This is a genomic window from Nocardioides jensenii JCM 1364 = NBRC 14755 (genome assembly GCF_001552535.1).
In the GTDB taxonomy this organism is placed as follows: Bacteria; Actinomycetota; Actinomycetes; order Propionibacteriales; family Nocardioidaceae; genus Nocardioides; species Nocardioides jensenii.
This window is the reverse complement of the sequence record NZ_BCRJ01000074.1, coordinates 1-56,645: the sequence shown is the minus strand read 5'-3', so window position 1 is coordinate 56,645 and position 56,645 is coordinate 1. Positions and strand designations below refer to the sequence as shown.

Here is a 56,645-nt window from a genome sequence, read left to right as displayed (position 1 = left end):
CCACGTCGCGACCCCGCTCGAGGAGTGTGAGCGCCGCGACCGCAAGGGGCTCTACGCCAAGGCGCGCGCCGGCGTGATCCCCGAGTTCACCGGCATCTCCAGCCCGTACGACGTCCCTGAGGACGCCGACGTCCGTGTCGACACGACCGGTCGCACGATCGAGGAGGCCCTCGACGACGTGCTCGACACGCTGCGCAAGGAAGGCCTGCTCGACCTCTGAGGCGATGAGACGTCAGGAGCCCCCTCCCGAAACGGGAGGGGGCTCCTCGTGCTCAACGCAAGGTGACAGCCCGGTTGAGAGACGAGCGAAGGCGACCAGGGGCCGCTTCCACTGCGGGACAAGGTACCAACGCTCTCCAATGAAGGGGAAGTCGCCGACCGTGCGTGAGACCGCGCCGACACCGGCGCGAGAGCCCTCGACCGTCGCCCACTTCGGTGGGTCGGCCACGCTCGTGGACGGATTGCGCCATGATCGGCGTTACCTATTACGCTCACCGGAGCCGAACCGTCTAGTTCTATCGGCACACTCGACTAAGCGGACGACGACCAAGCGCACCCAAGCCAAGGACCTGCATGCCTGACGTGTTCACCACCGCAGCCCTCGCTGTCCTCTTCGTGTCCTTCGGCGTGGGCATCGTCGTCGGGCTGACCGGCATGGGCGGCGGTGCGCTGATGACGCCGGCGCTGATCTTCCTGGGCATCAACCCCACGGCGGCCGTGGCCAACGACCTGGTCAGCGCCTCGGTGACCAAGTCGGTCGGCGCGGGCGTGCACTGGCGCCACGGCAGTCCGAACCTCAAGCTGGCGACGTACCTCATCATCGGCAGCGTGCCGTTCGCCTTCGCCGGCGCCTTCATCATCGACCACTTCGGCGCGGCCCACGAGCAGGAAGAGTTCGTGAAGACCGCGATCGGCTGCGCGCTGATGTTCACCGCGGCGACCTACACGTTCCGGATGTACATCCAGCTGCGCCAGGTCACCAGCGGCAACGAGGCGCCCAGTGAGCAGATCACGATCAAGCCGCTCCCGACCCTGCTGGTCGGCATGTTCGGCGGCCTGCTGGTCGGCGTGACGTCGGTCGGCTCGGGCTCGCTGATCATGGTCGCGCTGCTGCTGCTCTATCCCACGCTGAGCGCGGTGAAGCTGGTCGGCACCGACCTGGTGCAGGCAGTGCCCCTGGTGCTGGCCGCCGCGATCGGCCACGTGCTGGTCTCCGGGGTCGACTGGGAGATCCTGATCCCGCTGCTGGTCGGCGGCATCCCCGGCACCTTCCTCGGCGCCCGCATCGCGCACTGGGTCAGCCAGTCGGTGATCCGCCGCGGCATCGTGATCGTGCTCAGCCTCACCGGCCTCAAGCTGCTCGGCGTACCACCCGAGCTGGTCGGCATCATGGGCGCAGGCATGCTCCTGCTCGGCCCGCTGGCCTGGGGTTTCGTGCGTCAGACCCGCGGGTTGCCGGCCTTCGACAACAACTCCGGCGCCTGGCGCCTGCCCAACCACGGCTCGACCGACAGCTCGGCCGGCACCTCGACCGACAGCTCGGCCGGCACCTCGACCGACAGCTCGACCGACAGCTCGACCGACAGCTCGGCCGACAGTGGGCCCGATCATGCCCAGAAATCCACGAAGAACGACTGAAAGAGACTCACGGGCGGTCGACCGATACGATGTCGGCTGCTGTCCCAAGAGGAGAGGTCCCAAACAAATGGCAGAGCCGGTCAAGGCCGCGACTCACGCCGACTATCAGCTGAGTCAGCTCGACCAGCTGGAGGCGGAGTCAATCCACATCTTCCGTGAGGTGGCGTCGGAGTTCGAGAAGCCCGTCCTCATGTTCTCCGGGGGCAAGGACTCGATAGTCATGCTCCGCCTGGCGGAGAAGGCGTTCTACCCCGCGAAGATCCCGTTCCCGATGCTCCAGGTCGACACGGGCTTCGACTTCCCCGAGGTGCTGTCCACCCGCGACAACTGGGTGAACCGTCTCGGCGTGCGCATGGTCGTCGCCAGCGTCGATGACGCGATCAAGAACGGCGTGATCGTCGACGACGGCAAGACCAGCCGCAACCGCATGCAGATCGGCACCCTGCTCAACGCCATCGAGGAGGAGGGCTTCACCGCCGCCTTCGGTGGTGGCCGACGCGACGAGGAGAAGGCCCGCGCCAAGGAGCGCGTCTACTCCCACCGCGACGAGTTCGGCCAGTGGGACCCCAAGATGCAGCGTCCCGAGCTGTGGAGCCTCTACAACGGGCGCATCCACGAGGGCGAGCACATGCGCATCTTCCCGCTCTCCAACTGGACCGAGCTCGACATCTGGCACTACATCGACCGCGAGAAGATCGAGATCCCCTCGATCTACTTCTCGCACGAGCGCGACGTCATCGAGCGCGACGGGATGCTGCTCTCCGCCAGTGACGCCGTCCAGCCCAAGGGCAGCGAGAAGATCGAGACCAAGACGGTCCGCTTCCGCACCGTGGGCGACATGACGCTGACCGGCTGCGTCGAGTCGCCTGCCGCGACGACCGCCGAGATCATTGACGAGATCGCCATCGCCCGGGTCACCGAGCGTGGCGCCACCCGTGGTGATGACCGCTTCTCCGAGGCAGCCATGGAAGACCGCAAGAAGGAAGGCTACTTCTGATGGCTGACGAGACCACCGAGCACGTCTCGGGTGCGATCAACCCGAACATGGACCTGCTCCGCTTCGCCACCGCCGGTTCGGTCGACGACGGCAAGTCGACCCTGATCGGTCGCCTGCTGCTCGACTCGAAGTCGATCTTCGAGGACCAGCTCGAGGCCGTGGAGTCCACCTCGCAGTCCAAGGGCTACGACTACACCGACCTGGCGCTGCTGACCGACGGTCTGCGCTCCGAGCGCGAGCAGGGCATCACGATCGATGTCGCCTACCGCTACTTCGCGACGCCGAACCGCAAGTTCATCATCGCCGACACCCCGGGTCACGTTCAGTACACCCGCAACATGGTCACCGGTGCCTCCACCGCCGACCTCGGCCTGGTGCTGGTCGACGCCCGTCAGGGCCTGACCGAGCAGTCCCGTCGCCACGCGGTGATCCTGTCGCTGCTGCGGGTCCCCCACCTCGTGCTCGCGGTGAACAAGATGGACCTGGTCGACTTCGACCAGGACATCTACGAGAACATCCACAAGGAGTTCACCTCCTTCGCCACCAAGCTGAACATCCCGGACCTCGAGATCATCCCGATCTCCGCGCTCCAGGGCGACAACGTGGTGACCCGCTCCGAGAACATGAGCTGGTACTCCGGACCCACGCTGATGCACCACCTCGAGCACGTGCACGTGGCCTCCGACCGCGACCTGGTCGACGTCCGCTTCCCCGTGCAGTACGTCGTCCGTCCGAAGTCGGACGAGTTCCACGACTACCGCGGGTACGCCGGCATGGTCGCCGGTGGCGTGCTGAAGAAGGGCGACGAGGTCGTCGTGCTGCCCAGCGGCATGACCTCCAAGATCGCCGGCATCGACCTGTTCGACCAAGAGGTCGACCAGGCGTTCCCGCCGATGTCGGTCACCGTGCGTCTCGAGGACGACGTCGACGTCTCGCGCGGCGACATGATCGCCCGGGTCAACAACGCCCCGAAGCCGAGCCAGGACATCGACGCGATGGTCTGCTGGATGACCACCGAGCCGCTGCGTCCGCGCCAGAAGCTCGCCATCAAGCACACCACCCGCACCGGCCGCGCAATGGTCAAGGACGTCCAGTACCGCCTCGACGTCAACACCCTGCACCGCGACCAGGAGACCAAGGAGCTCGGCGTCAACGAGATCGGCCGCGTCCAGCTGCGCACCACGGTGCCGCTGCTGTGCGACCCGTACTCCAAGAACCGCGCCACCGGGTCGTTCATCCTGATCGACGAGGCCACCGGCGTCACCGTCGGCGCCGGCATGATCAACAACGCCAGCTAGCACTGCCGGTTTGAGGAGGTCGCTCTGCGACCGTCTCGAAACCAAGGCAAAGACCCGCTCGCCCCGCCAGGGACGAGCGGGTCTGTGCTTTCGTGGGCAGCGACCCAGGGCCAGCTCGCCTCGCAGGAGACCCCGGCCGTGAAAGCGGCCCCCTCTCCTTGCACGAGAGGGGGCCGCTCTTCCTTGCCGCGATCACCGGGCAGCGCAGGGAGTGGAGGGGGGCGCTGCCCGGTGATGCGACGACCAGCGCCAGGAAGGGGCCGGTCGATGAGGGGTGGGCTCAGTCATGCCCTTCATAGTGGGACTCGTGCTGCTGTCGCAGGACGTTCTTCTGCACCTTGCCGGTCGACGTACGCGGCAGCTCGTCGAGCACGATCACGGACTTCGGCGCCTTGTAGGGGTCGATCAGCTGCTTCACCTTGGCGATCAGCTCGTCGGGGTCGATCCTCTGACCGGGAGCGGGTGTCACGACGGCGGTGATCGCCTCGGTCCAATGCGCGTGGGGCAGCCCGACCACGACCACCTCGGCCACCGCCGGGTCGGCGGCATAGATCGCCTTCTCCACCTCGATCGAGGCGACATTCTCCCCACCGGTCTTGATCACGTCCTTCTTGCGGTCCTGGAACCAGAGGATGCCGTCCTCGTCGAACCGGCCGATGTCACCGGAGTGGAACCAGCCGTGGGCGAAGGCGGTCTCGGTCGCCGCCGCGTCGTCGAGGTAGCCGGTCATCGTGTGCGGCCCGCGATAGACGATCTCGCCCACCTCGCCCTGCGGCAGCAGGGCACCGTCGTCACCCATGATCTGCACCTGCACGTTGACCACCGGCGTCCCCGCCGCCCCGTTGTGGGTCAGCTGGTGCTCGGGTCGGAACAGCGTCGCGGTCGGGCTCATCTCGGTCTGCCCGAACAGCAGGTAGAAGTCGCAGCCGAAGACCTCGAGGCAGCGCTTGAGCTGCGCCTCGGGCATCGGGGCCATCGCATAGAGGGCACGGCGCAGTGACGAGAGGTCGGTGTTCGCGATCTCGGGGTGGTCGAGCAGCTGGCGATACATCATCGGCAGGCCGAACAGCTGCGTCACGCCGTACGCCGGCACCTCGGCGAGCAACCGGTCCGCGTCGAAGCCGCGGTGGATGTGGAGCGCGGCGCCGACCATCACCGCCGCCGTGCAGTGACAGTTGAGCTGCGCCGTGTGGAACATCGGCATCATCGCGATGAAGACGTCGGTCTCGTCGAACTTCGCCTCCAACGCCAGGCTCATCGACTCGAGATAGATCGACGTGTGGTTGCCGACCACACCTTTGGGTGCGGACGTCGTACCGCTGGTGTAGAGGTAGGTGATCGGGTCACGATCCTCCACGATGACCGACGGCTCGTCCTCGCGGTCGGCGGCGAGCTCCTCGAAGGTGAGCGCCGACGCGGCATCCAGCACCCCGGGCGCCTCCGCCGACGAGCCCGCCGTCCCGCGAGCGATCACCACGTCCGTCACGAACGGTGCCTCGGCAACCGCCGGTGCGATGGCCTCGACCAGCTGCGACTCGATGACGACCCCGCGGGCCCCCGAGTGGTTCAGCACGTGCGCCACCTCGCGTGGCTGCCAGCCCAGGTTGATCGGCACGCAGACCACGCCGAGCTTGGCGCACGCGTAGTAGGTGACCAGGAACTCCGCACTGTTGCCCGACGCCAGCGCCAGGGCGTCGCCGCGTTCGTAGCCGCGGTCGGTGAGCCCGTTCGCGACCCGGTTGACCCACGCGTTGAAGTGGTCGTAGGTGAGCTCGAGGTCACCATCCACCACGGCCGTACGCCGGGGGTGCCGCGCTGCGGTGCGCGTGAGGCTGTCGCCGACGTTGAGGCGATGGATGACGTTGTCAGCCAGTTCGGACAGCATGGTTCCTCCGGGTGCGGGTCGTCGTCAGTAGGACCGGGGCAGGCCCAGCGAGTTCTGGGCGACGTGGTTGAGCACCATTTCGCGGTTGATCGGCGCGATCCGCAGCAACCGCGCCATTCCCCAGTAGGGCAGCAGCCCGAACTCGGTGGCCAACCCGTTGCCGCCGTGCGTCTGGATCGCCGCATCGGCGGCCGCGATGGCGGCTTCCGCGGCGGCGTACTTGGCCATGTTGGAGGCCTCGCCAGCGGGTTCGCCGTGGTCGTGCAGCCAGGCCGCCCGCGCTGTCATCAACGCGGCCAGCTCCACTTCGATCTTGGCCTTGGCCAGCGGGTGGGAGACGCCTTGGTGTGCGCCGATCGGGACGCCCCACACCTCGCGCTCGTTCGCATACTGCGCCGCCCGCTCGAGCACGTGGCGTCCGATGCCGACGCAGATCGCGGCCCCGGTGATCCGCTCCGGGTTGAGTCCGTGGAAGACCTGCCGCAGCCCCGCGCCCTCCTCGCCCACGATTGCGTCGGCCGGGAGCCGGACGTTGTCGAAGTGCAGGGTGAACTGCTTCTCGGGCAGCGCCACCGACACCGGCAGCGGCTGCGCATCCAGCCCCTCCGCGTCCGTCGGCACCAGGAAGAGGGAGAGCCGCCCCTTGCCGGAGGCCTCGTCGGCACCGGTCCGCGCGACCACGAGGATCGCCTCGGCCTCGTCGACCCCGGAGATGTAGTACTTCGTGCCCGTCAGCACCCACCCGTCGCCGTCACGCGCCGCAGTCGTGGAGATCTGGTGCGAGTTGGTGCCGGCGTCGGGCTCGGTGATCGCGAAGACGACCTTGGCGCTGCCGTCGGCCAGGCCCGGGAGCCAGCGCTGCTTCTGCGCGTCACTGCCGTACGTCGACACGACCTCGCCCGAGATCGCACTGGAGACCAGCAACAACAGCTGCGGGATGCCGGCCGCGGCCGACTCCTCGCAGACGATGGTCAACTCGGTCAGGCCGGCCCCACCCCCGCCGTACTGCTCGGGAATGTTGATCCCGATGAAGCCGTGCTTGGCCAGCGCCTCCCAGACCTCGGCCGTCGACTCGCGGGCCTCGGCATGCCGGGCGTAGTAGCCCGCGCCGAACCCTGCGCAGATGTCGGCGACGGACCTGCGCAGGGCGGCGTGCTCGGGGTCGGGAGTGAAGTCCATGGTGATCCTCATGCTGCCCGCGCACCACCCCGTGCGGATGCCACTGGGGAAGGAACTACCCGTCCCCAACGAGTGATCGTCCGGCGTTCGGTGGTCGCTTCACCGGTTCGAGGCTGTCCGTGCGGCGTAGGCCGACACCGAGCCTGATGGTGACTACGACGCGATGAACCAGCGAGCGAGGAGGGTGCCGTCCTCCTCGAGCAGCAGCGCGAGCTCGAGATGTACGTCGAGAGTCAGACCGGCGGTGATGCGTGTGTGCGTGCCACCGACCAGCGTCGGGACCTGGCTGGCGCACAGCTCATCGGCCACACCGGCGATCAGGAGCCCGTCGAACAGGTGCGGCCCGCCCTCGCAGAGCATGTCCTTGAACCCGCGCTCGGCGAGGGCCTGCTTGAGAGCGACCAGGTCGACCTTGTCCTCGCCCAGCTCGAGCACGTGGTCGGCGCCGAGCAGCGAGCAGGCCTCGGAGAGCCCGGGGGCCGACGCACAGGTGGCCATCAGCACTCGGCCGAGTTCGGCACCGCGGAGCGAGTCAGGCACCTCGCCGCTGAGGCTGACCACCACGATCGGCTTGTCCCCCGGCTTGTAGCTCTCGGCCCGCGCGGTGCCCGCACCGACGATCACCACGTCGCTCAGCTCGCGCAGCAGGTGGAAGACCCGTCCGTCGGCGTCGTTGTTGATCGATCCGCTGCGACCGTCGGCACCTGTGGCCGCGCCGTCGACGGTGCTGACGAAGTTCACCCGCAGCCATGGGGTGGAAGGTGCGCGGTAGAGCTCGCGCAGGTCGTCGTCCGACAGGTCGGCGTTGGTCTCGTCAGGCTCGAGGACAGGGCTCTTCCTCGTTGGTCGAGCAGGGCGCTCTGCGCCCGTATCGAGACCTTGGCCCGCAGACGTCAGGACGCGCATGGCCACCTCACGATCCAGTACTGAACGCCGAGCGGATCGCCGGCGTAGTCCACGACGGCCGAGTGCGCCGCCGCACCGGGCAACGATCCGAGCGCCCGGAACGCCGGTACGCCGGCAGCGAGCAGGTCCGCGCCCAGTGACGGGTCCAGCGCAGACAAGGCGGTCGCGTCACAGTCACGCAGCGCCTTCTCCACCGAAGCATCGAAGTCGAACGCGCGCTCATCCAGGTGACCGGGGGCCTTCTCACCGCGGCGGGCGGAGCCGTCACCGACCACGAGCACACCAGTGCCCTCCGGGACCGCCTCGCCGGCGCTCGGTCTGCTGGACCACTCGGAGCTGGTTCCGATGACGACCTCGCCGGTGAAGCCGGCCGCCGACAGCAGCGAGCGCGCCACCCGCTCCCCCAGCGGGACGGTGACCCCGCGCGCAACATTCGAAGGGTCCGCCGGCGCGCACAGCACGACCACACGAGACGGAGAGGCGGAGACGAGCCAACGCACGGCGTCCAGCGCCAGCGCGCGCACGTTGCCCAACGGGTCGGCGTCGGCCCGAGGCGCCGCAGACCCCGCCGACCAGACGACCGACGCGAACCCGAGCGGCCCGACCATCAGCGGCGACGACGGTACGACGACCGCGTTCCACGAGACAGCAGCAGAAGACGTCATGCCAGCCCCCTCGTCACGCGCGCCGGCTGACGCGACCCCATGATCGTGGCGACCATGTCGACCACCTGCCGGGTCTCGACCACCTCGTGCACGCGATAGATCCGGGCACCGGCCTGGGCACAGAACGCGGTGGCGGCCAGCGTGCCGATCAACCTCTCCCCCACGGGCAGGTCGAGCGATTCGCCGACGAAGTCCTTGTTCGACAACGAGACCAGCACCGGCCATCCGGTGTCGACCATCTCCGAGAGCCGCCGGGTCACCTCGAGCGAGTGCGCGGTGTTCTTCCCGAAGTCGTGCGCCGGGTCGATCACGATCGACTCGCGGGCCACACCGGCCGCCAACGCGCGTTCGGCGTACGCCGTGGTGTCGGCGATCGCGGAGGCGACCACGTCGGCGTACTCGATGCGGTGCGGCCGGGTGCGCGGCGTGACCCCGCCGGTGTGGGTGCAGATGATGGCGGCGTCGAACTCCGCGGCGACGTCGACGAGTTCGGGGTCGGCGCCGCCCCAGGCGTCGTTGAGCAGGTCCGCGCCCTCACTGCAGACCACGCGGCCGACCTCGGCGCGCCAGGTGTCGACGGAGATCACCAGCGAGGGGTACGACGACCGCACCCGACCGACGAACGAGCCGACCCGGCTGATCTCCTCGGCGGCGTCGATCTCGACCCCGGGCGCGGCCTTGATGCCGCCGATGTCGACGATCTCGGCGCCCTGGTCCACGACCTGGGCGACCCGGTCGAAGGCGCGGTCCTCGGCCCAGGTGGCGCCCTTGTCGTAGAAGGAGTCGGGGGTCCGGTTGACGATCGCCATCATCAGCGAGGCGTCGTCGGAGAAGGACTGCCGTCCGAGCCTGAGCGTCATGAGGCGCCTTCCTGCAGCAGGGAGACCAGGGGCGGTCGTTCGCCGATCTCGACACTGCGCGTGCGCGGACCGACGGCGCCGGAGTCATCGCGCGCGTACTGCCGCAGGTCCACCGACGCACCCGACACCGCGGAAGCTGCGGAGGAGGAGACTCGCGAAGACACCGCCGCCAGAATCTGCGTGGCCATCGCGCCGAGATCGAGCAGTGCCTGGTGGCTGTGTGCACGGCGTCCGAGGTCGACCTGGGCGATCGCGTCGAGTCCCTGCCCGCGCAGGGTGTCGATCAGCGCGGCCAGCTCGACGGCGTACCCGGTCGGCACGGACAGCTGCGCGAACCAGGACCGGCGTACCGCCCACTCGCCGGCCAACGGCTGCACCAACCCGGCCAGCTCGGGGAACAGCAGCGCGATCAGGGGGCGGGCGACCAGCTCGGTGACGCGGCCACCGTCGTAGGAGGGCACCTCAGAGCCGTCGAGGAAGGGCCTCTCGTAGAACCCCTTCACCAGCGACACCGAAGGCTGGGTGAGCAGCGGCCCGAGGAGTCCGGGCACGAAGTGGGTGTCCCAGTCGAGCAGGTCGGCGTCCATGAAGACCATCAGCTCGCCGGTGGTGACGAACTGCGACTTCCACATCGCCTCACCCTTGCCGGCGCGCCAGCCGAGGTCGGGTCGGATGTCGACGGCCCGGTGCACGACGGCACCCGCGTCGGAGGCGACCGCGACCGTGTCGTCGGTGGAGTCGGAGTCGATGACCACGATCTCGTCGAGCAGCTCGACGGTCTCCATCAGCGCCTCCCGTACCCGGGAGACCTGCGCGCCGACGGTGGCAGCCTCGTTGCGGGCCGGCATCACCAGGCTGACCGTGGTCTCGCCCTTGGCGGCCATCAGGTCGGCAAGCGACCAGTCGCACCAGCGATACGTACGCCGCGCAGCCCAGTCGTCGATCACGTTGTCACCCTACTGAGGCCCCAGTATCCGGTGGTCGAACGGGTCGCGGGCGGCCGATTCCGGGGCAGTCGCCCGGCCGCTCGGTCTGATGGACCAGGTGGTCCATCAGACCGAGTGGGGCCGCGGTTGCCAAACCTCAATGTCGGTGCGCGCTCCGACTCCGCCCGTCGCGCCCTCCTGGTCGGAGTCGATCAAACGACCTTGCTTCGTCGCCAGGGTCGGTGAGGGCGTCCTGCGGACAGGCAACGGTGAGCCGACCTCACTCAGCCGCGACAACGGCCTCGTAGGTCTCCGCCGCGTCCTTGAGCATCGCCGCGGTGTCGTCGGCGCCCAGGAAGGGGTCGGGAACGAAGAGCTCACCCAACGGCTTGATCACCTTGTCCGAAGCCATGCAGTTCTTGATTCCGGCCTCGAGCGTCTCAACGATGTCGTCCGGCAGGCCCTTGGGTCCGAAGGCGAGGTAGACGTTGTTGGGCAGCGCTGCGTTCTCGAAGCCCAGTTCCGGCAGGGTCGGCACCTCAGGCAGCCAATTTACCCGGTCGGCGCCGATGGCCGCGAGCGGAACGAACTTGCCGGCATCGATCTGCTCCCGGACGTCGTTGGTCGCCTCGACCGCGACCACGTCCACATTGTTGCCCAGCATCGCAGCGACCTGCCCAGCCTGACCGTCGAGCGGCACTGCCTTCAGATCAACCTCGTATTCGGATCGAAGAGCATCGAGAACGAGCTGCTTGGGACTGGTCGGGCCCGGCGTGCCGACCTTGATCTCACCGGGGTTCTCCTCAGCTGCATCGAAGAAGTCCTCGCCCGTCTTGAACTCCGAGTCCTTCGACGTCACGAAGATCATCGCTGTCTCGAAGACCGAGGCTATCGGCGTGACGTCCTCGTAGTTGAAGCCGATGTCGTCGAGCAAGGGAGTCAGTGTCAGCCCCGTGTGGGGGCTGATGGCGATCGTGTATCCGTCGGGCTCGGCGGTCATCAACTCGCGGGTGCCGATGGCCTGCGACGCGCCCTCGACATTCTTCGGCACCACCGTCTCGTTGAGTTCGCCACTGAGGCACTCTCCGACGATGCGGGCCGAGGTGTCGTTGGGTCCGCCAGGACTGTTCGGAATGATCAGATCCACACTCTTGCTTGGGTAGTCCCCAGTTCCGGCGTCGCTGCCGCAGCCGACAAACAGTGATCCCGACACAAGCACCCCTAGTGCGATCCCGCCCACTTTGGTGTGGTTCATCTCGTCTCCCAACGACTCTGCTGAGCTCAATGGCTGAAACATCAATGGTTTGACCAAAGAGTGAGCCCGATCACACCGGCATGTCAAGAGTCAATGTTCCGGCCAGCGAAACCCTCCTCAAGAGGAGACCGGTCCCCGTCGTTCTTGACACCCTGAACCCCGTGGTCAATGGTTGATCCAACAATCCGAGAGGTGGAAAAGTGACGGACCTGCTGGTGGAGCGACGGGACGCCGTCCTCACGATCACCTTCAACCGACCCGACAAGCACAACGCCATGACCAGTGCGATGTACGACCGTTTGGCCGAGGCCTGTGCAGCGGCGAATCGGGACCCCGACCTGCGGGCGATGGTGCTGACCGGCGCCGGCGGCAAGGCGTTCGTGGCGGGAACCGACATCGCGGGCTTCCTCGACTTCGACGACGGCGCGGACGGAGTGCGCTACGAGCGTCGGATCACCGAGGTCCTCGACGCACTCGAGCAGGTTCGGGTCCCCACCATCGCTGCGATCGCAGGTCACTGCTTCGGCGGCGGCCTTGCCCTGGCCACGGCCTGCGACCTGCGGGTTGTCACGCCCGGGAGCCTCTTCGGCTATCCGATCGCCCGGACACTGGGCAACTGCCTCTCAGTCAGCACCTTGGCCGCCCTCACCGAGTGCCTGGGGACGGCTCGCACCAAGGCCTTGCTCCTCCTGGCCCGACCGATGACCGCCCAAGAGGCAGTGTCAAACGGCTTCGCTGTCGAGATGGTCGAGGCTGCACGGTTGGCAGATCACACCGCAGAACTCGCCAGGCAGTTGTCCGGGCACGCACCCCTCACGATGTGGGCCACCAAGGAGTCACTCCGCCGGCTCCGAGTCCAAGGACTGCCCGACGACACCGACATCATCCGGGCGGTCTACGGCAGCGAGGACTTCCACAGCGGCGTGCGCAACTTCCTCGCCAAGCGGCCACAGTCCTGGACGGGCCACTGACCCGGGGGCCGAGTCATTCGGGAGCGATCGCCTGCCGCACCTCCGCAGCCACCTCGATCGTCTCCAGAGGACTCCCCGCCGGGAGCGTCACCGACACGTGTGAGCATCCAGCCGCGGCATACTCCCGAACCCGGTCGGCAAGCTCGTCGGGCGGGCCCACGGGACACCAGCGGCTGAACTTCTCGAAGGGGATCTTGTAGCGCTGCTGCATGGTCTCGGCGAGGCGGGCACCGCCACGCCCGTCGGCGCCGGGGGTCGCGCACCAGAGCACGAGTCCGTGCTGCCACTCGTCAACCGAGCGGCCAGCCTGCTCCGCGAAACTGGCCACCTCGGACACGGCGGCGGCGAACCGCTCCGACGAAGTCCACAGCGCCAGCCAGCCGTCCCCGTGGATCGCAGCGCGGCGCAGTGCGGCCCTCGAACGACCGCCTACCAGGATCGGGATCCGTTGCGTCGGCGCCGGCCGCACCAGCGCCTCGCGAACGTTGAAGAACTCACCCTCGAAAGTGGTCGACTCGCCGGTGAGAAGTTCGCCGAGCAGCGTGAGCGCCTCGTCCGTACGGCGACCCCGCGTCACCGGGTCGACACCGCTCACCTCGAACTCGTGCCGGTCCTCACCTCCAACGCCCACTCCGAGGGCGAGCCGCCCAGGGAAGAGCCGGGCGAGGTCTGCGAGCTGCCGAGCGACAAGCACGGGGTGCCGCAGCGCCAGCAGGTAGAGACCCACACGCACGGGCACTGACTCCTGGCCCGCCAACGCAACCGCAGCATGGAGCAGGCCGTCGAAGCCGGTGCCGTCATGAAAACTGACGTGATCACCGATCTGGACGAAGTCCACCCCGGCGTCGGCGGCCGCGTGCAATACCGCCCTCGGGGTGACCCCGACCTCCTCGCCGATGAAGGCGCTGGTCAGGGTCACCCCGATTTGCAGGCGTGATGCCTCGGTCATCGTCGTCTCAGGTCGGTCGGGCCACGAGCGTCGTCGACGTCGACCACTCCGGAGTCTGCCCCGCCCTTGGTCGCGTCTGACGACGCATCGATGGGCAGGCTCTCCCCCGTTCGGTCGCCCACGAGGGCATCGGCGGCGGCGTTGGCGTCATCGACGCGCATCACCAGCGAGTCACCCGCACGGCGCTTGCCGATGAAGGAGGCCACAAGCAGGACGAGCATCAGGCCAAACACCGCTCCCGAGTACGGACGGCTGACGAAGATGCTGAAGCTGCCGTCGGAGAGCAGCATCGAACGTCGGAACGACGACTCGAGGATCGGGCCGAGGACGAACGCCAGGACCAGCGGCCCCGGCTCGAACCCGGTCTTCTTCATCATCCAGCCAATGACACCGAACCCGAGCACGATCCACATGTCGAAGATGTCGTTGTTGATCGAGTAGACGCCGGCCATCGTCACCAGAAGCGCGAACGAGGCGAGAATGCCCTGGCGCACCCGCAACATCTGGATGAAGATGCCCACGAGCGGCATGTTCAGCGCCAGCAGCATGACATTGCCGATGTACATCGACATGATCACGCCCCAGAAGATGTCGGGGTGCTCGTTGATCAACTGCGGACCAGGAGTAATGCCCTGCACCAGCAGGGCTCCGAAGATCAGCGCCAACACGACGTTCGCCGGGATGCCGAGGGTCAGCAGCGGAATGAAGGCCGACGTGGACGAGGCGTTGTTGGCCGTCTCGGGCCCTGCCACGCCCTCGATCGCGCCCTTGCCGAAGCGGCTGGGGTCCTTGGCGCGCTTCTTCTCCATGGCGTAGGAAGCCAGGGATGAGATCACGCCTCCGCCTCCGGGCAGGACGCCGATGAAGAAGCCCACCACCGAGCCGCGTGCGATCGGTCCGGCCGAGTCCTTCATGTCCTTGCGGGTCGGCAGGATGTTCTTGACCTTCTTGGTGATCAGCTGCACGTTGTCGGTCTGCTCGAGCTGATGCAGGAGTTCGGCGACTCCGAAGAGACCCATCGCGATGGCGACGAAGTCCAAACCGTCCCACAGCTGGAGCGTGTCGAAGGTATAGCGCTGCTGTCCCTCGATCGGGTCCTGACCCACAGTCGCGAGAAGCAGGCCGGCGGCCGCCATGGCGAGGCTCTTGAGGGGGGAACGAGTGCCCAAGTAGGTGACCATCAGGATCGCCAGCACTGTGAGCGCGAAGAACTCTGGCGGTCCGAACTGAACCGCCACATCTGCCAGGAACGGCGCCATCAGAGTCAGGCCGATCACGGCGACGGTGCCCCCGACGAACGACCCGATGGCAGCGATGCCCAGAGCGGGTCCGGCACGCCCCTGGCGCGCCATCTGATATCCGTCGAACGTCGTGACGACTGACGCAGCCTCGCCTGGAAGCTTGAGCAGGACGCTGGTGATCGTTCCGCCGTACATCGAGCCGTAGTAGATCCCGGCCAGCATGATGACGGCCGTGGCGGGCTCCAGGTCATAGGTCAACGGCAGGAGAAGAGCGATGGTGGCAGTCGGGCCCAGGCCCGGCAACACACCGATCACGGTGCCGATCAGGACGCCAATGAAGACGTACAGCACATTCGTTGGCTGGAGAGCGACTTCCAGCCCTTGCATCGCTCCATCCATGTCAGCCTCCCGACGTGATCACGACGAGGCCGGGCGGGAAAGGCACCGCGAACACGTCGACGAAAATGTAGTTCAGGGAAAAGGCCCCAGCGACAGCCAGGAGGAGAGAGAGCCTCCACGACTCGTGAGCAAGAACCTTCATCCAGATGAAAAGGATCAGAAATGCGGATGGCACGAACCCGAGCACGTCGAAGAACCAGACGAACGCGGCGAGTACGGCAATCCCACCCAGCACGCGGGCACTGCGCAGACTCCAGGGCTCGTAGTCCTCGGGGATGTCCCGGACGATGAGGAGCAACGAAGAAATGCCCATCACAGAAGAGACGATCAGTGGCCACATCCCCGGCCCGGGCTCTGACAACGAGCGAATCTCGAGGTCACGCGCCTGGTAGATCGCGTACGCCGCGAAAAGGGTGAGCACGAGGGGGGCCAGGCGGAAGATGTGTGCCCGCCAGCCGCCGGGCGTCTGATCCCCCTGCTGGTCACTCTGTGCTTCTGGCATCACTGTGTCCACCTCGTCCGCCTGGTCTGCCCCGGTAGTCACTCGACGATTCCCTTATAGGTTTCGGAGGACTCGTCCAGCCACGTGGCGGTCGCCTCCCCGCCCTGGAACGGCTTGGTGATGTAGTCCTCGCCGATGGTCTCCACGACCTCCGAGCTCTCGACACAGGCCTTCATCGACGCCTCGAGGGTCTCGACGACATCGTCGGAGAGGCCCTTGGGGCCGTATAGCGGGTACTCGTTGTTCGGCAGCATCGCGTCCGCGTAGCCCAGGTCCTCCAGGGTGGGCACGCCCTCGAGCCACGGCACGGTCCCCGGGCTGATGTAGGCGAGCGCGGTGAGCTCGCCGGAGGCGATGTACGCCTTCAGGGTCTCGGTCGCCTCCACGGCAGCCACGTCGATGTTGTTGCCGAGCATCGCGGTCACCACGCCGGCGTCACCGTCGAGCGGCACCGGCTTGAGGTCGATGTCGTGGTTGTCGCGCAGCGCTTCCATGACAACCGACTTCGGGCTGGTCGGGCCGGGGGTGCCGACCGTGATCTTGCCGGGGTTCTTCTTCGCGTCGGCGAAGAACTCCTCACCGTTCTTGTAGGAGTCCTTCGTCACGAAGACCATGGTGGTGGCGAACAGTCGGCCGATCGGGGTGACGTCCTCGTGGCTGAAGCCGAGGTCGTCGAGGTAGGGAGAGAGCACCAGGCCGGTGGCCGGCGTCAACGAGAGGGTGTAGCCATCCGCCTTGGCCGAGATCAGCTCACGGTTGCCCATCGCACCCGAAGCGCCGTCGACGTTCTTGACCACAATGGTCTGGCCGAGGTCCTTCTCCATGCAGGTGGCGAGGACGCGGGTGTTGGTGTCGGTCGGCCCACCGGCCGATGTTCCGACGATGATCTCGATGGTGTCCCCCGGGTAGTCCCCTCCACTCGCACTGTCGCCGGAACTGACCTGGCAGGCCGCGAGACCGGGCAGCACCGCCAGTGCCAGCATGCTCACTACGGACTTGGAACGCATTGGGATCTCCTGGATTGGGTGGATGTCTTGCGCCAACCTCGGCCCGCCCCGAGCGCATCACTACCGAACTTCAATGGTTGGACCAGACCTAGTCTGTGGCCGCGGTCACGTACCTGTCAAGGAATCACTCCGACGGAATTCGCCATGTGGGACGACGATCGTCGTGCACGGCACGGCACGGCAAAGCACGGCACGGCACGGCGCGGCCAAGATCGTGCAGGCATGCAGAATCACCAGCAGTCCGGGGTCCGGGGCTGGCGAGGTGGGCGGGAGCGGCGAGCGGGGCTCAGGCCTCGCGGAGTTTGGAGCCCTTGTAATAGCCGGCTACCCACAACTTGTGCATCCGCTCGAGGTGTCGGTACATCTCCTGGACCGCAGCATCAGCATCGCGGGCATGCAGATGCTTCATGAACCGGCGGCGGCTGCGCAACACCACGTCGCCCTCGGTGGGGCCCAGGCGCAGCACGATCGTGGCCATGACGTCCATCAGGCCCTTCATCATCGCCACCAGAACCGGATTGCCCGTGGCCTGGGCCAGGAGATTGTGGAACTCGACGTTGACCAACGCCTTGCGCTCCCAGTCACCTCGGTCGCTGAGCTGGGCGGCCTCGACGACATTGGCGTCAAGCCTGGCCAGCATCTCCTCGTCGGCGCGCTCACAGGCGATCCGGGCGACCATCGACTCCAGCCAGCCACGGGCCTCAGTGAGGTCAGTGAGGGAGAACTGGTTCAACTCGAGCATGTCGGTCATGCTCGAGGCCACTTTGGACGGGTCCGCCTCGGCGATGAACGCTCCCCCACTCGCGCCGCGCCGCAGCAGGATGAGCCCCGAGATCTCCAGCATCCGCAACGCCTCGCGCACGGTGTTCCGACTGACGGCGAACTGCTCCGCGAGAGCTCGCTCCGCAGGGAGCCGGTCCCCGGGCACCAGTTCGCCCTTCCGCACCATCTCGCGCACCTGGGCGATGATCTCGTCGAAGGCCCGACGGGGTTTGGCGGGTTGAAAGGTGGGCGTAGCCATGTGGGGGGTCCAATCTCTGCCATTGCCGGCTTGGTTCTACCAATAAAGAGAATACTGGCACACCCGCCGAAGCCGAGCCATTGACGAGCAGCCAATGTCGTTGCGACTATTAGGTCCAACCATTGCCAAGCGGGGAGAGTCATGCGAGCCGTCTTCGTCGAGAAGTTCAACCCTGAGTCGCCGCTCGAGGGCCTCCGGTGCGACGAGCGCCCTACACCGTCGCCACCCTCTGGCTGGACGAACGTGTCAGTCGCCGCGGCGTCGCTGAACCATCACGACCTGTGGTCGCTGCGAGGGGGCGCCAACCTCGCACGACGTGGTGGCGCCGGGATGTCCGACGCCGACTTGCCTCGGATCCTTGGCAGCGACGCAGCCGGGATGGATGCTGAGGGGAACCGGGTGGTGGTTCACCCGATGATCCACGAGCACGCGGGAGCGTCCGGGAGGCAGTTGGCCTCCCCTTCGATCTCGATGCTTTCCGGGAAGTACGACGGCACCTTCGCAGAGCAGGTGGCGGTGCCGGCGCACAACATGCTCCCCCTGCCCGAGTACCTCACCTTCGAGGAAGCCGCATGCCTGCCGACCGCTTGGCTCACCGCCTACCGCATGCTCTTCGCCGAAGCCGGAGTGAGCGCTGGCGACACCATCTTGGTCCAGGGCGCCGGGGGTGGCCTCTCTGCGGCCCTGACCATGCTCGGGAAGGCAGCCGGCCTGCGCGTGTGGGTCACCAGCCGGAGTGAGGAGAAGCGCGCCTACGCGCGCTCGTTGGGCGCTGCAGAGACGTTCCCGGCGGGAGCACGGCTCCCTTCGCGGGTGGATGCGGTGATGGACTCCGTGGGCCAGGCCACATGGCCGCACTCCTTGAAGGCGCTACGCAAGGGCGGAACCATGGTGGTCCCCGGTGGGACCAGCGGGTACGACGCGCACGCGGACGTCTCGCGCATCTTCTCGATGAACCTGCACATCGTGGGGTCCGCGATGGGGTCGATCGATCAGATGCGGAGCCTGCTTGCCTTCTGCGAGCTGCCAGCTCCACCCGCCGATCGACCGGGTGCTGCCGCTGACTCGCGCCTCGGAGGGCTTCGCAGCGATGGCCGAGGGAACGCTTCAGGGCAAGGTCGTCATCACGATCTGATGGCCGCCGGCCACCGCTCAGTCGGCGTACCCGTCCAGCCAGGCTCGAACGGAATCGTTGTGCTGGCCCAGCAGCGGGGGTGCAAGGTGCCCGACCCGCCCCCCGGCGTGTGCGTTGTCATCGAACCTGATCGTTGGGCCGGGCAGTTCGAGCGAGCCCTGCGTGGCATGGTCGACCTCGATCACCAGTCCCTGCGACCGGGTCTGCTCCCAGTCGTACACGTCGTCGAGACTGCGCACCTTGCCCGCCGGGACTCCCGCATCCTCCAACAACGTGAGCCAGTGCTCGGCCGGTGCCGTCGCGAAGACCTCCTCGATCCGGGCCGTGAGCGTGTCGCGGTCGACCACCCGTCGCTGGTTGACGGCGAACTGGGGGTCAGCGAAGTCGAGACCGATCGCCGTGGCAAAGGCGCGCCACAACGACTCCGAGCCGCACGCCACCTGCACCGGAGCGGTCGCGGTCTGGAACATGCCGTACGGCGAGATGGCGGGATGGTGCACACCGGCAGTCCGTGGGACCTCCTTGGCGACGGTCCAGCGGGTTCCCTGGAACGTGTGCGCACCGACGATGGCCGCCAACAGTGACGTGCGCACGACGCGGCCACGGCCCGTGCGGGTCCGCTGGAGCAGCGCACTCAGGACCCCGTAGGCGCCGTTCATGCCGGCGAGGACGTCGGCGATCGGCACCCCGACCTTCGTCGGGTGGTCATCGTCGGGTCCGGTCATACTCATCAGCCCGGCCTCGCCCTGCAGGATCTGGTCGTAGCCGGCGCGCTGGCCCTCCGGGCCGTCGTGGCCGAAACCGGTGATGCTGAGGATGACAAGTCGTGGGTTGAGCGCGTGGAGCCGCTCGGTGGTGAATCCGAGCCTGGCCAGGACTCCGGTGCGGAAGTTCTCGATCAGTACGTCGGCACGTTGCACGAGCCGCGCCAGAACATCCTCGTCCGCGGGGTCCTTGAGGTCGAGCGTGATCGACTCCTTGTTGCGGTTGACCGAGTAGAAGTACGTCGCCTCCTCGCCGTTCTCCCCGATGAACGGAGGCCCCCAGCCACGACTGTCGTCACCCAGGAGGCTCTCCACCTTGATCACGCGGGCGCCCATGTCACCGAGCATCATCCCGGCCTGTGGTCCGGCCACGGCCCGGGACAGGTCGAGCACCAGGGTCCCGTCCAGTGGTGCGGTGTCGATGTCGGTCATGCACAGCTCCTGATGTTGGGGTGGCCGGCACGCCAGGGCGTGGAGCCGGTCCGGCTCGTGGTGGCGACGCTGCCGATGTCTCGCACCTGCACAGCCCAGTCGGCTTCACCGACGGGGAAGGCCCGGGTCAGGCCGCCGACCAGCACCAGTTCTCCGGCGTTCAGCGGAAGGCCCCGTTCGCGCAGGCTGCGGGTGAGCCACGCGAACGCAGCCCAGGGGCGAAGCCCTCCGCCGCCGTCAGCGACCACCTTGCCGTCCCGGATCAGCTGCGCCTCGAATGGGTGCGAAGGCGCAGGAACCGCTGCCGGTTCGCCGACGACGAACCGGGCCGCGCCGGCATTGTCGGCGACGAGGTCGACCTGGCCGGGCGCTTCCACGTCGACCCGCGAGTCGACGACCTCCAGCACCGGGACAACGGCGGAGACCGCGTCGGTGACCAACGCCTCGTCGACCTCACGGCCGGTGAGGTCCTCCCGAACCACGAAGCCGATCCCAGCCTGGATGCGAGGATTGACCAGCTGGCCGCAGGGCAGCGGGTCGTGACCCACGTGCTGCATCGCGTTGAACAGGACCCCGAAGCACGGGGGTCCGTCGAGACTCGTGACCTTGTGCCCACGCACGGACGCGCCCGCCCAGATCGAGCGCAGCGTGAGCAGGTCCTGGACCTGGTAGGCGGCATCGAGGTCCTCGCCGAGCACCGCGCTGGGCGGTGTCGTCGGACGGCGATCCGTCGCTGCCTGCCAGAGGTCGTGGGCGACGACCTGGAGCCGCTGGGCGCGGTCGAGGCCCGTGACGGCGCCCACGTCAGGCTCCGGCTGCTTCGCCGACGGGATCCAGCAGCCCTTCGATGCGTTCACCCGCGGAGATGGCGGTGCGGTACTTCATCACGTGCCGGGCAGCTGCCACTCCGAGGGCGCCGATGATGCGCCCCTCCCGGGCGTAGAGCACCACGAACTCCGGCTCGTCGAAGCTGCCGTGCACGAGGTGAGTGGCATCGTGGCCGGCCGACGTACCGAGGAACTGCACCCGGAGTCCGTGCTGGTCCGACCAGAAGTAGGGAACCGGACCCGCACCCCTCGCAGGCTCGTCGGGCCGGGCGATGTTGTGCGCCACTGCGGCACCCTGCTCCTTGGCTGTGGTCCAGTGCTCGACGCGCACGTGGTCCCCGGTCACGGGGTTGCGCCAGGTGGCGGCGTCGCCGGCGGCCCAGATCCCGGGCAGTCCGGTGCGTCCGTCCTCGTCACAGGTGATGCCGTTGTCCAGGTCGAGCCCCGATCCGTCGAGCCAGTCCACGGCAGGGACGGCGCCGAGGCCGAGGAGCACGAGATCGACCTCGAGCACGCGGCCGTCAGTCAGTCGCACCCGCTCGACCCGCTCCGCGCCTTCGATGCCGGCGACCATGACGCCACACTCCAGGCGTACGCCGGCGGCGCGGTGCCACCCGGCCATGGCCTCGGCCACGTCGGCCCCGAACAGGTGCTGGAACGGAAGCGGAAGGGCTTCGACGATGGTGACCTCGAGGCCCATGCCGGCAGCCACGGAAGCAGCCTCGGCACCGATGAAGCCGCCACCGATGACGACGAGCCGCGGACGGTCCGCAAGGGCGGCGCGGACTGCGGCACTGTCGGCGGCAGTCCGGATCGCATGCACGCCCGGAAGCATGAGCTCCTCGGGGAGCAGGCGGGCGCGGACCCCGGTGGCGAGCACGACGTGGTCAGCCTGCCGCTCGCTCCCATCGTCGAAGCGCACCGTACGACGGACTGCGTCGAGGGCGACCGCCGTACGGCCGGTGACGAGCTCGATGTCCTTGGCCGCGTAGTGCTCCTCGGGGCGCAGCAGGCCCTTGATCGGGTCCCAGTCCTCCTTGAGGGCGTGCTTCGACAGCGGGGGCTTGTCGTAGGGCAGGGAAGGATCGGCGTCCACGACCGTGACCGCGCCCTGGTATCCCTGGCTGCGGAGACCGTCGGCGACGGCGATGCCGGCGACGGAGCCGCCGATGACCAGCACGCTCATCCGTTCACTCCTCGATGACGATTGCGTCGGTCGGGCAGGCCTCGGCGGCCTCGCGCGCACAGGCGTGGAGTCGCTCGGGCAGGTCACCGTCAATCAACGAAACCGCGATCTGGTCGCTGTCGATGTCGAACACCTCGGGTGCGACGCTGATGCAGGTGGCGAAACCGCAGCACTTGTCCTCGATCACTGTGACCTTCATGGGGACTCCTCTCAATGGTTATACCATTGAACAACGGTTCCGCCACCCTCGTCAAGACCTGGCTTCGGATCTTGGCCCGTCCACGCCGAACACGTCCTCGGCATCGGCTCCGAGCTCGCTCACCGACCGCGGCTCGACATCGGCCGGGAAGGTGCGCGACTGGAACGGGGCACCCACGAACTCGAAGGTCCCCGCCCGGTCCCGGGCCGTTCGTAGGGTCCCGCGATGGCGCACCTGGTCGTCGGCGAGCGCCTGGTCGATCGTGCGGAACCGGCTGCACGGAACACCCTTGGACAGCAACAGCTCCTCGAGCTCCTGCGCGTCCTGGTCCAGAGCCCACGCCGCGATCAGCTCCTGCCACTCCTCCCAGTTGGACTCCCGGGCGGACATGGTCGCGAAGCGTGGATCGGCGAGCAGCTCTGGTTGCTCCATGGCGCCGATCAAGGACACGAAGTTGCGGTCCGTGATGGCAGCGATGATCACGAACTCGTCGCCCGCCCGGCACGGCCGGTAGACCGTCTTCCCGGGTCCCGCACCTCCTGCCTGAGCCGCCTGGGTCTCGTAGACCAGGGTCGAGAGCATGATGTCGAGCAGTGCGACGTCGAGGTAGTCGCCCTTGCCGCTGCGCTCCCTTCCCGCGAGTCCGGTCAGCACCGCACCGTAGGCAACCTGGCCAGCCATGATGTCCGCGACGAAGGTGCCCGTCGCGGCCGGCCGGTCGGCGTCCCGCTGGTAGCCCATGTTGGTGAGGTCGTAGCCCGACAGCGCGTGCAGGACAGGCGCGTAGGCGGGATACGTGGCCTTCGGACCGGTCTGGCCGTAGCCGGAGATGGAGCAGTAGACCAAACGGGGGTTCACCTCCGCACAGGCCTCGTGGCCGAGGCCCAGCCTCTCCATCACGCCTGGCCGGTAGTTCTCCAGCACCACGTCGGCGTCGGCGATCAGTTCCAGCGCCCGGGCGCGGTCCACCGGGTCCTTCAGGTCCAGCGACACACTCTTCTTGCCGGCGTTCATGGCGCCGTAGTAGGTGCTGGCGCCGTCCCGGATCGGCGTACGGGTGCGCATCGGGTCACCCTCTGGGGGCTCGACCTTGACCACCTCGGCACCCGCGTCCGCCAGGAGGCGGCCGCCATAGGGGCCCGCGATCATGATCGAGAACTCGACCACCTTCACTCCGGCCAGCGGGCCGCCTCCTGCCGCCGTCATCGCAGGATGCGCTTCGCGATGATGTTGCGCTGGATCTGGCTGGTGCCCTCGTAGATCCCGATCAGCTTGGCGTCACGCATGTAGCGCTCGACCGGGTGGTCGGTCATGTAGCCGTGGCCGCCGAGGATCTGCACCGCGTTGGCGGTGACCCGCTGCACGGTGTCACCGGCGAAGAGCTTGGCCATCGAGGACAGCTTCGTGGTCTCTTCCTGCGGGAGCTTGGCGTCGTAGGCCATCGCGCAGTCATAGACCAGGTGCCGGGCTGCGGCGATCTGCGTGTAGTCCTCGGCCATCATCCAGCGCAGACCCTGGAACTCCACGATCTTCCGGCCGCCCGCCTCCCGATCCTTGGCGTAGGCAATCGCGTAGTCGAGGGCGCACTGGGCGGCACCCACCGCGATCGCGGCCACGGTCGGACGGTTCAGGTGCAGGCCGTGCATGGCGGCACCGAACCCGTTGCCCTCTTCACCGACGAGGAACTCCTCGTGCACCTCGACATTGTCGAGAAGGATCTCGTTGTTGGGCACACCGTGCTGGCCCATCTTGTCGTTGGCCTTGGCGATCTGCCAACCGGGCTGGTCACAGTCGACGAGGAACGCGCTGATGCCGCGGGCACCGGGCAGGTCATTGGTGCGGGCGAAGACCAGGGAGTACTTGGCCATGCTCCCCCAGGTGATGAACTGCTTGGAGCCGTTGAGCACCCAGGTGTCACCGACCTTCTTCGCGCGGGCCTGCATGAGCGAGGGGTCCGAACCCGCGTCGGGCTCGGTGATCGCGATGCACGTGATGGTGCGGCCCTCGGCGAGCTTCGGGAGGATCTCCTTCTTCAGCGTGTCGCTGGCGCCGTCGAGCATCGCGTTGATGACGATGCTGTTCTGGCCCGCGAGCTGGGCCAGGGCCATCGAACCGGCCGCGGCCACCTCCTCGCGGGCGATGCACCCGGAGAGGAGGTCGCCACCGGGGCCGCCGAACTCCTCCGGGACGGCGAGCTGAACGAGGCCCATGTCCCCGAAGACCTCGATCAGGTGCTCGGGGAACTTGTCGGTCTTGTCGATCTCGTCGGCCACCGGGGCCACGTGGGTCTGCGCCATCTCGCGGACTGCCTTGCGGAAGTCCTCGTGATCCTGGGACAGCTTCATGATTCTGCTCCTATCGGGTGGTCCTCGTCGCGTTCGCCGAGGAATTCGGGGGCGGGGTCGGACGACCCCAGGAAGGTGCGGGCATTGCGCGCGGTGACCTCTGTCCAGTCAGCGCCGTAGGGAAGTACTCCCCCAGCGACGCCGTTGACGTACGACGCCCCGATCGGGGACTCCATGGCAGCAAAGGGGAAATCGGACCCCACCACCATGTGCTCGTGCCCGAAGGTGTCGGCGGCGAGCGCCAGCGCCTCCGGGTCGTAGGTGAGCCCGTCCGCCCAAAGGCGGGCCAGGAGGTGGCGGGGGTCGGCCTGCGGCGACCGTGTCTCGGCCGGCTGGCGGGACCAGCCATTGCCGAGTCGGCCACGGATCGCAGGAATGCCGGCTCCGCCATGCGCCAGGCAGACCCGAAGCGCCGGGTGACGCTCGAGGACGCCTCCGAACACCAGCGACCCCACGGCCAGCTCGGTCTCGACCGGACGGCCCAGTCCGAACGCGAGACCGTGGTGGCTGGTGCGGGTGGGAGCCATCGGCTTCCACGGGTGCACGAAGACGGGCAGGTCCAGCTCCTCGATGCGCGCGAAGACCGGCTCCAGCTCCGGCGAGTGAAGCTCGAAGAGGTCGGCATGGGTCCCGATCCCGACACCTGAGAGGCCGAGCTCCAGGGCCAGACGTTCCACCTCGGCGACCGCTCCTCCGGGATCCTGCAGCGGAACGGACCCGAATCCCGTCAGGCGACCGCTGCCGGCCGCCACGAGCTCGGCGAGAACCTCGTTCTGGGCCCGTGCGTATTCTCCGGCGACGTCCGGGTCCGCGTCGTAGAGGAACGTGAACGGTGTGGGCAGGACGACCTGGTGCTCGACGCCCAGCCGGTCCATGGCCGCCAGTCTCGCCTCTGCGTCCCAGGCCGTGGCGTCGAGCACGCGGACGAGCCGGTCGTGCTGGCGAACCTCGACGAGTTCCCCGTCGGGCACGAGCTCGGGCCACCCTTCCGCCAACGCATGCTCGGACGGCGGCGGAAGGTGCCGGGGAAGGAAGTGCGTGTGGACGTCGAACATGACCGTCGCCGCTCAGGCCAGGTCCACCGGCGGCATCCAGACGTTCGAGGTCCAGCGGCCGGGAGCCATGCTGCGGGGACGGTGCTCCGGGTCGGTGATCTTCACGTGGTCGATGCAGAACTCCACGGTCGAGGGGCCGGGCAGGCCCTTGCCGTAGAAGCCCATGGAGCCGGACGTCGGGTGCCGCAGCAGGTCCCGGTCCAGCGGGATCTCTCGGGCAAGGAAGTTCTGCCGGACCCGCATCAGGTCGTCGATGTCGTTGAAGTGCATCGCCACGTGGTCGAGGAACGGCGGCTCGCCACGGCCGAAGCCGAGCACCAGGGCGTGGTGGAACTGGTTGGCGGTGCGCAGGAAGACCGTCTTGCCGAGCACCCGGTCGGACTCGAGAAGGCCGAGGACTCGGGTGTAGAAGTCGAAGGACAGGTCCAGGTCCGCCACGGCCACCACGGCGTGCAGCAGGTCCGCCGGGTTGATCCAGGGCTTGGTCGGCTCGATCCCGACGTTGCCCATGGCGTCGAACAGTTCGACCTCATAGCCGTTGGGGTCCTGGAACCTGATGGCGTCACCGGTCCACTCCCCGTCGTGGTCGGTGACCTGGATGCCCTCTGCCTTCAGCCGATCGCGGTAGGCCGCGAGGTCCTCACGTCGCTGGACCTCGAAGGCCATTCGCCGCAGGCCGGGCTCGCCCTCCGACTTGTGCAGGACGATCCAGTGGTGGTCGGTGCCGCCGCGCAGGTGGACGGTTTCCTCGGTCTGCTCGGAGACCTCGAGCATCGCCAACTGGGTCCAGGCCTTGACCGCCTGGTCCAGGTCCGGCACGTTCAGTGCCACGTAGCCCATCCGCCACGGGATGAGATCCTGCTCTGTCGTCGTGGTGGTCATCCCCAATACCTTTCTTGCTTCCTGTGGTCTGTGGTCACAACATCGTGGAGCCGCCGTTGACACTGACCACTTGGCCGGTGATGAACGACGCCTCCTTGCTTGCCAGGTAGAGCACGGCCGAGGCGACCTCGGCCGTCGTACCGAACCGGCCCACTGGGATCAGGGCGCGGTTCTTCTCGAAACGCTCCACCGCATCGACGGGAGCGGATGCGACGTACGGCGTCACCGTCCCGGTCGGCGCGACGGTGTTCACGGTGATCCCGTCGGGAGCGAACTCCCGGGCGAGACCCGTGGTGAGGCCATGTACGCCGCCCTTGGCGGCGTTGTACATCGCGTGCTGGAACAGTCCGTTGCGGACCGAGTCGGCGCCGACATTGACGATCCGACCGTAGCCGGCGCGCTGCATGACGGGCAGGACGCTGGTCGAGCAGTTCACGACGGTCCACAGGTTACGGTCGACGGTCTCGCGCCGGGTGTCAGCGTCGTGGTCGAGGTAGTCCTTGATGATCCCGCCACCCGCATTGTTGACAAGTACGTCGACCCGGGAGAAGGCCTCCACGGCGCGGTCGATGAGCGTCTGGGCGCCCTCCTCGGAGGAGAGGTCACCGTCGACATAGGTCCACTTCGGGGCGTCGGGACCAAGGAAGCCGGCCACCAGCTCCTCGCCGTCGGGACGGCGGTCGGAGGCGACCACGTGTGCGCCCTCACGGGCGAGTCGGCGGATGATCGCGCTGCCGATGCCGCCGGCGGCGCCGGTCACCACCGCCACCTCGCCGTCGAATCGCCCGGGACAGGTGAACTCGTCGCTGGACTCGGTCATCGGGTCACGTCCCGAGGAGGAAGTCGAGGTGGATCCGGTTGAAGGTCTCGGGGTCCTCGAACTGCGGCCAGTGGCCGCAGCCGGTCATCAGCTCGAAGCGCGAGTCCTTGATCCAGCCGGCGACCTCCCGGCCCACCTCCGGCGGAGCGGTGGGGTCATGGTCGGTCCACAGCACCAGCACCGGGCAGGTGACCTTCGCCCAGTCCTCCTCGACCAGGCAGTTGCGGTCCTGGCCCTTGGGGTCCGTGTGCCGCGCGGCCAGGATGTTGGTCATCCGCTCGACGTAGTCGGGGTCCTGGTAGATCGCCAGGCGCGTCGAGACCAGGTCCTCCGTGACGTCGTTCGGGTCGTCGACCAACCACTCGAGGCGCTTGCGGACGCTGTCCTCGCTGGCGTTGCGTACCGCCTCCATGGTCAGCTTCGCCATCCGCTGGATGACGTCGTCGGCCAGGCGCAGCGCGGCGCCCGTGTTGAGGACCAGCTTGTCGATGCGGTCAGGGAACAACAGCGCGAACCATGCGCCGATGCCCGCGCCCATGGACTCGCCACTGATCGAGGCCTTCTCGATGCCCTCGGCGTCGAGGAAGGCGCGCAGGTGCTCGGCGTAGTCCTTGAAGTCGTACGTCTGATCGGGCTTGTCGGTGAACCCGTGGCCGACCATGTCGATGGAGTACACGTGGAAGTGCTCGGCGTGCGGGCCGAGATTTCGGGTGTAGGCCTCCGCGTGGCCCCCGGTGCCGTGGATGAAGACCACGGTCGGCTTCGATCGGTCACCGGCCTCAAGGACGCGGGTTCGGATCCCGCCGGCGTCGACCCACCGCTGGGAGAACTCGACGTTGCGCAAGTCGGTCCAGACACTCTGATGCATTGGCCCTCACTTTCAATGGTTGGTCCAAACTATGCCTGTCGGTGTGACGTGCGTCAATCCCCACCCGGGAGATTCCGGCATTTGGTCCAGCCTCAGACCCCCGACTTCACGACGGCGGCGGCCCCGGTTCATTGTTCCGCGGCGGGCTCCCTTCGACCACCCCCGACGGGCCGCGGGGCTGCGTTCCGCGGTGCGGGACACTCCCTGTCCGCGGCGATGGGAATTCGCCACAGTGACCGGAACAGTGACCGTCGACAGTGCAGAGGTACGGCGGACACGGGACGCAGGAGGAGTAGCCTTGCCGGTCGAATTCGAACGCGCAGTGCCCGAGCGCGAACTGTTTCCGGAGTACTCGTCCGAGTTCATCCGCGATGAACGGGACCCGAACCGGTTCCAGGTCAACCGGCGGGTCTTCATCAGCGACGACGTGCTCGCGCTCGAGCGCGATCGGGTGTTCCAGCGGTGCTGGCTCTACGTGGGTCACGCCTCGGAAGTCCCGGGTCCCGGCTCGTTCGTCACCCGAACCGTGGCCGGCCAGCCGATCATCATGACCCGCGACCAGGAGGGGCACCTGCGCGTGTGGCTGAACGCCTGCACGCATCGAGGCGCCGAGGTCTGCCGGGAACGTAAGGGCACCACCCGCCGCTTTCGCTGCTTCTATCACTCCTGGTCGTTCTCCACCGATGGCCGACTCGTCTCGCTTCCCGACGCGGAGGCCTTCCCCCAGGGCTTCGACACCGAGGACTACGGCCTGCGCGCTCCGGCACGTGTGGAGTCATACCGGGACTTCGTCTTCCTCAACTTCGACCCCCACGCGATGAGCCTGCACGACTATCTCGCCGGCGCTCGGCAGTATCTGGACATCACGGCAGACCAGGCCCTCACCGGGATGCAGGTCCTTCCCGGGACCCACGAGTACTCCGTGCGCGCAAACTGGAAGCTCCTCTCGGAGAACAGCTACGACGGCTACCACGCCATACCGGTCCACAAGACCTACTTCGACGCCCAGCGCCTCAAGGGCGATGACAGCCTCGGCGACGTGCGGACGGAGTTCAAGGAGTCCGGCGCCTACCACCTCGGCAACGGCCACACGGTCACGGTGAAGCACGGCCCGTGGGCGCGCCCCGTTGCCCGCTGGCGACCGTCGATGGGGCCCGAGTCGAAGCCGGTCGTCGAGGAGTCGGCACGCCGACTGGCGGAGCACCACGGGCCGGACTACGCCGACCAGATCAGCAACCTCGACTTCAACATGAACATCTTCCCGAACCTGGTGGTCAACAACATCATGGCCGTGATCATCCGGAAGTACGAGCCGATCCGCCCCGATCTCATGCACGTGACCGCCTGGTCGCTGGCGCCCCGCGAGGAGGACGACGCCGCCACGAAGGTGCGCAACAAGTCCTTCCTCGCATTCCTGGGCCCGGCCGGACTCGCCACCCCCGACGACAACGAAGCGCTTGAGTCCGTCCAGCGCGCCGCCGGTCATCAGGGTGTCGAGATGTGGTCGGACGTCTCCCGCGGCTTCGACAAGGACATCCCGATGAACTACGACGAGATGCACATGCGGACCTACTGGCGGCACTGGGACGCCCTGGTGACCGACCGGGCGAGCGTGGGCGACTCCCTGACCAACGACCAGGTCGAGGAGGTGGCGCCGTGAGCGACGCACAGCGACCTGTCGCGATCGTCACCGGAGCCGGCCGTGGCATCGGCAGGTCGATCGCCCTCAGGCTGGCCGAGGCCGGCTACGCCGTTGAGGCCTCGGACCGAACCGGCTCCATGGCCGAGGCGACCGCGGCCCTGGACACCTCGGGCGCACTGACTGCCCGCGAGCTGGACGTCACCGATCGCGACGCGACGTACGACGGAGTCAGGGACGTGTTCGGGAAGCACGGCCGACTCGACCTCGTGGTCAACAACGCGATGTGGATGCGGTACGGCGCGTTGGAGGGCATCAACGCTCGCGACCTCGACCGGATGTTCGACGTCGGGGTCAAGGGACCGCTCTGGCTCTCCCAGGCCGTGGCCGAGCCCATGGCCGCATCCGGTGGCGGCGCCATCGTGAACATCGCCTCGGTGGCCGCACTGCTGGGCACCCCAGCATCGGCGGGCTATGCAGCCGTCAAGGGCGCCGTGGTCAGCATGACCCGGCAGCTCGCCGTCGACCTGGGACCACGAGGCATCCGGGTCAATGCGGTCGCCCCGGGGACGATCCGGACCGAGGGCCAGACAGCGGCGATGACACAGGAGTCCGTCGCCTATCGGGAACAGCGAGCCCCGCTGGGCCGATTGGGTGATCCGCAGGACGTCGCGGACGCCGTGATCTTCCTGGGCGGGCCCAACGCGGCCTTCGTGACCGGGCAGGTCCTGGTCGTCGACGGGGGCATCACCGCCGCCATGTGACGTCGCCCGGCCGTGACCGACAAGCGAGTGCAACCAGGAGAGAACATGAGCGACGCCGATGCAGACGTGACGGGCGCGGACGACCGTCTCCCGATCCTGGGTGGGACGTTCCGTCGCTCCCTGCCCGGAGAGGAAGGACTCGCGACGCGCTTGCAGTGCGAGCGCTTCATCAACGACGAGGCTGCGCTCCTCGACGCGTGGGCACTCGACGACTGGTACGACCTGTTCGCGGCGGACGGGGACTACGTGGTCCCTTCGACCGACGACATCTACGGGGACGCGGACCTGAACCTCGCCCTGATCAACGAGACCAAGGACGAGCTGGCCGGCCGGGTGCAACGACTGAAGAGCACCTGGGCGCACATCGAGAATCCCCATTCGCGCACGCGTCGAGTGGTCTCCAACGTCCGTCCGCTGCGAGACCAGGCGGGTCAGGTCCACGTCGAGGCCAACTTCGTGGTCTACAGGTCGCGCCCTCACCAGACCACGACGCACGCGGGCCTGCTCGAGTACAGCCTGGTCCGAGTGGAGGACACCTTCCTGATCAAGCGGAAGGTCGCGCGCCTCGTCCACGAGACTCTCCGGGACTCCGGCGGCGTCCTCTCGATCCTCCTGTAGTCCGGGCGTGCCGCTGCGCGGCACACCCCGTGGCGCCACGCCGTGACGCAGAACACACTTTTCGGCATCGCACAGGTCTAATCCACGGGGCGGACGAGATGGGAGTTCCAATGAACAGGTGGCGGATCTCAGGTGGCGTCGCGGTCGGGCTTCTCGCGTCAGCGCTGGTGGCCGGATGTGCGGGCTCCAGCGGAAGTGGCGCCTACCCCTCGGACGACATCCGGTGGGTGGTCCCCTACGCGCCGGGCGGAGGGACGGACACCACGTCACGGATCATCGCGGAGTGCATGAGCGGCGAGCTCGGCCAGGACATCGTCGTGGAGAACCACGACGGCGGCGGTGGCTCCAGCGGCACCCTGGAGGTGATGAACGCGAAACCCGACGGCTACACGATCGGCCTGGCCATCACCACGGGCATGACGGTCACGCCGATGGTCGAGGACTTCGACTTCGACTGGGAGGACCTCAACCCGATCGGCGCGTTCTACGGCTACGGCATGACCATCGCCGTGAGCAAGGACTCGCCGCACAAGACGGCAGAAGAGTTCTTCGCGTACGTCAAGGAGAACCCGGGTGAGGTCGACACCGGCGTGCCGACACCCACCAGCCCCAAGGCGATCGCCTTCCAGGCCCTGGCGAAGCGGTACGGGCTGGAGTTCAACATTGTTCCCATGGGCTCCTCCGGCGAGGTGAACACCGCGCTGCTGGGGGGCAACCTCGACGCTGCGGGCCTGGATTCCGACGTCGTGTCAGCCGGGTTCATCGAGTCGGAAGAATTCATCCCGCTCGCCACCATCGGCAACGAGCGCTGGGACGTCACCCCGGACACTCCGACCCTCGACGAGCTGGGCTACGGCGACGCCACCCTCCCGGACATCTACTTCTACCTCGCAACACCGAACGGCATCCCCGATGACGTGCAGACCTCACTCGAGGAAGCACTCAAGACCTGCGACGAGGACCCGGAGGTGGTCGACAAGATGGGCGGCGAGGACTTGGTCCCGGACCCGTTCATGGGACCCGACGACGTCAACGAAGCCCTGAAGCAGCACGTCGAGACCTACACGGACTACGTCGACCAGTGACGCCACGTCGTCCTCGGCAGCACTCCTGACGACACGGACCTCCGACTGACGGACGGCAACGCCCGTCAGCCGGAGGTCCGTGCCCGGATGGACCCTTGACAGACGTTCGCCCCACTGGCACATTTGTTGGACCATTGAACCACTCGGTTCCACTCTGGACTCGGGATGAGGGAAGTGTGCCCATGGTCGACGGTCCACTGCCGAAGGGATCGGCCTCCACGTGCGAGCGCGGAGCGATCGACAAGGCGTTCAGCCTGCTTGCTGCGTTCGGCCGCGAGGCCAACGCCGGAGTGGGCGTGAGCGAGCTGGCGCGACGCGCCGAGCTGTCCAAGTCGACGGCGTTCCGGGTCCTGGCCGTTCTTGAGCGCAACGGAGTCGTGTGTCGCCAAGGGCTCCAGTACCGAATCGGTTCCCAGCTCTACGAGTTGGGATACCAGGCACTCGTCGGCGAGTACCAGTGGCTGCAGAACGCCCTCACTCCATACCTTGCTCAGCTCTTCGAGCTGACCCACGAGACCGTGCACCTCGCGGTTCTCCGGGGACCCGACGTCGTCTATCTCAACAAGCTGTACGGGCACCGACACTTCCCGGCACCGTCCCGCATCGGCGGCGTGGTTCCGGCGTACTGCACGGCCATCGGGAAGGCGATGCTGGCCCACGACCCCCAAGGGATCGAGGAGACCCTGGCCAGGGGCTTGGTCCGCTGGACCTCCAAGACCCTGGCCAGCTCGGACGACCTGGAACGCGCCCTGGAGTTCGCACGACTCGAGGGGATGGCTGTCGACGACGAGGAGTCCCGCCAGGGGCTGCACTGCCTGGCGGTTCCGGTGTTCAACGCGCAGCGCAGCGTCGTCGCCGCCTTCTCGGTGGCGGGCGCGGCCGGGAAGATCGATCCCGGCGTGCACGGGCGGGCGCTGCGGAGGGTGGGTTACGAGGCCAGTCGGGCTCTTGCCACCAGGCGCACCGAGCCACGGCCGCTCGACGCAGTCTGACCTGCGCCTTGACTCCCTCGGTGCAGGGTCGCGCCGAGCGAGATGAGGCTCACCGTGCGGCCGCACCGCTCCGTCCGCGCGGACGCGTGTCCTCGCTGACTCCGCGACGGATCATCCGCTCGGCGGTGCGGACCACGACCATGCCGGCGAGTCCGATCACGGCCGTGGCCAGCCAGGCCACCTCGTACGACGTACTCTCCGCGATGACGCCGAGGCTGATCGGGCCCAGCGCGGCCCCCAGGGCGAGTCCGGTCTGCAGGTATCCGGTGGCCGTGGCCACGGCACCGTCGTTGTCCCGGACGATCGCCAGGTGGAGGATCCCGGTCCAGCTCCACCCGAGGTACGCCGCAAGGGCGCCCACCACGATGAAGGCCGGGCTGCCCAGGGCGAGCAGCAGGAAGCCGACGACGGTGACGGTCAGCAGGTTGGCGACCAGGGCGTAGAGGTTGCGTCCGCTCAGTCGGTCGACCGCCCAGCCCAGGGTCACTCGGGTGGCCAACGAGAGGCCCGAGCAGGCGGCCAGCAGGTAGCCTGCCTGTGCCGGAGACACCCCGGAGTCGACAGCCGAGTCGACGAGGAACACACCGAGACTGGTGGCAGCCCCGGCCGACACACCGGTCCCGACGGTCAGGATGAGCATCGCCCTGCGCGGCAGGCGGCGTCGACCGGCACCCACGGGCGCTGCCCGCGCGACGGCGGGGGCCCGCCGCGAGACGACCCCGGTCGCCGCGATCACGAGGCACAGCGCGGCCGCAACGGCCATCGCCCAGCGCCAACCGAACTCCGCGGCGATCGTCGGGACCGACAGTCCGCCGAGCAGGGACGCCACGGGGATGTAGGACTGCTTGATCCCCATCGCGAGGCCCAGCCTGCGCGGCGCCACCGACTGTGTGAGCAGCATGTTCGCGGTGGGCTGCCCCATCGCGTTGGCCACTCCTCCGAGGACCATGGCCACGAGCAGGACCGCATAGTGCTGTGCGGTGGCGATCGTCAGGAGCGAGACGGAGCCGGTCGTGGCCGCCACCCCGTAGCCGAAGCGGATTCCCCGGGCCTGGATGAGCGCCCCCATCGGCCGCGCGACCACGCCCGAGGTGGCGAACAGCAGGGAGGCGGCCAGGCCGAGTCCACCCGGTCCGATGCCGAGCTCTCCGGTGACGTGCACGGCCAGGGCACCGGTGAGGAACACCGGCAGCGATCCGGTGAGGGTGAGGGCGATCGCCTGGAAGGTGGCCAGGCCCTGGCCGATTGCGGTCGGTCCGTCGACGGCGGAACCTGGCTCAGACTGCACGGGGACCCCCGTGGTTGCCCCACGATGGCAGATCTCCGCCATGTCTCCCCATCACCATGGCGCACATCCTCGCGCCCTGCCGCCGCTGGCGCCTCCCGATGTTCCACGCTCCGGCACACGATCCGGCCCGCCGACCTCCCTCGACCGACCCGGGAACCAACGTGCCGACGAGCGGAACCGAGGGAGGTCCCCATCGCGTGGGTGCCATTAGGTTCGCGACGACCCCGAGTGATCAGGAGGAATGGACGCGATGCCGGACGACTGGGACGTGATTGTCATCGGTGGTGGGTTGGCCGGAGTCACCGCGGGGATCGCCGCTGCTGACGCCGACGCCCGCGTGCTGATCCTGGAGAAGACGGCAGACCCCGGCGGGAGCGCCCGGTTGAGCGGCGGGTCGTTCGCCTTCGCCGGCACCGACCTGCAGCAACAGCAAGGCATCGATGACTCCCCCGACCTGCTGCGCGAGGACCTCCTGACTGTCGGGGAGGGCAGGAACGATCCAGAGCTCGTGGACCTGTACGTCGCCGAGCAGCTGGCCGCCTACGAGTGGCTGCGCGAGATCGGTGTGCCCTTCGAGCGCGTGTCCTTGAGCAGCAACCAGTCGCGGCCGCGCACCCACGGCACCAACGCCCCTCGGATGTTCGAGGCCGTCCAGGACGCCGCCACAGGACACCCGAACATCACATTCATCATGGAGTCGGGTGCCGATCGGCTGCTCCGTTCCGGGAACCGGGTGAACGGGGTCCTGGCCGGAGGCACGGCCGCTCGGGAGCTGACCGCGCAGTCCGGGGTCGTCCTGGCCTCGGGAGGCTTCAACCGCAGCAAGCGACTCCTGCAGGCGTTCGCACCCCGCTTCCGCGACGCCCCACCACTGGGAGGGTCCGGCAACACCGGCGACGGGATTCTGCTCGGGATGGCCCTCGGCGCCGACCTCGTCGACATGGGCTACGTGAAGGGCACCTTCGGCACATCTCTGCCCCGGGACTCCGCACCGCCGATCCTGCTCATCGCGATGTACCGGGGAGCGGTCGTCGTCAATGTGCACGGTCAGCGATTCGTCGACGAGTCCTTGTCCTACAAGACGATCGGCGACGCGTGCCTCGAGCAGCCTGGCGCGGTGGGCTTCCAGGTCTTCGACTCGCACGTCATGGAACAGACGAGGCCTGACCTGACGGTCAATGACTTCGAGGGAGCACTCGAGCGCGGCTACCTCCAGACCGCGGACACGGTGGAGGACCTGGCCGCCAAGCTCAGGATCGATCCGCCAGCACTCGCGGACACCATCAGCACCTACAACGCCGACGTGCGCAGCGGTGGCGACAGCCGGTTCGGGCGCAGCTCTCTGGGCAACGGTGTCGGAGAGCCCCCGGAGGTGGCGGCCCCGCCCTTCTACGCCTACCCGTGCACGACCGGCCTGCCCAGCACCTACGGCGGACTGCACGTCGACACCGCGATGCGGGTCATCGATGTGTTCGAGCACCCGATCCCCGGCCTGCACGCGGCCGGCGAGGTCGTCGGTGGATTCCACGGGGCCAGCTACATGAGCGGATCCTCTCTCGCCAAGTCGGTGATCAGCGGCAGGGTCGCCGGACGCTGCGCCGCCGGCATCGCTCAGCACTGATCGAGGAAGCCAGATGGAGTCGAAGGAGAATCACATGAGCGAGACAACAGCCGTCGGTCCGCGGATCACCCTCGTCACCGGCGCCGCGAGCGGCCTCGGCCTCGCCATCGCGCGGCGCCTTGCTGATGACAGGCACAGCCTCGTCCTCGTCGACTGCTCCGACCGAGTGCTCGAGACGGCTCAGGAGCTGGCCACCACTGCCGCCGCAGCGAGGGCGTTCCAGGTCGACCTCGCTGATCGCGGATCGATCGCCGGTCTCATCGATGCGATCACGCGTGAGCTCGGTGGCATCGACATCCTGGTCAACAACGCCGGGATCCACCCCAAGCGCCGGGACGGGAGCCACTTCCCCATTCCGGACATCACGCAGGAGCAGTGGGACCAGGTCATGGCTGTCAACCTGACCGCGCCCTTCCTGCTCTCACAGTGGGCGATGGCATCGATGAGGGAACGTGGTTGGGGCAGGATCGTCAACATCTCCTCACGCGCCGGACGCGTCTACTCAGATGTCGCAGGTGCTCACTACTCGGCGAGCAAGGCCGCAATCATCGGGCTCACCCGCAGCCTCGCGGGTGAGGGCGGGAGCCACAACATCACGGCCAACACAGTCGCGCCGGGCCGCATCAAGACGCCGCTCTCTGACGTCGGAGGGGAATCGGGGTCTCTCAACTTGCACGAGCGCTTTGCCTCGACGGTTCCGCTCCGGCGGATCGGGCGCCCCGAAGAGGTTGCCGCGACGGTTGAGTTTCTCGCAAGTGAAGGGGCAAGTTTCATCACCGGTGCGGTGCTCGACGTGAACGGCGGCACCTTCGGCTGAGGGTCCGAGCCCCCGATCGCGGCATCGCGTCGGTCAGTGAACACGGCGCACGCCGACGTAGGTTCCGACGATGCCAACCAGCGCGATCGCGACACCGGCCAGGAACGACACGTCGAGGGCGCGCGAGGTCGGGAACAAGTGGCCCTCGAAGTCCAGGTGCATGACCGCGACCAGGGCCGCATAGCCCGCACCGGCGATGGCGATGCCGGTCTGCCGCATCGTGGTGCTCAGCGCCTGCGCGGACGAGGTCTCCGCCGCCGGGGAGCTGCGCGCCACCGCCAACGGCAGCGCGGCCAGGCAGACGCCAACCCCCGACTGCACGAAGAGGTAGCCCAGGCTCACCTCGAGCAGGTTCCGGTCGAGCCCGGCACGCAGCAGATAGCCGGCCGCCACGATGGCCAGCCCGACGCGCAGAACCGCCCGCACGCCGAACTCCCGTGCGAAACGAGCGGTCGGCACCGGTGCCACCAGCATCATCAAGTTGCCGGGGATCAGGACCAGGCCGGAGGCCAGCGCGGTTCGCCCGAGTCCGTAGTCGGTCCCGTGCGGGGCCTGCACCACCACGACCACGGTGAGCAGGCTGAAGAAGATGGTGCCGCCCACCACGAGGGACAGCACGAGCACGCCCCCGAAGCGCGCCGACAGGGCCAGACGCACATTGACCATCGGCTGACGGTGCCGCAACTGGTGCACCACCCAGGCAGCGCCGACCACGACGGCGACACCGGCCATCGACCACACGAGCGCGGATCCCCAGCCCCACTCGGAGCCCTTGCTCAGCGGCACCAGCAGACAGGTCAGCACGATGCCGAGGCCGACCGCTCCCCACACGTCGATCTGCCGTGTGGTCGCGGGGGCGTCTGCGGGCACCAGCTTGGCGACGAGCACGAAGACGACCACGGCCAGAAGGCTGGTCGCTGCGAAGACCAGGCGCCAGCTGCCGTGTGCGAGCAGCAGGCCCGCCATGGTGATCCCGACCCCGCTGCCGAGCCCGAGCGTGGCGCTCAACGCGCCGATCACCGCGCCCAGGTTCCTGGCCGGGACCACGTGGCGGACGATGCCGATCGCCAAGGGCACGGTGCCGGCCGCGACGCCCTGCAGGACCCGCCCGACGAGCATCACCTCGAGGCTCGTGGCCACCGTGCAGACCACCGAGCCGACGACCAGGCAGGCCATCGAACCGAGGAGGGTACGGCGGGCGCCCCACGTGTCGCCGAGGCGTCCGGTGACTGGGGTGGAGACCGCCCCGGAGACGGAGTTGGCGACGATGATCCAGGTGGCGCTGGAGGCGCTGATCCCGAAGATCGCCGGGAACTCGCCCAGCAGCGGCATGGCCAGGCTGTAGACGAGCGAGGCCACCGCGGCCGCCGCGACCAGCACCGCGGCCACGGCACCGGGGCGCGCCGACTCCCCCACGTCAGTCCCGGCTGACGACCACGACGAGCTTGCCCGGACTGTGCCCGTCGGCGAGCCGCTGGTAGCCGCCCGCGATGTCGCCGAACTCGAGGGTTCCCGAGACCACCGGACGGATCCGGCCGTCTGCGACAGCGGGCAGAACGTGCTCACGGACTCCGGCGACACTGTCGGCGATCTGCGCCAGCTCCTGGGTCTTCCACGTGGTCCCGATCAGGCTGGCCCGCTTCCCGGCCAGCGCAGTCAGGTCGACCTGGACGGTCCGCTCGCCGAGCCGACCCACGGACACCACGCGGGCGCCGTTGCGCAGGTGTGCCAGTGCGGTGCCGAGCCAGTCCCCACCGACGTGGTCGATGACCACGTCGTACCCCTCGGTGGAGGCGTTGGCCACCTCGTCCGGAGTGTGTGCGACCGTGCCTGCGCCGAGCGACTGCAGCAGGGCATCGACGTCGGTGTTGCGGCTGGTGGCCACCAACGACGCCGGCCCGATGGTGCGAGCCAGCTGGACTCCGATGAGGCCCACGCCTGACGTGGCACCGATGACCAGCACCCGCTCGCCGGCGACCGATCTGGCCAGTGCGACCTGGGCCTCGTACTCGGTGAGCAGAGCCATCGGGAGTGCCGCTGCATCGGTCCAGGAGAGTTCCTCGGGCACCGCCATCAGCAGGCGCTCGTCCACGACGGCGTACTCGGCGTACGCGCGGGCAGTCATCGCCATCACGCGGGTGCCCAGGATCTGGTCGTCGACGCCGTCACCGACCGCGACCACCCGTCCGGCCAGCTCCATCCCGGCGACGTCGGGACCTGTGGTGCCGGCGAACGCACGCTGGCCGTAGCGGCCCTTGGCGTGCAGCAGGTCTGCCCGGTTCATCCCCGCGGCGCGGACCTCGACGAGCACCTGGCCCGGACCGGGCGCGGGCCGCGGGATCTCGACCGGGGAGACCACTCCGTGGTCAGGCACCGCGGCCCGCATCGCTCGCGGTTGGGGCTGCGCGCTCACAGGATGATCGAGAGCACGCCGCCGACATCGCGCAGGGTGTGGTGATCGAGCATCGCGTGCTTGAACGCGATCCCGAACGAGTCACCCTGCTTGCGCAGCCGGTAGTGCACGTCCGCGACGTACGACGTCGTACCGGGCACCCGGGAACGGTAGACGACGACCGAGCACCGGACGCCGAGCTCACCGTTGTCGTGGTCCCAGAGCCTCACGTTGCTGATGATGCGGCGGGTCCGCGAGCGCGGGTTCTCGATGTGCGCGTAGGTGCTCATCAGTCGCTGGACCCGACCACGCAGACCCTCGTGGTCGTCGTCGATCAGCGCCAGGTCCATGGCCAGGTCCCCGTCGGGGTTGTCCGTGGACGGGACGATGTAGTGGCCGTCCTCCTCGAACAGGTCCCGCCACTCCTCGAGCTTCCACGCGTCGAGCAGCTGGGCCTCGTAGTAGAGGAAGTCCTCGACCTCGGCGCGGGTGAACTTCTCCGAGGAGACCTTCTTCTCCTCGGCGTACCTGAAACTCATGCCTCTTCTCCCATCAGGGTGTCCCAGCGCCGCCAGAAGGTGCGCATCTGCAGCTCGTCCCAGTTCGCTGGATGTGCCTTGTCCATGCCGCGGGAGACGTCCGACCAGCCTTCGCCGGGGCGTGCCTCGTAGCCGCGCTGGCAGGACTCGAGCGCCTCGTTGTCGTCGGGGGTGGCCAGTCCGGCCGGACCGAGGAAGGAGAGGAACGACTCGTTGCGCACCCGACGCGATGCCTCGTCCTCGTCGCCGGGGGCGAGGGAGAAGGCGGTGACGTTCATGTGCCCGGGCTGGTTCGGGTAGAAGGTCCGGATGATCACCGCCATGATGTTGTTCAGCACCAGGTTGGGGAAGATCAGCATGTTGAAGTCGAGGTTCGCGATCATCTCCGCACGCTCCTCGCCGTGCCCCTCGACGAGTCGCTGGTAGCTGCGCTCGACGGTCTCCTTGGTGTCCTCACCCATGGAGGGCGTCCACCGTGCGACAGGCCGGCCCCACGGGGCCTGCTTCACCGTGACGGTGTGGCCGTTGCCGAGGTCGAAGGCGTGGGAGTCCTTCCAGTCCTTCTCGGTGCTCCCGGCGATGTCGTCACCGCGCGAACGCTGGACGTCAAGGTAGGTCTTGTGGACCGGAATGGCGTGGTAGCCGTCGGAGCTGTTCTCCGCCAGCAGCTTCCAGTTGCTGCGCATCGAGTACTCGTGGGTGCCAGGTGTGACGCTCATGCCCTTGCCGTCCGGCGCCTGGTCCGCGGTCAGGTCGAGGTAGTACTTGGCGTCGGCGAGGTAGTCCTCGAGCGGCTCCTGCTCCGGGTTGAACGTCGCGAAGACGAACCCGCGGTAGGAGTCGACCTGCTCCGGCTTGGCCAGCCCGTGGTCCTCCTTGCGGAATCCTTCGGGGAACCCGCCCTCGTCGGGCATGTTGATCAGGTCGCCGTCGTTCGAGAACGCCCACGAGTGATAGAAGCACCGGAATCGCTTCTGGTTGCCTCGCCGCTCGCGGCAGACCTCGGCGCCTCGGTGCGAGCAGGAGTTGAGCAGCACCCGCAGCTCGTGGTCCTTGTTGCGGGTGAAGAGGACTGGGCGACCGGCCACCTCCCGTGCCACGAAGTCTCCGGGCTTCGGAATCTCGGACTCGTGTCCGACGTAGATCCAGCACTTGTCGAAGATCTTGCGACGCTCGGCTTCGAAGATCTGCTGGTCGGTGAATACCTTGCGGTGCACGAGAAAGCGGTTCGGGGTCCGCTCGTCTCTCAGGTACTGGGTCTCCCGGGGGGCGATACGTTGAATCTCCGGGGTCACGCTCGATTCAGGCGCGAAGCCAGCCATCGCAGGACTCCTTCTTCACAAAATGTCTATGGTTGGACCATTGTGGGTTAGACTTGCCCTCCGAGTCAAGCGACACGAGAGGAATGGTCATGACGATCCTTTTGGCCTACAAGCCGAACGCCTTGGGCGATGCAGCACTGGAGCGTGCCGTCGAGGAGGCCCGTCGACATGAGGATCGACTCGTGGTCCTCAATGTCGCTCGCGGCGACTCCGCGATCGAGGACAATCGACTCACCGACCCGCAGGCCGAAAGCCTGGAGCAGCGTCTCTCCGACAGCGGCATCGAGTTCGAGATCGAGCGCATGGTCGAGCCCGGTGACGTGGCCGAGGACATCGTCGACGCCGCGGAGCGGCTCGAGGCCCATCTGATCGTGATCGGTCTCCGTCACCGCAGCGCCGTCGGCAAGTTGATCCTGGGGAGCGACGCCCAGCGGATCCTCATGCACGCGACGTGCCCCGTCCTCGCGGTCAAGCCACCTGCCTGACCGACCCCCTCCAGCGGTCGGCGTCCAGAAGTCCTCTTCATTGATTGACACGCCCCCGAGAACGTGGCGAAGACACGATCGATCTCGTCCTCGGCAACGCACCGGGGGCCTCGACCGACATCAATGCCCGGGCGATCTCACCATGCCTGAAAGAGGAGCTGGGCCAGACGGTCGTCGTCAGGAACGCCGACGGTGCCTCCGGCGCCGTCGCGAACCGAGAGATCATCAACTCCGAGCCCGACGGCTACACGCTGGGTCTGAACCCAGCGACCTACCTGACGCTGTCTCCACAACTCGACGACCTCGGCTTCACCACCTCCGACATCACGCCCATTGCCGAGGGCTGGCACTCGTCGCAGATCCTGGTCGCCCGCTCCGACGCTCCGTTCGACACCGGCGAGGAGCTGCTCGAGGCGATCGAGAAGGATCCGGGCAAGTACACGGTGGCCGTGCCGGGGCCAACCAGCCCGAAGGTCTTCGCCCTCAACCTGCTCGCCGACAAGTATGGGCTCGACACGAAGGTGGTGCCGCTGGAAGGCGAGACCGCTCAGCACCGGGCCCTGCTCGCCGGCGACGTCGACGTCACCGCCGTGGAGGCAGCCAAGCAGGTCAAGCCCTTCCTGGACGACGGCCGGTTCGTCCCCCTGGCCGCCTTGGGGGAAGAGCGTGTGGAATGGCTCCCTGAGGTGCCCACCTTGGCCGAGCTCGGCTTTCCGGATGCCACGATCCCCGACAACCGGTGGGGCCTCTACGGTCCCGAAGGACTTCCGGACTCAGTGGTGGGGACCCTCGAGGACGCCTTCCGCACCTGTGTCCAGGACGACGATGTCGTGGACAAGATCGGCGCGGACTTCGTGACGATGCCGTTCAGCGACCACGAGAAGTTCGGCCAGTTCCTCACCGAATCGGAGGCGAACTTCAAGGAGGCGCTCGAGTCGAGCGGCTGACCACCCGGCACGACTTGCGCCTTCACGACGCGTCGGGGTCCACGACCAGGGCATCCCCGGTCATGGGCACCTGGCCGTCGGTTCGGCGGACCTCGAGACGCAGGGCGAGCAACTGCTCCCCTGCTGCTTCGCGCCGCCCCACGACGCGACCGCCGTACACCAGCTCGTCCCCCGGCCAGACCTGCTCGCGAAAGCGAACACCGAAGTCGCGCACGCGTTCGGGACCGAAGATGGTGGCCACGTGGCTGCCCAGGATGCCGGCATGCAGCATCCCCACGGAGAACGCTGACGGGTAGCCGTGTGCGCGGGCCAGCTCGTGGTCGTGGTGGATCGGGTTCAGGTCCCCCGACGCTCCCTGGTATCGAACGATGTCGGTGACTGACACCGGCTCGTCGACGAAGCCGGCGAGAGCGGGTTCGTCGCGAGGCGCGACCTTGGTCGCCGCAGGGTCGCCGGAGGCCGACGGGGGCCGGTCGGTCCGGATGGTCAGATGCCGCTCCTCTGCGCGCAGGGTGCCGTCGGCATCGACGAAGTCCGTGCACCAGTCGATGAAGGTCATGGTCCCGGCCCTGCGGCCGGTGCGTTCGGTGACCTCCCGTATCCGCTGGGTCGCGACCAGGGTCTGCCCTGCGCTCGGCGGCGGTCCGTGGAAGACGTAGCGCTGGCCGCCGTGCAGCAACCGTGACCAGTCGTCAGCGAGGCCCTCGAGGACGCCGCCGCCGGGCGGCAGCCACCACGCAGCCGTGGTCAGAAACGTCGGCGGCGCAACGAGCGGACCGGCGCCGTCGCTCCGTGCGTACGACGTGTGGCGGGCCTTGGTGGCCGCAGCGAACTCCCGGACCTTGCCCTCCTCGATCGGGAGGCGGAACGCCGACCCGGTGTCCCCGGCCTCCGGCAGCCGGGTCATGACCTGCCGCCCGCGGCGAGGAGAACCGCCATCACGTCGGGCTCGACCACGTCCCAGGCCCCGCCCTCGGCCTCGAGCGGCACGTCGAGCCCTCGGCGCACCGCGTCACGGGAGGCCCGCACCGCTGCCTGCGAGGGGTGTCCGGCGATCGTGGCTGCCATCGTGATCGCCTCAGCGACCGGGTCCTCGGCGATCCGGCTCACCAGGCCGCGGGCCAGCGCCTGGTCGGCGTCCAACGACCCGCCGGTGAGCACCAGGTCGAGCAGCACCTTGATGGGGAGCTGACGGGGGCCGCGCAGCAGGCCACCGGCGGCGGCCACGAGTCCATGCTTCACCTCGGGCAGGCCGAACCTCGCAGGTGGGCCGGCGACCGCGAGGTCACAGGCCAGGACCAGCTCCATGCCGCCTCCGAAGGCGAGCCCGTTGACCGCGGCGACCAGGGGCTTCCCGAGGTCGCGCCGGACCAGACTGGTGACATTTCCGTGGCGCAGCCCGTCGGTGAAGGCGGGCCGTTCGTCGATCTCCTTCAGGTCCGAGCCGGCACAGAAGGCACGGCCGGTGCCGGTGAGCACGCCGACAGCCAACTCGCCGTCGTCCTGTAGTTGGTCGAATGCGGTGTGCAACTGCTGTGACGTTGCCCGATTGATGGCGTTGAGGGCCCCGGGTCGGTCCAGCGTGATGATCAGGACGGGGCCCCGGCGCTCGGTCCGGACCGTGCGGTCCGACGTCTCCTTCATGGTGTCCTCCTGGTGTGCTGTTCATCCATGGGCTGGGTTCCTTCGGCGGTCAGTGGGCGGCGAGCCGGCCGCGGGAACCGGGCCGCCGGCCGGCAGTCCCCGATCGCGGCGCAGGATGCGGCGGGCCCAACGGACGACGACGATGCCGAGGGCGCTGATGACGGCGGCCGTCAGCCAGCCCACCTCGTACGACGTGGCCTCCACGAGCATGCCGAGCAGGACAGGTCCGATGGCGGCGCCCCCGGAGAAGCCGGACTGGACCGTGCCGGTGGCCGAGGCCACGGCGCCGGGGCTGTCGCGGATCACGGCGAGGTGGAACAGGCCAGGCCACGTCCAGCCGAGGTAGCCCAGGATCGCGCCGACGATGAAGACCCAGCCATCGCCGATGGCCAGCAGCAACATCCCGACCACCGTGAGAAGCATGATGTTGACCGAGGCGATGTAGAGGCTGCGGCCCTGGATGCGATCGGCCAGCCAGCCGGCCGAGACCCGTCCGACCAGGCAACAGGCAGCGCAGAATGCCAGCAGGTAGCCGGCCATCCCGGGTTCCACACCTGCGTCGACCGCGGCGTCGACGAGGAACACACCGAGTGCGGTGACCGAGCCGGCGGCCAGCCCGCCACCGATGGTCAGCACCAGCACCCCCCTGCGGCTCATGGCGGGCCCTGTCGGCACCTCACCCGTGGGCTCCGTAGGCTCCGTGGGCTCCGTGGACTCCGTGGAGTCCAGCACCGGCGTGAGCTTCCCGCGTGGACCAGGCGTACGACGTCGGCCACCGGCCAGGGTGATCACGCACATCACCACGGCCCCACCGATGGCCCACCGCCAGCCGTAGTTCACGGCCACGATGGGCACAGAGAGGCCACCAAGCAGGGATGCGATCGGAATGTAGGACTGCTTGAAACCCATCGCCAGTCCCAGGCGACGGCGGCCGACCACCTCGGTGATCATCAGGTTCGCGGTGGGTTGTGCGGCCGCATTGCCGAGGCCCGCCACGAACAGGGCCAGCACGAGCACGGGGTAGGACGGCGCGACCAGCACGATCATCAGCGCGATGGCGGCGAGTGTGAGGGAGAAGTGGAAGCCGAACCGGGAACCGCGGTGTTGCACGACCCGCCCCATGTGTCGGGAGGTCAGGCCGCCGACGCCGAACGAGACGGAGGTGGCCAAACCGAGGGCGCCCGGCCCGAAGTGGAGGTCGTCCTGCAGTTGCACCGCCAGCGCACTCGTCAGAAAGGTGGGCAGGGCACCACAGATCGTGATGGCCACGGCCAGCAGGGTCCCGGTGGTCTGGGACCGTCGGGTGTGCGGGTCAGGCCCGTTCATCGTCGCCCGTGGCCTCCGGCAGCCGGGCCCGCAGGTCACGGGTGATCGCCTCGAGGTCGCCAAGACCGCCGACGGCGGCGAGCACCCGGTCTGGCCGGACCACGGCCAGCTCGGAGTCGTGCCTGCCGAACCAGGTGGCCAGTTGCCCGTGCACGTCTTCAACCCGGACCTGCCCGAGCACCGACTCGGGCGCCGGAGACCGGGAGATGTCCGCACGGACGAAGGTGGCGCCGAGCCGGGACCAGAAGGCGTGGTCCTCGTCGGACAGCCCCGCGACGGGGTCGCAGCGGTAGCCGATCACCGCGAACCGGGGCCCCAGCACGTCGTCGAGCGGCACGTCGTTCCCGTCGTACTCGACGTTCGGCTGGACGAACATCGAGCCGACCGCACGGTGCTGGTCAGCGCCGGCATGGTGGACGAACGCGCCCGTGGTGTAGCGGAGCGGCGTCGAGAACCAGCGGGCCGTGAGCGGGTCACGCAACCGTCGGGACCGTCGTACGCCGTGCATCACCGCGTCGCGGATCGCGACCGCCCGGCGCTCGCGAGGGATGAACACCTTGCCGAAGCGCCGCGACAGCGCGATCACCTGACGGACATGGGCGGAACGCTCGGCGTCATAGCCGGCGAGCAGGGCGTCGGAGTCGAAGCCCTCGCGCGCGGCTGCCAGCCGCCAGCCGAGGTTGGTGGCGTCACGGATCCCGCTGTTCAGGCCCTGCCCGGCCCAGGGCGGCATCAGGTGCGCGGCGTCGCCGACCAGGGCAACGCGACCGCGCACGAAGCTGCCGGTCTGGCGTGCTTGGTGGCGGTAGACCTGAGCCCGGATGATGTCGAGAGCGGCGACGGAGGGCACCAGCGGCGACAGGAGTCGGCGCAGTCCCGCGTCGCTGACCACCTCCTCATCCGACTCTCCCGGCAGCAGCATCAGCCCCCAGCGACGGTGACCGTGAGGCAGGTGCCCGGAGTAGACCGGACGCGCGGGGTCACAGAAGAAGGATGAGTACGGCGCGTCCCACGGGTCATTGCTCACCTCGAGGATCAGCCAGGGTTCCTCGTAGGTGTCGCCCTCCAGCGGCAGGTCAGCCAGCTTGCGGATGGTGCTCCGTGCGCCATCCGCACCCACAGCGTGGCTCGCCCGGAGCTCGCGGCACTCCCCCGTCACGACGTCGCGGACCCCGAGCGTGACCGACGCACGGTCCTGATCGAGGGAGAACACCTCGGCGTTGTGCTGGACCCGCACATGGGGAAAGCGCTGGACTCCCTCGGCCAGGACTCGGTCGGCAAGGTGCTGCATGAACATGTTCCGGCGGAACCACCCACCCTGTCGCCCACCTTCGGGCTGCCGGTGGATGTCCGCCAGGAGAGAGCCGTCGGCGGCGAAGAACCGGACAGCGGTGTTCTGGACGATGTCGGGAAGCATCTGGTCGACCAGTCCGACGGTCTGGAAGGTGCGCAGCGCGTCATGGTCGATCCCCACTGCTCGCGGGTAGTTGACCTCGCTCCCGGGGGCCGACCGTTCGAGCACCACGGTTGAGAGGCCCAGGTTCCCCAGCAGGTTCGCCAGGGTCAGGCCGGTGGGCCCCGCTCCGACGATGGCAACGTCCGCGTCCACTGGCCACTCCTCACCACGGTGATTGAATGGTCCAATCATTGGGCAGTGGCGCGGGCTGGTCAAGAGCTGGTGCGCGAAAGCGAGATGGGGCTGGGGGCGGTCAGAGCTCAGCCCAGCGGGTCGCTCGGATCTTGCCCCCGGCGGAATCCCGTTCGACGGGCTCACCGCCGGCCACCCGGGGCAGCCCTGCGATCGGGAGGAACGCCCGCACGACAGGCCAGTCCGGCTGAATTCCCAGATGCTGCGCCTGCGGGTCCAGCACCGCCTCCTCGGGCCGCAGCACGGGCGCCGCGGGGATGTCGTGCTCGCGCAGCAGCGCCAGCCAGGCGTCCCGCGGGCGGGTCCGGAACGCCCTCGCCACCGCAGCGTCGATCTCGTCGGCCCGCCGGCAACGCTCGGCATAGTCACTCAGGTCCTCGCGCGCCGCCAAGTCGGGACGCCCGATGAGCTTGCACAGCGCGCACCAGAATTGGTCCTCGACCGCCGCGATGGTCAGGCACTCGCCGTCGCCGGCCTCGAAGACGCCGTGCGCCGGGCGGCGCAGCAGCTCGTCCCTGCCGGGCATGCCCTTGTCGACGTACTCCCCGTAGCGCGGCGCGAGCAGCGCGTGCCCCGTAGCGAAGAGGGAGACGTCGAGGTGCCGGGCCTGCCGCGGCTCACGCAGGGCTGCAAGCACCCCGATCACGCCGTAGAGGGCGGCACCGATGTCGGCCTGCGCCACCGGCACCGCATCCGAGGGCGGGGTCCCCGGCCCGCCGGTCAGCCAGGTGCCGCCGGCCCGCGAGAGGTAGTTGGCGTTGTGGCCGGGTTCCCCCGCCGCCGGCCCACTTTGGCCCCACCCACTCAGGGACAGGTAGACCAGCCGGGGATTCAGCTCCTTGAGTGCCTCGAAGCCGAGGCCGAACTTCGCGGTGGCGCCGGGACGCCCGTTCTCGAGGAGTACGTCGGCCTCGGACGCGAGCTCGACGGCGAGCACCCGGTCTGCTTCGTCGCGCAGGTCCAGCTCGATCGAGTGCTTGCCGCGGTTCACGACCGAAAAGGTGCCCGCACCGAGGTGTCGCATCGGGTCTCCGCCGGGGCGCTCGACCTTCACGACGATGGCGCCCAGGTCGACCAACATCTGGCCGGCGAAGGGTCCGGGCAGCAGGCTGGTCAGGTCCAGGATGCGCACTCCGGACAACGGCAGGTCAGACTCCACGCGACTCTCCTCCAGGTTCGGCCCGATGGCCGGGGTGTGGTCATCCTTGGCGCGCACCCGACCTTAGTCAATGGTTGGTCCATAGTCGAGAGGAGGCGGGGGTCGCGGGCGGCCGATTCCGGGGCAGTCGCCCGGCCGCTCGGTCTGATGGACCAGGTGGTCCATCAGACCGAGCGGGGCCGCGGTTGCCAAACCTCAATGTCGGTGCGCGCTCCTACGGTGACGCAATGCCAACCAACAACGCCACCACCAACGGCTTCGCCACGATCGCCCCACCCGCCGCCAACGCCAGCATGCTCAGTGCTCGCCAAGCGGCGGCAGTGCTCGTCGACATGGGGGTGACCCGCGCCTCCGCTCGTCGCGCCCTCCTGGCCGGAGTCGCGGGGCCGGGCCTGCGACTTCGGGGCAGCCTGCTCTATGACGAAAGGCGAGTCCGGGCGCTGGTCCGCCCACACCTGCAGGCACCCGACCTGGTGGAGTCGGTCCAACGACCTTGCTTCGTCGCCAGAGTCGGTGAGGGCGTCCTGCAGACAGGCAACGGTGAGGCGCAGACGTCTGAGGAGGTCCGTCGCTGTGAGGAACAGGCACGACGAGCCCTGGAGCCCGGTTGGCACATGTCGTGGCTGACCCGCATGCTGCTTGGCCTGCGCGTCGAGCGTCGCCAACCGATGGCGTTCATCGGACTGGTCGGTGGGTTCCTCGCGATCGGCGCCGAGGTCACCGCCATCCACGGCAGCCAGCGCGACCACGCAGGCACGGCGCAGGCGGGCATGCAGCAGGCCACCCTCACCCTGGAAGCGCCGGGAGCGTGGTTCGAGCAGTTCGCCGGCAGGCACCTGCCGATGTCCTTTCGCGCACGGTGGACCACCATCGAGCCCGAGAGCGCCCAAGAACGCCCGCTCAGCAGGTGACATCCACGGTCGATCCGGTGAACCCGATCTTGCGCACGTCGACGGCGACGGCGTTGACCCACTGACGGTGGTTGAGGAGCGAGGAACGAGCGTCTCGACACCACCGCGCCGATCACTCGTCGTCGAGCAGGCCCTTCTTCTCCGCCTTGGCGACCACGCGACGCACGTTCGTCAGCGAGCCGCAGCCCTCGTCGATCAGCTTGTTGCGTCGCGCGGCCCACTTCTCGCCGAGCTCACGGCGTACCTTCGCCGAGACCTCGGTGCGCGCCGGAGCGATGATGCTCAGCTCCTCCTCCGCGACGTGGTGCGCGATCATGTTGCTGAGCTCTTCGACCGCGTCGGTGAAAGCCTTCGTGTCGGTGCCCTTGAGCTCGAGGACGGCGAGCAGCGCCTCGTTGCCCTCCGCGTGCTCCTCCGTGCCGTGCTCGATGTCGTGGGCGTCGACGTCCCCGGCCTTGCGCCGCAGGACGGGGTAGACGATCTCCTCCTCCGCCTCGCCGTGGGCGATCAGGACGTGGGCGAAGGCCTGACGGGCGGCGTCACGATCCGCCGTGTTCTGGCGCAGCTGGCTGAGCAGCAGCTCGAAGCGACGGTGGTCGTCGGTGATCAGGTCGAGGACGTCGCCCGAAGTGGGGCGACCCAGGTCGATTCCAGAAGTGGTCATGCTCCCGACGGTACCCACTTGTGCCGATCCAACGGCGGAGAACTCGATGGTTGAGGAACGCGCGTCTCAGGGCGCCGAGCAGACCGAGGTCAGCCGCTCCCGTTCGGGCGACTCGCCGGGGGCGGTGCTGAGCACGTGACAACCACTGACGACGCCCTCAACCTTCAGATACTCACCGTCACGTACGGCGTCACGGCGGGCGCCGTCGACCCACACCACAGGGGGTAGGTCGGCAGCCGCCGGCACGGAGATCGTGCCCTCCGTGTTGCCGGGAACACTGACCCCGAGGTCGGTGTGGTCACCCACCCGGGCGAACGCGACACCGATCCGGCCCTTGAGCGTCGGCAGGGTCACCTGCGCCCAGTCCAACGAGGCTCCCTGCGGCCGCACCGCGAACTGCCCGTAACCGGGGGCCAGCGGCTTGATGCCGAACAGGCCCTGCGGCACGTTGTAGGCGGGCGAGGCCGCCCACGGGTGCGACCAGGTCATGTTCGGCTTCAGGCTGACGTCCCAGGCTTCGGCCGTGGCTCCGGCACCGTTGTCGATCATGTTCATCCAGCTGCGCAGACCGTCGTCCGTGAGCAGGTGCAGGGCCACGTCACCCCGGTCGCCGTTGTAGAGCGCCTCAATCACGAAGGCCGCGCAGAACACGCTGCACTGCATCCCGCGCTCACCGAGGTAGTCGGCCGCGCGGGAGGCTCGCTCCGGCGTCGGCACCCCGAAGGCCGTGGCGAAGACACTCGCCTGGACGGCGAAGTGATCGATGGGTGTGCCGTCAGCCGACAGACCGTCCCGATAGGCACCCCGCTCCTCGTCGTACAGCCGATCGTTCATGGCGGCGCGCAGCCGTTGCGCGATGGAGTTGAACCGGGCCGCGTCCGCGTCCTTCCCGATCGCCGCGGCCATGTCGGCCATGTCGCTGAAGCTCCGGTAGCCGATGGCATTGACCACCGTGTTGTATTCACGGAAGACGTAGCCGTCTCGCTCGGAGGCCGGCCAGTCGACGATGTCGCAGTCGGTGCATGAGCTGCCACCGGGATTCTTGCGAATCAGGCCCGTGCTCTCCTCGAGCCACCGCGTCGGAAGCTTGGCCACGAGGGCGTCGTAGTTGTGGCCCAGCGCCGCCACGTCCCCAGTCTGCTGATAGCTGTCGTGCACGGCGAGGATCGTGTACATCGGCCACTCCGTCGGCCAGGTACGCCGGGTCATCAGGTATTCGATCGAGTAGTTGCCCAGCGTCGGGTCGGAGGAGGTGAAGAAGTTGGCCATCATCTGCAGGTAGCTGTCGGCCTCGTAGGCCTTGCGCTCCCGGGTCCAGGAGTCGACGTACAGGTTGTGGTTCGTCGCTTCGACGGTGTGCCGTGACAGCTCCCACACCTGGTTGAGGGCGTCGTCGGAGGAGTCGAAGCGTGCGCCGTCGCTGTCGTAGGGATAGACCTGCGCGACCAGCGGGAAGTCCTCCGCCGTCAGCCCAGCCGGCGCACCGATCACCTCGGCGTACCGGAACAGTCGCATCCCCCAGGTCTCGAGGTGTTGAGGACCGTCGGTCAACGTCCAGACATCGCGGTAGCTGTTGCCGGTGCGCATGTTGTGGCGAACGGTCTGCGGCGAGCTCAGCTCTTCACCGAAGCGCAGGTCGACCTGCTGGCCGCGGGTGCCTTCGAGGTCGAGAGCCAGGCCGCCGATCCAACTCTGGCCGTAGTCGATGAAGTAGTGACCCGGCGCCTTCTCGACCACGCTGACCGGCAGCTTGCGCTGCTCCTCGACCTTGTCGGTGGGAGTCGGCTGGAGGTTGGTGAACGGCTTCTTGACGACGGGGGCAGACCATTCGCTGTCGTCGAATCCCACCTTGTCGTAGCCGGTCGGGAAGGTGGCCGCCTGGAGGTTCTCCTTGGGCGCTGCGAAGAAACCGGTGCCGATCGAGCCGGCATCGGGGAAGACCGCACCGCCGATCATGGTGCGCCACGAGTCGTCGGTGCCGATCACCTGGCGGGTGCCGTCCATGTATTCGATGACCAGCTCGGCCTGGAAGCGCTGGTCGGTCGGCGTCCAGGCGAGAGCCCCGAGGGCGTTGCCGCCCTCACTCACCAAGCGGGTGACGTCGTAGCCGTCGAACCGAGTCTCGGTGCTGATCGAGCGGGTCGGGCCCAGACCGACGAACTCACCGTTGAGGTACAGCTTGTAGACGTACTGGCTCCCCGGTTCGGCCGAGGCGCCGGTGGCGAACACGGTCGCCCAGCGGATTTCCTTGTCGGGCGCGGTGTCGAACTCACCCCGGAGGAACGCCCAGTCGTTCGACGTCACGCCGTACAGGCAGCTGCTCGAGGTGCCGATGACGAGCCGACCGCCGGAGACGGTGCCACACGAGAAGTCGCTGGTGGGGACGTCGAAGTCCTGCTGGAACAGCACTCCACCCCCCGTACTGGTCACGCTGAGGTCGTCCCAGGCGCTGGTCTCGGAGCCGCCGGTGCGAAAGCCGACCGTGCCGTGGGAGAAGGGCACGTCCTGCGTGGTGTCGATCAGCTGGTCGTCGAGGAAGGTCCTCACCGTGGAGCCGGAGACCTCGAGGCGCAGGTCGTAGTCGGTGTCGCGCTGCAGGCTCACCGGGAGCGGAACGGTCTTGAGAACCTCGTAGCGGCCACCGATCCGGGTGTGCGGAGCGAGCTGGTTCACGCCGTCGCCGCGCAGCTGCCACATCAGGTAGTTGTCGTTGTCCTGGGCGTTGAAGACGATGGTGGCGTTCTGTCGAGCGATCCGGAAGGTGGCCTCGAGGGTGTAGTCACCCCACTGCGGAGCCGTGCCCTCCGGCGCCCAGATCGCCTCGCTGTTCGACCAGGTGGTGCCGAGTGCGGTGCCGAAGGCTGCCGGACGCGACCATGGTGAACGATTCCCGGATCCGTCCCAGGTGCGGACCCGCCAGAGGTAGGACTCCGCACGGGTGAGCGCCGGCCCGCCCCAGGCAACGTTGGTGCTGTCCGGTGAGGCGACCCGGCCGGAATCCCACACGAGAGCGCGACCAGAGTTGAGCCCCTGCGTGGTCTCGGCCACCTGGACCTGGTAGGCCGCCTGCTGCGCAGACGAGACCTGCCAGCCCAGCGTTGGGGAGTCGGGGTCGACGTCGGCCGGCGTCGTTCGCTGGTCGACCACCAGGCCGCTCGGCGCCGGCCCCGCAGCCTGGGCAGGCCCGGAGGCTGCCGTCACTGCGAGAGCGCCGGAGGCGACCAGTGCCAGAGTCACAAGGAGCGCCCGCAGGGGCTGTCCTCGTCGGGATCGCTGCATGCTCTGTCTCCTGTAGGAGCGCCCGCGCCGCCCCAGTCGCGATTGATACGTTTCAGACAACGTAGAGCCCGGCCGGGACTGGGGCCACACTTTGGCCGGATGCGGTCACCCGACCGGCGTCAGAACCAGCGGTCGAGCTCCACGGCCACCCCGTCCTCGCCGACACTCGCGGTCGAGGCGTCCGCCGCATCGTGCACGTCCTGCACGGCCTGCCCCATCGCCACTCCGCGGCCGGCCCACTGCAGCATCTCGATGTCGTTGCGCCCGTCCCCGATGGCGAGTACGTCGGCAGCACCCACGCCGAGCCGTTCGGCGACGAACGCGAGCCCGGAGGCCTTGTTCACCCCGACCGGGGAGAGGTCGAGCCAGTCGGTCAGGTTGGCGACGTAGTCGGTGCCGGCCAACCCCAGCTCCGAGGCCAGGGACGCCAGCTCGGCCGAGGAGCTCCCGGGGCGCCGGATCATCACCCGGGGCGCGCGCCGCCAGCCGATCTTCTCGGGTGGGAGCACCGTGCTGGGCGCCGACAGCTCCCCACGCGGGAACGGCCGGTTCACCTGATAGCCGATCACCGCCTCCTCGACCGCGATCATCGCGTCGGGAAATCGCGCGAGCACCGCCTCCACGACCGGTCGGGCGTCGAAGCACCAGTCGCGCACGATCCGCGGTGGTGCGTACGTCGACACCACCGCACCGTTCGAGCCCACCAGCCAGCCCGGCGACGGCAGGTCCAGCAGCGCCGCCACGTCCACGAGCCCGTGCGTCGACCGCCCGCTGGCGAGCACGACCGGTACGCCGGCACGCAGGACGCGGGCGACCGAGTCGAAGACCGCAGGCGTGACCTTCTCCGAGGTCTTGTCGGTTCCGCGTTCCCACTCCAGCACACAGCCGTCGACGTCCAACGCCACGAGCCCGGGTCGCCAAGTCATGCCCGAACGCTAGCCGCACCCCTCGTTGGTCGAGTAGCCGCGAGGAACGAGCGGCATGTCGAGAGCCACCGCGTTGGCGCGGATCGATCTCAGGAGCCGTCGTACTCCGGCCGCGACGCCCTCGACTCTTTGACCACGACCACGCCCCTTGCCCGGGGGAACTTCGTGCGCGGAGGATGCGAACCCGGCAAACCCTCGATGACGCCCAGGCTTGGGGCCCTGCTGTGCCCGACGATCAAGCCGTGAGCGCGATCGAGGTCCTTAGTCACCGACCGCGTCGGACACCGACCACTTCAGGGGAAGGCTCAAGAGGCTTAGCTGGGCACCGCGCTCCATCAATGGCTCGATCGAGTCGACTTCGTAGTTCGGGATCAGTCGGTGCCACTCCTCGAGCGCCAGCTGGAGTTCCTGACGCGCCAGGTGGGCGCCGGCGCACCGATGAGCACCGGCGGCAAACCCCAGGTGAGCACTCGGCTTCCGGTCGATCTTGAATGTGTCAGGGTCTTCGAACTTGTCGCTCCGGCTGGCGATCGAGGCCAGTCCGTAGACCATGTCACCCTCCTTCATCGGGCATCCGCGGAACTCGACGTCGCGCGTCAGCACGCGGCCATCGCCGTAGACCTGACCGTGGTAGCGCAACGACTCCTCGACCGCGTTCACGGACAGCCCGGGCTCGTCGAGCAACCGCTTCCGATCGTCAGGGTTTGTGGCCAGGTGATGCAGCAACCAGCCGAGCTGTGCCCGCGTCGTGTCCAGCCCGGCGATGGTGAGGAAGAAGCAGATGTCGACCACTTCAGAGTCAGAAAGCGGTCGCTCTCCGGTCCCGTCCGGGTTGACCGTCGACTGCAGCAGGTGTCCGATGAAATCGCGTTCCCGCGGCGCTTGTGGCGTCGCGCGACGCTTGTCGAGGTTCTCCTGGTAATAGTCCTTGATCTTCTTCGCACCCGACGCATCAAGACCCGGCTTGCGACCGCTGTAGCCCAGGAAGAACTCGTCGACCCACTCCACCAGGAACTCCGTGTCCTCCTTGGGCATCCCCACGAAGTCAAGGAAGACCTCCGTGGGATACCGGATGGCGAACTCGGCCACGGCGTCAATGCTTCCCGATTCGGCGAAGGACTCGACGTAGCGCCGGCAGATGGCTCGATGGTTCTCCCTATGTTCACGAATTGCCGATGGGGAGAACCAGTCGTTGAGCAACTGCCGGAACTGGATGTGTTCCGGCGGATCGATGTTCATCGGAATCATGCGCGCATGGGGCTCCGGGTTCCACGCAGTGATGACGCGAGCGGAGAAGGTGTCTCCGTCCTGGTACATCTCTTTGACTGTGTCATATGAGGTGAGCACCCAAAAACCTTGGGCGAGAGTGTTGAAGAGCACCTCACCCTTCTCCCGAAGCTCCTTGCCCATCTCCCAGTAGCTGCCGGCTTCGCGCTCGGGCGCCACCTCAAAATGAACGACGGGGCAACGCACGTCACGGTCGACGGACGATTCCTGAACTGACATCTCGGTTCTTCTCCTTCAGTTGACCCCGCCCAAGAGAGGTCGGACTCGGTTAGTTGGTTGTGGACTCAAGCAGGGCACGGCACTGCGACACGTTCGCGGCCACCGCCTGGGTCAGCAGATGAAAGTCACCGCTGCAGAACAGCACCCGGATTCCGTTGTCCACGGCGTCCTGGACCTCAGTTAGCGACCCAGCCACCGGGATGACCGGCACGCCACGGGCTTCACACGTCTTGGAAATCGATGCCAACGCGTCCTGTACGACCTTGGGCATCGAGCTGTAGCTAATCCCCGAGGAGTAGTCGGCCACGTGTCCGAGAGACCTCGCCAGGTCGACGTGCCCCGGGGTCACCGCATCAATACCCGGAACGGAGAGGATGGCGTCCAGGTTCTCGACACCCTCGAAGTGCTCGATCTGGATGATGCACACCACGTCCTCGTCGGCTTCGGTGACGTAGTCGGGACCCCGTAGCAACAAGTTCGCGACGCCACCGACACTTCGCCGACCGACCGGCGGATACCGGCACGCGGCAACCGCCGCGTTCGCCTCCTCCACTGTGTTGACAAGGGGAACCATCACACCGTCTGCGCCCTGGTCGAGGACCCATTCGATCTGGTCGGCCCGCCCGGGCGCCACGCGCGCGATCACGGCCGTGTCTGTGCCCCGAACCGCGGCAACCACGTCCCCGAACGACGAACCACTGAATGCCGAGTGCTGGACGTCGACCATCAGGAAGTCGTAGCCTCCAACGGCCATCACCTGCGCCGTGGCACGACCTTCGAGCATGACCAGGCCGCCGAGCGCGAAGGGCTCGTCACCGGCCAAGGCCCGGCGAAGCTTGTTCCGACGCATCGGAATCAGTT

General features: G+C 68.0%; 53 protein-coding genes and 1 pseudogene (1 of these 54 running past the window's edge). 17 read left to right on the top strand and 37 right to left on the bottom strand.

What is annotated here, in order from left to right; all coding sequences use genetic code 11:
- The 4 genes from cysC to cysN form a co-directional block, all read left to right on the top strand.
- Positions 1-220, top strand: partial view of an adenylyl-sulfate kinase gene (cysC, locus tag NJ4_RS16535; RefSeq protein WP_245644598.1) — the 3' portion only. It extends 1,007 nt beyond the left edge of the window; only the last 220 of its 1,227 coding nucleotides appear in the window; its start codon lies off the left edge, out of view; its stop codon occupies positions 218-220.
- A 353-nt stretch (positions 221-573) separates the two neighbouring features.
- A complete protein-coding gene (locus NJ4_RS16530; RefSeq protein ID WP_169799282.1) occupies positions 574-1,638 on the top strand; it encodes a sulfite exporter TauE/SafE family protein in 1,065 nt (354 codons plus the stop codon).
- A gap of 67 nt (positions 1,639-1,705) precedes the next feature.
- On the top strand, positions 1,706-2,635 hold the full coding sequence (gene cysD / locus NJ4_RS16525; RefSeq protein WP_067437595.1) for a sulfate adenylyltransferase subunit CysD: 930 nt from the start codon (positions 1,706-1,708) through the stop codon (positions 2,633-2,635).
- Positions 2,635-3,933: a sulfate adenylyltransferase subunit CysN gene (gene cysN, locus NJ4_RS16520; protein WP_082748775.1), complete on the top strand. Its 1,299-nt coding sequence runs from the start codon at positions 2,635-2,637 to the stop codon at positions 3,931-3,933. The genes cysD and cysN overlap by 1 nt, the downstream gene beginning before the upstream one ends.
- A gap of 280 nt (positions 3,934-4,213) precedes the next feature.
- Here the strand turns inward: cysN and NJ4_RS16515 are convergent, their stop codons facing one another.
- The 7 genes from NJ4_RS16515 to NJ4_RS16485 all read right to left on the bottom strand — a co-directional run bounded on the left by NJ4_RS16515 (position 4,214) and on the right by NJ4_RS16485 (position 11,621).
- Positions 4,214-5,818, bottom strand: coding sequence for an AMP-binding protein (locus tag NJ4_RS16515; RefSeq protein ID WP_067437592.1), 1,605 nt, complete (start codon positions 5,816-5,818; stop codon positions 4,214-4,216).
- 24 nt (positions 5,819-5,842) lie between these two features.
- Positions 5,843-6,997 carry an acyl-CoA dehydrogenase family protein gene (locus NJ4_RS16510; RefSeq protein ID WP_067437590.1) on the bottom strand — a complete coding sequence of 385 codons (1,155 nt, stop codon included), beginning with the start codon at positions 6,995-6,997 and terminating at the stop codon, positions 5,843-5,845.
- Positions 6,998-7,150: 153 nt separating this feature from the next.
- The gene (locus NJ4_RS16505; RefSeq protein ID WP_082748789.1) at positions 7,151-7,903 is read right to left on the bottom strand and encodes a dihydrofolate reductase family protein; all 753 of its coding nucleotides are present in this window, start codon (positions 7,901-7,903) and stop codon (positions 7,151-7,153) included.
- Positions 7,891-8,568: a class III extradiol ring-cleavage dioxygenase family protein gene (locus NJ4_RS16500; RefSeq protein WP_174524614.1), complete on the bottom strand. Its 678-nt coding sequence runs from the start codon at positions 8,566-8,568 to the stop codon at positions 7,891-7,893. Before NJ4_RS16500 ends, NJ4_RS16505 begins: the two co-directional genes overlap by 13 nt.
- Entirely contained in the window at positions 8,565-9,428 is an 864-nt protein-coding gene (gene folP, locus NJ4_RS16495; protein ID WP_067437586.1) for a dihydropteroate synthase, read from the bottom strand. Before folP ends, NJ4_RS16500 begins: the two co-directional genes overlap by 4 nt.
- Positions 9,425-10,375, bottom strand: coding sequence for a glucosyl-3-phosphoglycerate synthase (locus NJ4_RS16490; protein ID WP_067437584.1), 951 nt, complete (start codon positions 10,373-10,375; stop codon positions 9,425-9,427). Before NJ4_RS16490 ends, folP begins: the two co-directional genes overlap by 4 nt.
- 259 nt (positions 10,376-10,634) lie before the next feature.
- Complete coding sequence (locus NJ4_RS16485; protein WP_169799281.1) at positions 10,635-11,621, bottom strand: tripartite tricarboxylate transporter substrate binding protein; 987 nt, start codon at positions 11,619-11,621, stop codon at positions 10,635-10,637.
- Positions 11,622-11,809: 188 nt separating this feature from the next.
- Here NJ4_RS16485 and NJ4_RS16480 point away from each other — a divergent pair, with 188 nt between their 5' ends.
- Positions 11,810-12,580 (top strand): enoyl-CoA hydratase/isomerase family protein, encoded by a 771-nt coding sequence (locus tag NJ4_RS16480; protein ID WP_067437580.1) that lies wholly within the window; start codon positions 11,810-11,812, stop codon positions 12,578-12,580.
- 13 nt (positions 12,581-12,593) lie between these two features.
- Here NJ4_RS16480 and NJ4_RS16475 read toward each other — a convergent pair whose 3' ends face one another.
- From NJ4_RS16475 to NJ4_RS16455, 5 genes are all read right to left on the bottom strand, one after another.
- On the bottom strand, positions 12,594-13,529 hold the full coding sequence (locus NJ4_RS16475; protein WP_067437578.1) for an LLM class flavin-dependent oxidoreductase: 936 nt from the start codon (positions 13,527-13,529) through the stop codon (positions 12,594-12,596).
- Positions 13,526-15,157: a tripartite tricarboxylate transporter permease gene (locus tag NJ4_RS16470; RefSeq protein WP_245644597.1), complete on the bottom strand. Its 1,632-nt coding sequence runs from the start codon at positions 15,155-15,157 to the stop codon at positions 13,526-13,528. Before NJ4_RS16470 ends, NJ4_RS16475 begins: the two co-directional genes overlap by 4 nt.
- Positions 15,158-15,170: 13 nt before the next feature.
- Positions 15,171-15,683, bottom strand: coding sequence for a tripartite tricarboxylate transporter TctB family protein (locus NJ4_RS16465; RefSeq protein ID WP_157551176.1), 513 nt, complete (start codon positions 15,681-15,683; stop codon positions 15,171-15,173).
- Between the two features lie 26 nt (positions 15,684-15,709).
- Positions 15,710-16,678: a tripartite tricarboxylate transporter substrate binding protein gene (locus NJ4_RS16460; RefSeq protein ID WP_067437574.1), complete on the bottom strand. Its 969-nt coding sequence runs from the start codon at positions 16,676-16,678 to the stop codon at positions 15,710-15,712.
- Between the two features lie 286 nt (positions 16,679-16,964).
- A complete protein-coding gene (locus tag NJ4_RS16455; RefSeq protein WP_067437571.1) occupies positions 16,965-17,699 on the bottom strand; it encodes a FadR/GntR family transcriptional regulator in 735 nt (244 codons plus the stop codon).
- Positions 17,700-17,840: 141 nt separating this feature from the next.
- On the opposite strand from NJ4_RS16455, the pseudogene NJ4_RS27020 reads away from it, so the two are divergent.
- Positions 17,841-18,659: pseudogene (locus NJ4_RS27020) on the top strand (zinc-binding dehydrogenase); the annotation flags it as partial.
- Between the two features lie 49 nt (positions 18,660-18,708).
- The gene (locus NJ4_RS27050; protein ID WP_281178336.1) at positions 18,709-18,834 is read left to right on the top strand and encodes a hypothetical protein; all 126 of its coding nucleotides are present in this window, start codon (positions 18,709-18,711) and stop codon (positions 18,832-18,834) included.
- A 17-nt stretch (positions 18,835-18,851) separates the two neighbouring features.
- On the opposite strand, the gene NJ4_RS16440 is transcribed toward NJ4_RS27050, so the two are convergent.
- Genes NJ4_RS16440 through NJ4_RS16395 form a run of 10 tightly spaced genes read right to left on the bottom strand, consistent with a single transcriptional unit; the run spans position 18,852 to position 28,212 of the window.
- On the bottom strand, positions 18,852-20,030 hold the full coding sequence (locus NJ4_RS16440) for a CaiB/BaiF CoA transferase family protein (RefSeq protein ID WP_067437565.1): 1,179 nt from the start codon (positions 20,028-20,030) through the stop codon (positions 18,852-18,854).
- Complete coding sequence (locus NJ4_RS16435; protein WP_157551175.1) at positions 20,027-20,833, bottom strand: 2-keto-4-pentenoate hydratase; 807 nt, start codon at positions 20,831-20,833, stop codon at positions 20,027-20,029. Before NJ4_RS16435 ends, NJ4_RS16440 begins: the two co-directional genes overlap by 4 nt.
- A gap of 1 nt (position 20,834) precedes the next feature.
- A complete protein-coding gene (locus NJ4_RS16430; RefSeq protein WP_067437560.1) occupies positions 20,835-22,043 on the bottom strand; it encodes an NAD(P)/FAD-dependent oxidoreductase in 1,209 nt (402 codons plus the stop codon).
- A gap of 4 nt (positions 22,044-22,047) precedes the next feature.
- Positions 22,048-22,242: a ferredoxin gene (locus tag NJ4_RS16425; RefSeq protein ID WP_067437558.1), complete on the bottom strand. Its 195-nt coding sequence runs from the start codon at positions 22,240-22,242 to the stop codon at positions 22,048-22,050.
- Positions 22,243-22,293: 51 nt separating this feature from the next.
- Complete coding sequence (locus NJ4_RS16420) at positions 22,294-23,448, bottom strand: CaiB/BaiF CoA transferase family protein (protein WP_082748769.1); 1,155 nt, start codon at positions 23,446-23,448, stop codon at positions 22,294-22,296.
- Complete coding sequence (locus NJ4_RS16415; protein WP_067437554.1) at positions 23,445-24,587, bottom strand: acyl-CoA dehydrogenase family protein; 1,143 nt, start codon at positions 24,585-24,587, stop codon at positions 23,445-23,447. The genes NJ4_RS16420 and NJ4_RS16415 overlap by 4 nt, the downstream gene beginning before the upstream one ends.
- Complete coding sequence (locus NJ4_RS16410; RefSeq protein WP_067437551.1) at positions 24,584-25,642, bottom strand: amidohydrolase family protein; 1,059 nt, start codon at positions 25,640-25,642, stop codon at positions 24,584-24,586. The genes NJ4_RS16415 and NJ4_RS16410 overlap by 4 nt, the downstream gene beginning before the upstream one ends.
- 12 nt (positions 25,643-25,654) lie before the next feature.
- Positions 25,655-26,524, bottom strand: coding sequence for a VOC family protein (locus tag NJ4_RS16405; protein WP_067437549.1), 870 nt, complete (start codon positions 26,522-26,524; stop codon positions 25,655-25,657).
- 34 nt (positions 26,525-26,558) lie between these two features.
- Complete coding sequence (locus tag NJ4_RS16400; RefSeq protein WP_067437547.1) at positions 26,559-27,344, bottom strand: SDR family NAD(P)-dependent oxidoreductase; 786 nt, start codon at positions 27,342-27,344, stop codon at positions 26,559-26,561.
- A 4-nt stretch (positions 27,345-27,348) separates the two neighbouring features.
- Positions 27,349-28,212 carry an alpha/beta fold hydrolase gene (locus NJ4_RS16395; protein WP_067437544.1) on the bottom strand — a complete coding sequence of 288 codons (864 nt, stop codon included), beginning with the start codon at positions 28,210-28,212 and terminating at the stop codon, positions 27,349-27,351.
- Positions 28,213-28,510: 298 nt separating this feature from the next.
- On the opposite strand from NJ4_RS16395, the gene NJ4_RS16390 reads away from it, so the two are divergent.
- From NJ4_RS16390 to NJ4_RS16370, 5 genes are all read left to right on the top strand, one after another.
- Complete coding sequence (locus NJ4_RS16390) at positions 28,511-29,872, top strand: aromatic ring-hydroxylating oxygenase subunit alpha (protein WP_169799280.1); 1,362 nt, start codon at positions 28,511-28,513, stop codon at positions 29,870-29,872.
- On the top strand, positions 29,869-30,615 hold the full coding sequence (locus NJ4_RS16385; RefSeq protein ID WP_067437541.1) for an SDR family NAD(P)-dependent oxidoreductase: 747 nt from the start codon (positions 29,869-29,871) through the stop codon (positions 30,613-30,615). Before NJ4_RS16390 ends, NJ4_RS16385 begins: the two co-directional genes overlap by 4 nt.
- Before the next feature lie 45 nt (positions 30,616-30,660).
- Positions 30,661-31,233 carry an aromatic-ring-hydroxylating dioxygenase subunit beta gene (locus NJ4_RS16380; RefSeq protein ID WP_067437538.1) on the top strand — a complete coding sequence of 191 codons (573 nt, stop codon included), beginning with the start codon at positions 30,661-30,663 and terminating at the stop codon, positions 31,231-31,233.
- Positions 31,234-31,343: 110 nt separating this feature from the next.
- Positions 31,344-32,318, top strand: coding sequence for a tripartite tricarboxylate transporter substrate binding protein (locus tag NJ4_RS16375; RefSeq protein WP_067437536.1), 975 nt, complete (start codon positions 31,344-31,346; stop codon positions 32,316-32,318).
- A gap of 182 nt (positions 32,319-32,500) precedes the next feature.
- A complete protein-coding gene (locus NJ4_RS16370) occupies positions 32,501-33,310 on the top strand; it encodes an IclR family transcriptional regulator (RefSeq protein WP_067437534.1) in 810 nt (269 codons plus the stop codon).
- A 49-nt stretch (positions 33,311-33,359) separates the two neighbouring features.
- On the opposite strand, the gene NJ4_RS16365 is transcribed toward NJ4_RS16370, so the two are convergent.
- Positions 33,360-34,598: an MFS transporter gene (locus tag NJ4_RS16365; protein ID WP_067437532.1), complete on the bottom strand. Its 1,239-nt coding sequence runs from the start codon at positions 34,596-34,598 to the stop codon at positions 33,360-33,362.
- Positions 34,599-34,839: 241 nt separating this feature from the next.
- On the opposite strand from NJ4_RS16365, the gene NJ4_RS16360 reads away from it, so the two are divergent.
- The gene (locus NJ4_RS16360; protein WP_067437530.1) at positions 34,840-36,219 is read left to right on the top strand and encodes an FAD-dependent oxidoreductase; all 1,380 of its coding nucleotides are present in this window, start codon (positions 34,840-34,842) and stop codon (positions 36,217-36,219) included.
- A gap of 34 nt (positions 36,220-36,253) precedes the next feature.
- Positions 36,254-37,036 (top strand): SDR family oxidoreductase, encoded by a 783-nt coding sequence (locus NJ4_RS16355; RefSeq protein ID WP_067437625.1) that lies wholly within the window; start codon positions 36,254-36,256, stop codon positions 37,034-37,036.
- 33 nt (positions 37,037-37,069) lie between these two features.
- Here NJ4_RS16355 and NJ4_RS16350 read toward each other — a convergent pair whose 3' ends face one another.
- From NJ4_RS16350 to NJ4_RS16335, 4 genes are read right to left on the bottom strand one after another with little or no spacing between them, the layout of a single operon-like run.
- Positions 37,070-38,452, bottom strand: a complete 1,383-nt coding sequence (locus tag NJ4_RS16350; RefSeq protein ID WP_067437527.1) for an MFS transporter — start codon at positions 38,450-38,452, stop codon at positions 37,070-37,072.
- A gap of 1 nt (position 38,453) precedes the next feature.
- Positions 38,454-39,410, bottom strand: coding sequence for a zinc-binding dehydrogenase (locus NJ4_RS16345; protein ID WP_169799279.1), 957 nt, complete (start codon positions 39,408-39,410; stop codon positions 38,454-38,456).
- A 35-nt stretch (positions 39,411-39,445) separates the two neighbouring features.
- Positions 39,446-39,967, bottom strand: a complete 522-nt coding sequence (locus tag NJ4_RS16340) for an aromatic-ring-hydroxylating dioxygenase subunit beta (RefSeq protein WP_067437523.1) — start codon at positions 39,965-39,967, stop codon at positions 39,446-39,448.
- The gene (locus NJ4_RS16335) at positions 39,964-41,289 is read right to left on the bottom strand and encodes an aromatic ring-hydroxylating oxygenase subunit alpha (RefSeq protein WP_082748759.1); all 1,326 of its coding nucleotides are present in this window, start codon (positions 41,287-41,289) and stop codon (positions 39,964-39,966) included. The genes NJ4_RS16340 and NJ4_RS16335 overlap by 4 nt, the downstream gene beginning before the upstream one ends.
- An 89-nt stretch (positions 41,290-41,378) precedes the next feature.
- On the opposite strand from NJ4_RS16335, the gene NJ4_RS16330 reads away from it, so the two are divergent.
- Together NJ4_RS16330 and NJ4_RS16325 are read left to right on the top strand one after the other, a co-directional pair.
- Positions 41,379-41,774, top strand: a complete 396-nt coding sequence (locus NJ4_RS16330) for a universal stress protein (RefSeq protein ID WP_067437619.1) — start codon at positions 41,379-41,381, stop codon at positions 41,772-41,774.
- Between the two features lie 44 nt (positions 41,775-41,818).
- A complete protein-coding gene (locus NJ4_RS16325) occupies positions 41,819-42,721 on the top strand; it encodes a tripartite tricarboxylate transporter substrate binding protein (RefSeq protein WP_067437521.1) in 903 nt (300 codons plus the stop codon).
- A gap of 22 nt (positions 42,722-42,743) precedes the next feature.
- On the opposite strand, the gene NJ4_RS26010 is transcribed toward NJ4_RS16325, so the two are convergent.
- The 5 genes from NJ4_RS26010 to NJ4_RS16300 all read right to left on the bottom strand — a co-directional run bounded on the left by NJ4_RS26010 (position 42,744) and on the right by NJ4_RS16300 (position 48,498).
- Positions 42,744-43,628, bottom strand: a complete 885-nt coding sequence (locus tag NJ4_RS26010) for an FAS1-like dehydratase domain-containing protein (protein WP_169799278.1) — start codon at positions 43,626-43,628, stop codon at positions 42,744-42,746.
- Complete coding sequence (locus tag NJ4_RS16315; protein ID WP_067437519.1) at positions 43,625-44,365, bottom strand: enoyl-CoA hydratase/isomerase family protein; 741 nt, start codon at positions 44,363-44,365, stop codon at positions 43,625-43,627. The genes NJ4_RS26010 and NJ4_RS16315 overlap by 4 nt, the downstream gene beginning before the upstream one ends.
- A 21-nt stretch (positions 44,366-44,386) precedes the next feature.
- On the bottom strand, positions 44,387-45,691 hold the full coding sequence (locus tag NJ4_RS16310) for an MFS transporter (RefSeq protein ID WP_067437517.1): 1,305 nt from the start codon (positions 45,689-45,691) through the stop codon (positions 44,387-44,389).
- The gene (gene mhpA / locus NJ4_RS16305; protein WP_082748755.1) at positions 45,678-47,339 is read right to left on the bottom strand and encodes a bifunctional 3-(3-hydroxy-phenyl)propionate/3-hydroxycinnamic acid hydroxylase MhpA; all 1,662 of its coding nucleotides are present in this window, start codon (positions 47,337-47,339) and stop codon (positions 45,678-45,680) included. Before mhpA ends, NJ4_RS16310 begins: the two co-directional genes overlap by 14 nt.
- 61 nt (positions 47,340-47,400) lie before the next feature.
- A complete protein-coding gene (locus NJ4_RS16300; RefSeq protein ID WP_169799277.1) occupies positions 47,401-48,498 on the bottom strand; it encodes a CaiB/BaiF CoA transferase family protein in 1,098 nt (365 codons plus the stop codon).
- 227 nt (positions 48,499-48,725) lie between these two features.
- Between NJ4_RS16300 and NJ4_RS16295 the strand changes: the two genes are divergently transcribed.
- On the top strand, positions 48,726-49,409 hold the full coding sequence (locus tag NJ4_RS16295; RefSeq protein WP_067437509.1) for a hypothetical protein: 684 nt from the start codon (positions 48,726-48,728) through the stop codon (positions 49,407-49,409).
- Between the two features lie 112 nt (positions 49,410-49,521).
- On the opposite strand, the gene NJ4_RS16290 is transcribed toward NJ4_RS16295, so the two are convergent.
- The 5 genes from NJ4_RS16290 to NJ4_RS16270 all read right to left on the bottom strand — a co-directional run bounded on the left by NJ4_RS16290 (position 49,522) and on the right by NJ4_RS16270 (position 56,568).
- A complete protein-coding gene (locus NJ4_RS16290; protein WP_067437507.1) occupies positions 49,522-50,073 on the bottom strand; it encodes a hemerythrin domain-containing protein in 552 nt (183 codons plus the stop codon).
- Positions 50,074-50,139: 66 nt separating this feature from the next.
- Positions 50,140-53,352 carry a family 78 glycoside hydrolase catalytic domain gene (locus NJ4_RS16285; RefSeq protein ID WP_082748753.1) on the bottom strand — a complete coding sequence of 1,071 codons (3,213 nt, stop codon included), beginning with the start codon at positions 53,350-53,352 and terminating at the stop codon, positions 50,140-50,142.
- 119 nt (positions 53,353-53,471) lie between these two features.
- The gene (locus NJ4_RS16280; protein WP_067437501.1) at positions 53,472-54,278 is read right to left on the bottom strand and encodes an HAD family hydrolase; all 807 of its coding nucleotides are present in this window, start codon (positions 54,276-54,278) and stop codon (positions 53,472-53,474) included.
- 261 nt (positions 54,279-54,539) lie between these two features.
- Positions 54,540-55,784: a cytochrome P450 gene (locus tag NJ4_RS16275; RefSeq protein WP_082748751.1), complete on the bottom strand. Its 1,245-nt coding sequence runs from the start codon at positions 55,782-55,784 to the stop codon at positions 54,540-54,542.
- A 49-nt stretch (positions 55,785-55,833) separates the two neighbouring features.
- Entirely contained in the window at positions 55,834-56,568 is a 735-nt protein-coding gene (locus NJ4_RS16270) for an HpcH/HpaI aldolase family protein (protein ID WP_281178337.1), read from the bottom strand.
- Positions 56,569-56,645: the final 77 nt, after the last annotated feature.

Bases quoted from the DNA above. Each gene is read 5' to 3' on its own strand.
- NJ4_RS16530 (WP_169799282.1), top strand. From the start codon at position 574: ATGCCTGACGTGTTCACCACCGCAGCCCTCGCTGTCCTCTTCGTGTCC.
- cysD (WP_067437595.1), top strand. From the start codon at position 1,706: ATGGCAGAGCCGGTCAAGGCCGCGACTCACGCCGACTATCAGCTGAGT.
- cysN (WP_082748775.1), top strand. From the start codon at position 2,635: ATGGCTGACGAGACCACCGAGCACGTCTCGGGTGCGATCAACCCGAAC.
- NJ4_RS16515 (WP_067437592.1), bottom strand. From the start codon at position 5,818: ATGCTGTCCGAACTGGCTGACAACGTCATCCATCGCCTCAACGTCGGC.
- NJ4_RS16510 (WP_067437590.1), bottom strand. From the start codon at position 6,997: ATGGACTTCACTCCCGACCCCGAGCACGCCGCCCTGCGCAGGTCCGTC.
- NJ4_RS16505 (WP_082748789.1), bottom strand. From the start codon at position 7,903: ATGCGCGTCCTGACGTCTGCGGGCCAAGGTCTCGATACGGGCGCAGAG.
- NJ4_RS16500 (WP_174524614.1), bottom strand. From the start codon at position 8,568: ATGACGTCTTCTGCTGCTGTCTCGTGGAACGCGGTCGTCGTACCGTCG.
- folP (WP_067437586.1), bottom strand. From the start codon at position 9,428: ATGACGCTCAGGCTCGGACGGCAGTCCTTCTCCGACGACGCCTCGCTG.
- NJ4_RS16475 (WP_067437578.1), bottom strand. From the start codon at position 13,529: ATGACCGAGGCATCACGCCTGCAAATCGGGGTGACCCTGACCAGCGCC.
- NJ4_RS16470 (WP_245644597.1), bottom strand. From the start codon at position 15,157: ATGCAAGGGCTGGAAGTCGCTCTCCAGCCAACGAATGTGCTGTACGTC.
- NJ4_RS16460 (WP_067437574.1), bottom strand. From the start codon at position 16,678: ATGCGTTCCAAGTCCGTAGTGAGCATGCTGGCACTGGCGGTGCTGCCC.
- NJ4_RS16455 (WP_067437571.1), bottom strand. From the start codon at position 17,699: ATGGCTACGCCCACCTTTCAACCCGCCAAACCCCGTCGGGCCTTCGAC.
- NJ4_RS16440 (WP_067437565.1), bottom strand. From the start codon at position 20,030: ATGACCGACATCGACACCGCACCACTGGACGGGACCCTGGTGCTCGAC.
- NJ4_RS16430 (WP_067437560.1), bottom strand. From the start codon at position 22,043: ATGAGCGTGCTGGTCATCGGCGGCTCCGTCGCCGGCATCGCCGTCGCC.
- NJ4_RS16425 (WP_067437558.1), bottom strand. From the start codon at position 22,242: ATGAAGGTCACAGTGATCGAGGACAAGTGCTGCGGTTTCGCCACCTGC.
- NJ4_RS16420 (WP_082748769.1), bottom strand. From the start codon at position 23,448: ATGACGGCGGCAGGAGGCGGCCCGCTGGCCGGAGTGAAGGTGGTCGAG.
- NJ4_RS16415 (WP_067437554.1), bottom strand. From the start codon at position 24,587: ATGAAGCTGTCCCAGGATCACGAGGACTTCCGCAAGGCAGTCCGCGAG.
- NJ4_RS16410 (WP_067437551.1), bottom strand. From the start codon at position 25,642: ATGTTCGACGTCCACACGCACTTCCTTCCCCGGCACCTTCCGCCGCCG.
- NJ4_RS16405 (WP_067437549.1), bottom strand. From the start codon at position 26,524: ATGACCACCACGACGACAGAGCAGGATCTCATCCCGTGGCGGATGGGC.
- NJ4_RS16400 (WP_067437547.1), bottom strand. From the start codon at position 27,344: ATGACCGAGTCCAGCGACGAGTTCACCTGTCCCGGGCGATTCGACGGC.
- NJ4_RS16395 (WP_067437544.1), bottom strand. From the start codon at position 28,212: ATGCATCAGAGTGTCTGGACCGACTTGCGCAACGTCGAGTTCTCCCAG.
- NJ4_RS16380 (WP_067437538.1), top strand. From the start codon at position 30,661: ATGAGCGACGCCGATGCAGACGTGACGGGCGCGGACGACCGTCTCCCG.
- NJ4_RS16375 (WP_067437536.1), top strand. From the start codon at position 31,344: ATGAACAGGTGGCGGATCTCAGGTGGCGTCGCGGTCGGGCTTCTCGCG.
- NJ4_RS16370 (WP_067437534.1), top strand. From the start codon at position 32,501: ATGGTCGACGGTCCACTGCCGAAGGGATCGGCCTCCACGTGCGAGCGC.
- NJ4_RS16360 (WP_067437530.1), top strand. From the start codon at position 34,840: ATGGACGCGATGCCGGACGACTGGGACGTGATTGTCATCGGTGGTGGG.
- NJ4_RS16355 (WP_067437625.1), top strand. From the start codon at position 36,254: ATGAGCGAGACAACAGCCGTCGGTCCGCGGATCACCCTCGTCACCGGC.
- NJ4_RS16340 (WP_067437523.1), bottom strand. From the start codon at position 39,967: ATGAGTTTCAGGTACGCCGAGGAGAAGAAGGTCTCCTCGGAGAAGTTC.
- NJ4_RS16335 (WP_082748759.1), bottom strand. From the start codon at position 41,289: ATGGCTGGCTTCGCGCCTGAATCGAGCGTGACCCCGGAGATTCAACGT.
- NJ4_RS16330 (WP_067437619.1), top strand. From the start codon at position 41,379: ATGACGATCCTTTTGGCCTACAAGCCGAACGCCTTGGGCGATGCAGCA.
- NJ4_RS26010 (WP_169799278.1), bottom strand. From the start codon at position 43,628: ATGACCCGGCTGCCGGAGGCCGGGGACACCGGGTCGGCGTTCCGCCTC.
- NJ4_RS16315 (WP_067437519.1), bottom strand. From the start codon at position 44,365: ATGAAGGAGACGTCGGACCGCACGGTCCGGACCGAGCGCCGGGGCCCC.
- NJ4_RS16310 (WP_067437517.1), bottom strand. From the start codon at position 45,691: ATGAACGGGCCTGACCCGCACACCCGACGGTCCCAGACCACCGGGACC.
- mhpA (WP_082748755.1), bottom strand. From the start codon at position 47,339: ATGATTGGACCATTCAATCACCGTGGTGAGGAGTGGCCAGTGGACGCG.
- NJ4_RS16295 (WP_067437509.1), top strand. From the start codon at position 48,726: ATGCCAACCAACAACGCCACCACCAACGGCTTCGCCACGATCGCCCCA.
- NJ4_RS16290 (WP_067437507.1), bottom strand. From the start codon at position 50,073: ATGACCACTTCTGGAATCGACCTGGGTCGCCCCACTTCGGGCGACGTC.
- NJ4_RS16285 (WP_082748753.1), bottom strand. From the start codon at position 53,352: ATGCAGCGATCCCGACGAGGACAGCCCCTGCGGGCGCTCCTTGTGACT.
- NJ4_RS16280 (WP_067437501.1), bottom strand. From the start codon at position 54,278: ATGACTTGGCGACCCGGGCTCGTGGCGTTGGACGTCGACGGCTGTGTG.
- NJ4_RS16275 (WP_082748751.1), bottom strand. From the start codon at position 55,784: ATGTCAGTTCAGGAATCGTCCGTCGACCGTGACGTGCGTTGCCCCGTC.
- NJ4_RS16270 (WP_281178337.1), bottom strand. From the start codon at position 56,568: ATGCTCGAAGGTCGTGCCACGGCGCAGGTGATGGCCGTTGGAGGCTAC.